Origin of the sequence: Salinispora oceanensis (genome assembly GCF_000383575.1) — a bacterium.
Taxonomy (GTDB): domain Bacteria; phylum Actinomycetota; class Actinomycetes; order Mycobacteriales; family Micromonosporaceae; genus Micromonospora; species Micromonospora oceanensis.
In genome coordinates, this window is record NZ_KB911579.1 from 1329305 (window position 1) to 1386975 (window position 57671).

Annotated in this window: 48 protein-coding genes (2 of these 48 running past the window's edge); 11 read left to right on the forward strand and 37 right to left on the reverse strand. The window is 70.4% G+C overall.

From position 1 onward, the window contains the following. The 6 genes from SALPAC4_RS0106080 to tmk form a co-directional block, all read right to left on the reverse strand. A protein-coding gene (locus tag SALPAC4_RS0106080; RefSeq protein ID WP_018738518.1) for a PSP1 domain-containing protein crosses the window boundary here: on the reverse strand, window positions 1-626 show its 5' portion. It extends 208 nt beyond the left edge of the window; the window shows 626 of its 834 coding nt (coding positions 1-626); the start codon lies at window positions 624-626; its stop codon lies beyond the left edge, outside the window. Window positions 627-689: 63 nt separating this feature from the next. Next, entirely contained in the window at window positions 690-1385 is a 696-nt protein-coding gene (locus SALPAC4_RS0106085; protein WP_027645096.1) for a hypothetical protein, read from the reverse strand. Further along, entirely contained in the window at window positions 1385-1690 is a 306-nt protein-coding gene (locus SALPAC4_RS0106090; RefSeq protein ID WP_019869560.1) for a hypothetical protein, read from the reverse strand. Before SALPAC4_RS0106090 ends, SALPAC4_RS0106085 begins: the two co-directional genes overlap by 1 nt. Continuing rightward, the gene (locus tag SALPAC4_RS0106095) at window positions 1691-2020 is read right to left on the reverse strand and encodes a YbaB/EbfC family nucleoid-associated protein (RefSeq protein WP_027645097.1); all 330 of its coding nucleotides are present in this window, start codon (window positions 2018-2020) and stop codon (window positions 1691-1693) included. Window positions 2021-2182: 162 nt separating this feature from the next. Beyond that, a complete protein-coding gene (locus SALPAC4_RS0106100; RefSeq protein WP_018738515.1) occupies window positions 2183-3391 on the reverse strand; it encodes a DNA polymerase III subunit delta' in 1209 nt (402 codons plus the stop codon). Continuing rightward, window positions 3391-5541, reverse strand: a complete 2151-nt coding sequence (gene tmk / locus SALPAC4_RS0106105; RefSeq protein WP_109746127.1) for a dTMP kinase — start codon at window positions 5539-5541, stop codon at window positions 3391-3393. The genes SALPAC4_RS0106100 and tmk overlap by 1 nt, the downstream gene beginning before the upstream one ends. Before the next feature lie 310 nt (window positions 5542-5851). Here tmk and SALPAC4_RS0106110 point away from each other — a divergent pair, with 310 nt between their 5' ends. Beyond that, entirely contained in the window at window positions 5852-7069 is a 1218-nt protein-coding gene (locus SALPAC4_RS0106110) for an amino acid deaminase/aldolase (protein WP_397538008.1), read from the forward strand. 76 nt (window positions 7070-7145) lie between these two features. Here the strand turns inward: SALPAC4_RS0106110 and SALPAC4_RS0106115 are convergent, their stop codons facing one another. Continuing rightward, window positions 7146-7739: a TetR family transcriptional regulator gene (locus SALPAC4_RS0106115; protein ID WP_019869564.1), complete on the reverse strand. Its 594-nt coding sequence runs from the start codon at window positions 7737-7739 to the stop codon at window positions 7146-7148. A gap of 222 nt (window positions 7740-7961) precedes the next feature. Here SALPAC4_RS0106115 and SALPAC4_RS0106120 point away from each other — a divergent pair, with 222 nt between their 5' ends. Continuing rightward, window positions 7962-9275: a D-arabinono-1,4-lactone oxidase gene (locus tag SALPAC4_RS0106120; protein ID WP_019869565.1), complete on the forward strand. Its 1314-nt coding sequence runs from the start codon at window positions 7962-7964 to the stop codon at window positions 9273-9275. Between the two features lie 46 nt (window positions 9276-9321). On the opposite strand, the gene topA is transcribed toward SALPAC4_RS0106120, so the two are convergent. From topA to SALPAC4_RS0106150, 6 genes are all read right to left on the reverse strand, one after another. Further along, window positions 9322-12159, reverse strand: coding sequence for a type I DNA topoisomerase (gene topA, locus SALPAC4_RS0106125; protein ID WP_019869566.1), 2838 nt, complete (start codon window positions 12157-12159; stop codon window positions 9322-9324). 292 nt (window positions 12160-12451) lie between these two features. Then, window positions 12452-13183: a hypothetical protein gene (locus tag SALPAC4_RS0106130; protein ID WP_019869567.1), complete on the reverse strand. Its 732-nt coding sequence runs from the start codon at window positions 13181-13183 to the stop codon at window positions 12452-12454. Further along, entirely contained in the window at window positions 13174-13710 is a 537-nt protein-coding gene (locus SALPAC4_RS0106135; RefSeq protein WP_027645098.1) for a hypothetical protein, read from the reverse strand. The genes SALPAC4_RS0106130 and SALPAC4_RS0106135 overlap by 10 nt, the downstream gene beginning before the upstream one ends. A gap of 120 nt (window positions 13711-13830) precedes the next feature. Beyond that, window positions 13831-16179 (reverse strand): sodium-translocating pyrophosphatase, encoded by a 2349-nt coding sequence (locus SALPAC4_RS0106140; RefSeq protein WP_019869569.1) that lies wholly within the window; start codon window positions 16177-16179, stop codon window positions 13831-13833. Window positions 16180-16588: 409 nt separating this feature from the next. Then, window positions 16589-17023: an ATP-binding protein gene (locus SALPAC4_RS0106145; protein ID WP_019869570.1), complete on the reverse strand. Its 435-nt coding sequence runs from the start codon at window positions 17021-17023 to the stop codon at window positions 16589-16591. Further along, a complete protein-coding gene (locus tag SALPAC4_RS0106150) occupies window positions 17023-17358 on the reverse strand; it encodes an STAS domain-containing protein (protein WP_018731275.1) in 336 nt (111 codons plus the stop codon). The genes SALPAC4_RS0106145 and SALPAC4_RS0106150 overlap by 1 nt, the downstream gene beginning before the upstream one ends. A gap of 148 nt (window positions 17359-17506) precedes the next feature. On the opposite strand from SALPAC4_RS0106150, the gene SALPAC4_RS0106155 reads away from it, so the two are divergent. Continuing rightward, a complete protein-coding gene (locus SALPAC4_RS0106155) occupies window positions 17507-19915 on the forward strand; it encodes a DEAD/DEAH box helicase (RefSeq protein WP_019869571.1) in 2409 nt (802 codons plus the stop codon). 133 nt (window positions 19916-20048) lie between these two features. Continuing rightward, window positions 20049-20627 (forward strand): LURP-one-related/scramblase family protein, encoded by a 579-nt coding sequence (locus SALPAC4_RS0106160; protein WP_019869572.1) that lies wholly within the window; start codon window positions 20049-20051, stop codon window positions 20625-20627. 135 nt (window positions 20628-20762) lie between these two features. On the opposite strand, the gene SALPAC4_RS0106165 is transcribed toward SALPAC4_RS0106160, so the two are convergent. From SALPAC4_RS0106165 to ssd, 7 genes are read right to left on the reverse strand one after another with little or no spacing between them, the layout of a single operon-like run. Further along, a complete protein-coding gene (locus SALPAC4_RS0106165; protein ID WP_019869573.1) occupies window positions 20763-21209 on the reverse strand; it encodes an Rv3654c family TadE-like protein in 447 nt (148 codons plus the stop codon). Then, complete coding sequence (locus SALPAC4_RS0106170) at window positions 21206-21610, reverse strand: TadE family type IV pilus minor pilin (protein ID WP_019869574.1); 405 nt, start codon at window positions 21608-21610, stop codon at window positions 21206-21208. Before SALPAC4_RS0106170 ends, SALPAC4_RS0106165 begins: the two co-directional genes overlap by 4 nt. After that, complete coding sequence (locus SALPAC4_RS26135) at window positions 21607-21780, reverse strand: DUF4244 domain-containing protein (RefSeq protein ID WP_018738504.1); 174 nt, start codon at window positions 21778-21780, stop codon at window positions 21607-21609. The genes SALPAC4_RS0106170 and SALPAC4_RS26135 overlap by 4 nt, the downstream gene beginning before the upstream one ends. 20 nt (window positions 21781-21800) lie before the next feature. After that, complete coding sequence (locus SALPAC4_RS0106180; protein ID WP_027645099.1) at window positions 21801-22562, reverse strand: type II secretion system F family protein; 762 nt, start codon at window positions 22560-22562, stop codon at window positions 21801-21803. Continuing rightward, window positions 22559-23554 carry a hypothetical protein gene (locus SALPAC4_RS0106185; RefSeq protein WP_019869576.1) on the reverse strand — a complete coding sequence of 332 codons (996 nt, stop codon included), beginning with the start codon at window positions 23552-23554 and terminating at the stop codon, window positions 22559-22561. The genes SALPAC4_RS0106180 and SALPAC4_RS0106185 overlap by 4 nt, the downstream gene beginning before the upstream one ends. After that, window positions 23551-24750 (reverse strand): TadA family conjugal transfer-associated ATPase, encoded by a 1200-nt coding sequence (locus tag SALPAC4_RS0106190; protein ID WP_019869577.1) that lies wholly within the window; start codon window positions 24748-24750, stop codon window positions 23551-23553. Before SALPAC4_RS0106190 ends, SALPAC4_RS0106185 begins: the two co-directional genes overlap by 4 nt. Beyond that, on the reverse strand, window positions 24747-25799 hold the full coding sequence (gene ssd, locus SALPAC4_RS0106195; protein WP_019869578.1) for a septum site-determining protein Ssd: 1053 nt from the start codon (window positions 25797-25799) through the stop codon (window positions 24747-24749). The genes SALPAC4_RS0106190 and ssd overlap by 4 nt, the downstream gene beginning before the upstream one ends. A 290-nt stretch (window positions 25800-26089) precedes the next feature. On the opposite strand from ssd, the gene SALPAC4_RS0106200 reads away from it, so the two are divergent. After that, window positions 26090-26284, forward strand: a complete 195-nt coding sequence (locus SALPAC4_RS0106200) for a hypothetical protein (protein WP_018731266.1) — start codon at window positions 26090-26092, stop codon at window positions 26282-26284. Window positions 26285-26920: 636 nt separating this feature from the next. Further along, window positions 26921-27724, forward strand: a complete 804-nt coding sequence (locus tag SALPAC4_RS0106205) for an HAD family hydrolase (protein WP_019869579.1) — start codon at window positions 26921-26923, stop codon at window positions 27722-27724. 121 nt (window positions 27725-27845) lie between these two features. Here the strand turns inward: SALPAC4_RS0106205 and SALPAC4_RS0106215 are convergent, their stop codons facing one another. Next, a complete protein-coding gene (locus SALPAC4_RS0106215; RefSeq protein ID WP_019869581.1) occupies window positions 27846-28595 on the reverse strand; it encodes a Fic family protein in 750 nt (249 codons plus the stop codon). 202 nt (window positions 28596-28797) lie between these two features. On the opposite strand from SALPAC4_RS0106215, the gene acs reads away from it, so the two are divergent. From acs to SALPAC4_RS0106230, 3 genes are all read left to right on the forward strand, one after another. After that, window positions 28798-30783, forward strand: a complete 1986-nt coding sequence (acs, locus tag SALPAC4_RS0106220; protein ID WP_019869582.1) for an acetate--CoA ligase — start codon at window positions 28798-28800, stop codon at window positions 30781-30783. Between the two features lie 236 nt (window positions 30784-31019). After that, window positions 31020-33428 (forward strand): immune inhibitor A domain-containing protein, encoded by a 2409-nt coding sequence (locus SALPAC4_RS0106225; RefSeq protein WP_019869583.1) that lies wholly within the window; start codon window positions 31020-31022, stop codon window positions 33426-33428. A 166-nt stretch (window positions 33429-33594) separates the two neighbouring features. Continuing rightward, window positions 33595-34527, forward strand: coding sequence for an alpha/beta fold hydrolase (locus SALPAC4_RS0106230; RefSeq protein ID WP_019869584.1), 933 nt, complete (start codon window positions 33595-33597; stop codon window positions 34525-34527). Window positions 34528-34537: 10 nt separating this feature from the next. Here the strand turns inward: SALPAC4_RS0106230 and SALPAC4_RS0106235 are convergent, their stop codons facing one another. Together SALPAC4_RS0106235 and SALPAC4_RS0106240 are read right to left on the reverse strand one after the other, a co-directional pair. Continuing rightward, the gene (locus tag SALPAC4_RS0106235; RefSeq protein ID WP_019869585.1) at window positions 34538-34903 is read right to left on the reverse strand and encodes a hypothetical protein; all 366 of its coding nucleotides are present in this window, start codon (window positions 34901-34903) and stop codon (window positions 34538-34540) included. After that, window positions 34900-37266: an SseB family protein gene (locus tag SALPAC4_RS0106240; protein ID WP_020629224.1), complete on the reverse strand. Its 2367-nt coding sequence runs from the start codon at window positions 37264-37266 to the stop codon at window positions 34900-34902. The genes SALPAC4_RS0106235 and SALPAC4_RS0106240 overlap by 4 nt, the downstream gene beginning before the upstream one ends. 309 nt (window positions 37267-37575) lie before the next feature. Here SALPAC4_RS0106240 and SALPAC4_RS0106245 point away from each other — a divergent pair, with 309 nt between their 5' ends. Continuing rightward, window positions 37576-37962 (forward strand): phage holin family protein, encoded by a 387-nt coding sequence (locus tag SALPAC4_RS0106245; RefSeq protein WP_018731259.1) that lies wholly within the window; start codon window positions 37576-37578, stop codon window positions 37960-37962. A 202-nt stretch (window positions 37963-38164) separates the two neighbouring features. Then, complete coding sequence (locus SALPAC4_RS0106250) at window positions 38165-40276, forward strand: PhoX family protein (protein ID WP_019869586.1); 2112 nt, start codon at window positions 38165-38167, stop codon at window positions 40274-40276. 105 nt (window positions 40277-40381) lie between these two features. Here the strand turns inward: SALPAC4_RS0106250 and SALPAC4_RS0106255 are convergent, their stop codons facing one another. The 14 genes from SALPAC4_RS0106255 to SALPAC4_RS0106320 all read right to left on the reverse strand — a co-directional run. Then, complete coding sequence (locus SALPAC4_RS0106255) at window positions 40382-41164, reverse strand: IclR family transcriptional regulator (protein WP_027645100.1); 783 nt, start codon at window positions 41162-41164, stop codon at window positions 40382-40384. Window positions 41165-41411: 247 nt separating this feature from the next. Further along, a complete protein-coding gene (locus SALPAC4_RS0106260; protein WP_019869588.1) occupies window positions 41412-42497 on the reverse strand; it encodes a polyprenyl synthetase family protein in 1086 nt (361 codons plus the stop codon). A gap of 123 nt (window positions 42498-42620) precedes the next feature. Continuing rightward, window positions 42621-44174, reverse strand: coding sequence for an NADH-quinone oxidoreductase subunit NuoN (nuoN, locus tag SALPAC4_RS0106265; protein WP_019869589.1), 1554 nt, complete (start codon window positions 44172-44174; stop codon window positions 42621-42623). After that, entirely contained in the window at window positions 44171-45703 is a 1533-nt protein-coding gene (locus SALPAC4_RS0106270) for an NADH-quinone oxidoreductase subunit M (RefSeq protein ID WP_018731241.1), read from the reverse strand. Before SALPAC4_RS0106270 ends, nuoN begins: the two co-directional genes overlap by 4 nt. 82 nt (window positions 45704-45785) lie before the next feature. After that, the gene (gene nuoL, locus SALPAC4_RS0106275) at window positions 45786-47744 is read right to left on the reverse strand and encodes an NADH-quinone oxidoreductase subunit L (protein ID WP_020113463.1); all 1959 of its coding nucleotides are present in this window, start codon (window positions 47742-47744) and stop codon (window positions 45786-45788) included. A 13-nt stretch (window positions 47745-47757) separates the two neighbouring features. After that, window positions 47758-48075 carry an NADH-quinone oxidoreductase subunit NuoK gene (nuoK, locus tag SALPAC4_RS0106280; protein WP_018731239.1) on the reverse strand — a complete coding sequence of 106 codons (318 nt, stop codon included), beginning with the start codon at window positions 48073-48075 and terminating at the stop codon, window positions 47758-47760. Continuing rightward, a complete protein-coding gene (locus SALPAC4_RS0106285; RefSeq protein ID WP_019869591.1) occupies window positions 48072-48842 on the reverse strand; it encodes an NADH-quinone oxidoreductase subunit J in 771 nt (256 codons plus the stop codon). Before SALPAC4_RS0106285 ends, nuoK begins: the two co-directional genes overlap by 4 nt. After that, complete coding sequence (gene nuoI / locus SALPAC4_RS0106290; RefSeq protein WP_018731238.1) at window positions 48839-49474, reverse strand: NADH-quinone oxidoreductase subunit NuoI; 636 nt, start codon at window positions 49472-49474, stop codon at window positions 48839-48841. The genes SALPAC4_RS0106285 and nuoI overlap by 4 nt, the downstream gene beginning before the upstream one ends. 1 nt (window position 49475) lies before the next feature. Further along, window positions 49476-50819, reverse strand: a complete 1344-nt coding sequence (gene nuoH, locus SALPAC4_RS0106295) for an NADH-quinone oxidoreductase subunit NuoH (protein WP_019869592.1) — start codon at window positions 50817-50819, stop codon at window positions 49476-49478. Between the two features lie 61 nt (window positions 50820-50880). Then, window positions 50881-53400 (reverse strand): NADH-quinone oxidoreductase subunit G, encoded by a 2520-nt coding sequence (locus SALPAC4_RS0106300; RefSeq protein ID WP_019869593.1) that lies wholly within the window; start codon window positions 53398-53400, stop codon window positions 50881-50883. After that, on the reverse strand, window positions 53400-54731 hold the full coding sequence (nuoF, locus tag SALPAC4_RS0106305; protein ID WP_019869594.1) for an NADH-quinone oxidoreductase subunit NuoF: 1332 nt from the start codon (window positions 54729-54731) through the stop codon (window positions 53400-53402). The genes SALPAC4_RS0106300 and nuoF overlap by 1 nt, the downstream gene beginning before the upstream one ends. Then, complete coding sequence (gene nuoE, locus SALPAC4_RS0106310) at window positions 54728-55633, reverse strand: NADH-quinone oxidoreductase subunit NuoE (protein ID WP_019869595.1); 906 nt, start codon at window positions 55631-55633, stop codon at window positions 54728-54730. Before nuoE ends, nuoF begins: the two co-directional genes overlap by 4 nt. Before the next feature lie 32 nt (window positions 55634-55665). Further along, entirely contained in the window at window positions 55666-56991 is a 1326-nt protein-coding gene (locus tag SALPAC4_RS0106315) for an NADH-quinone oxidoreductase subunit D (RefSeq protein WP_018222458.1), read from the reverse strand. A 99-nt stretch (window positions 56992-57090) separates the two neighbouring features. Continuing rightward, on the reverse strand, window positions 57091-57671 hold the 3' portion of the coding sequence (locus SALPAC4_RS0106320) for an NADH-quinone oxidoreductase subunit C (RefSeq protein WP_018731233.1). It continues 157 nt past the right edge of the window; 581 of the gene's 738 nt are visible here — the last part of the coding sequence; the start codon falls outside the window, past its right edge; the stop codon is at window positions 57091-57093.

Consider the following 57671-nt stretch of genomic DNA (forward strand, 5'->3'; position numbering starts at 1 on the left):
AACTTGAGGCAGCACATCAGCCGACCACACGCGCCGGAGATGCGCAGCGGGTTGAGGGGCAGATCCTGGTCCTTGGCCATCCGGATGGTCACCGGCTCGAAGTCGGTGAGGAAGGTGGCACAGCACAGGTCTCGCCCGCAGGAGCCGATGCCGCCCTGTACCCGGGCCGAGTCGCGGGCGGAGAGCTGACGCAGCTCGACCCGGCAGTGCAGGGTCGCACCGAGGTCCCGGACCAGCGACCGGAAGTCCACCCGGTGCGGGGCGGTGAAATAGATCGTGCTTCGCTCGCCGCCCTCCGTCGCACCGCGCACGTGGTCCACGGCGACCACCTTCATCGGCAGATCGTGCTCCCGGATCAGGCGTTTCGCCGCGACCTTCGCCTCGGCTCTGCGCCGGCGCAGCAGCTCGTCGCGGCGCAGATCCTCCGCCTGGGCCAGCCCGGCCAGGCGGGGGAATCCCGCAGTGTCGTCGGAGGTCCACTCGGCGGCCCAGACGCACTCGGCCACCTCGGGCCCCTCGTCGGTGGGGACCAGCACCTTGTCGCCGACCTGGGGCCGAAACTCACCCGGATCGAGGTAGTAGAGGCGCCCGTACCGGTGGAAACTGACCGCGCAGAGCATGCCCATACCCTCACCCTACGTCGCTGTCAGGCCCGTCCAGGGCCGCTGCCCTCGACCCGTACACGGTGCTCACCAACCGACGTGGGTCGGGGTGTCGTAGCGGGAGGTTCCGATGGCCGGTGCCCGCCAGGGGGATTCGGCCAGGCTGGGCCCCCACTGCCGCAGGAGTGTCTCCGCCCCGTCGTAGGCGGCGGAGAGCACCGCCAGCACCCGCGCGGCGATCTCGGCCGCCTCGACCTCCGCCGCGGGCTGTGGCACCGACACCGCGAGCTGCGCCGAGGCCGCGGGGGGCGCCGACGTCGCGGCAACCACCGCCACCGCCTCGGCCGAGCCCAACACGGCGGCCAGAGTCCGGGCGAGCGTACGCCGGCTGCGCTCGATCCAGTCGGCGAGGGCGTCGGCGTAGCCGGCGGTTGACTCCAGCCGCCCCACCAGGCTCTCCGGCCCCTCGTCGAGGTGGCTCAGCAGCGCCGCCCGGTACTCCCCGAAGGCGGTCGCGGCGGTGCCGGACCAGAGCACCGGTTCGGTGAGCGCAGCGGAGACCTCGTCATACCCCCGGACCAGTTGACGCACCGACCGACCGGCATCGGAGAAGGCCACGGCGGGTAGCTCCAGGAAGCTCCGGACCGCCGCACCGGGGAGCACCTGCATCCGGCGCAGCAGCGGCCAGACAGGGTGCCCCTCCGGGGCGCCGGTGGCGAGCAGGGTGTCGACCCGACGCAGCAGGTCAAGGCCGGGCTCGGCGAGTCGCTCCAGTGGGTCCATCACGTCTCCCCCACGAACCGCCAACGCGCGTCCTGGTCGGTCTCGGCGTAGTTGTCGGCGGCGGACCGGACGGCTGCCGCCACCGCGGCCAGCTGCTGGGCGGCCAGGTGAGCCTCGCGGGCGCGGTCATCGGTGGCGGCCGTCCACTGCCGGTGCAGGGCCCGGCCCACCTCGCCGGGGCGCCCCACCGCGTCGTCGCCGAAGGCGACTCCCGGCGGATCAGTGGCCGGCGCGGCGTGGGAGAGGCTGGTCAGGGTCTCGGTCGCCGCCTCCAGCCGGAGAGCGAGGGCGCGCAACGCCTCCATTCAAGCCCCCGTGAGCGGGCGGTAGGCGGTGAAGGTCTCGTTGTGCAGCTTCTCCCGCGCCCACTGCGCGGCATCGGCCGCGGCGGCCACCGCCGCCTGCACGGATTCGGCGATGTCGCGGGGTTGGCGGTTCTGCAACGGGCGGAGGAACCGCACATCGGTGATCTGCCCCGCCGCGGTGACCACCACCTCCACCAGCCCGTCCGGGGAACGGACCGTGACCTCGACCGTCGTCACCGCCTGGTCGAACTCGGCCTGCAGGGACTCGATCCGGCGGTAGCGCCGCACCGCTTCCTCGATCCAGGCTTCGTCGATCTCCCCCGGCGGCATCGCGTCCTCCCGCACTGGCGTTACTGAGCGTTGCCCCCGCGTCACCATGGCACACCGGACCGTACCGCACCGGAGTGGAACGTGTCGATGCCGCCCAGCTGCCCAGCGCCCTGCTACCGCGACCGCTGACCGCCGTCCCCCAAGAGCCGGAGACGGTCCAGGTCAGCCCTTCCAGAGGGCGAGCATCATCGCCTCGACGGCGATCCGGGGCTTGACGTTCGCCTCGATCGCGGCCCGGCAGGCCAGGACCGCCTCTAGGCGACGCAGCGCGCCGTCGGCGTCCCACTTGCGAGCCCCCGCCTCGGCGACCGGGGCGGTATCGGTGTGTACCGGTTCGACCGGGGCACCCAGCGCCATCGTGAGCGCGTCCCGGTAGAAGCCGGCGAGGTCCACCAGCGCCCGGTCCAGCGCATCCCGCTGCGCCCGGGTGGCCCGGGACTTCTGCCGCCGCTCCAGCTCCTTGACCTGCCCGGCGGCGCCCCGGAACGCGCTGGCCGCGCGCCGACCGGTGCCGCCCGCGCCGAGGGCCGTCTCCAGCGCGGCCCGTTCGGCCGCATCGGTGTCCGCCACCAACGCCGTGGCCTCCGCCTCGGCGGCTCCGATCAACGCGGCGGCGGCGTCGATCGCCGCACCCACCCCGGTGAGCTGGCGGGGTACCGCGAGCACCGCGTCCCGCCGGGTACGCGCCTGCGGGTCCCGGGCTAGCCGCCGGGCCCGCCCGACGTGCCCCTGGGCTGCGGCGGCCGCCCAGTTCGCCACGTCGGGCTCGACGCCGTCACGCCGAACAAGCACCTCGGCGACCGCCGCCGGTGCGGGCTGCCGCAGGGGTACGACCCGACAGCGCGACCGGATGGTCACCGAGATGTCGTCGGGGTGGATGGACGGCGCGCAGAGCAGGAAGACCGTTCGTGGGGGTGGCTCCTCCACCGCCTTCAACAGGGCGTTGCCGGCGGCCTCGGTGAGACGGTCGGCGTCCTCGATGACCACCACCTGCCACCGCCCGCCGGAGGGGGTGCTGGCGGCGCGGAGCACCAGGGCGCGCATCTCGTTGACGCCGATGGAGAGCCCCTCCGGTACCACCAGCCGGACATCGGCGTGGGTGCCGGCCATCGTGGTGTGGCAGCCGGGGCAGGTGCCGCATCCGCTGCCATCCCCGCACTGGAGGGCGGCGGCGAAGGCTCGCGCGGCGACCGACCGGCCCGACCCGGGCGGCCCGGTGAAGATCCAGGCGTGGGTCATCCCCGCCCCCGGTTCACGCTCCGCCGGGTCGGGTGTCCCGGCACGGAGCAGGGCGGCGGCGTCGGCGGCGGCCCGCCGCAGCACGTCCACCGCCTCGTCCTGGCCGACCAGGTCGGCGAAGACGTCTGGCATCAGGTCCGACGCTCCATCGTCACCAGCTTCGGGTCGGATAACTCGGCGTGGACCGTGGTGTCCGGCCCGCTCGCCGCCGGCCGGTTCGGCCTACTCGCCGCGGGTGCGTTCGCCGCCGGGCCACCACTCGCCGCCGGCGGGTTCGGCCCGCCGGCCTGAGCGCCGAGCAGCTCGCCGACCCGCCGAGCCACCTCGTCGGCGATCTCGTCGGTTGGCCGGGCGGCGTCCAGCACCAGGTAGCGCTTCGGGTCGGCGGCGGCGAGGTCGAGGAACGCGTACCGGACCCGTTCGTGGAAGCTGACCGACTCGGCCTCCAGGTGGTCGGGGGCCCCACTCCGGGCAGCCACCCGGGACAGCCCGGCACTCGGATCGATGTCCAGGAGCACCACCAGGTCGGGCTTGAGCCCGCCGGTGGCCCAGGAGGAGAGCCAGGAGACCTCGTCAACGGGGAGCGTCCGCCCCGCGCCCTGGTAGGCCAGGGACGAGTCGATGTAACGGTCGCTCGCCACAACGGCACCCCGGAGCAGCGCCGGCCGCACCACGGTGGCCACGTGGTGGGCCCGGTCGGCGGCGTAGAGCAGCGCCTCGGCACGGGGGGAGGGCACGTCGGAACCCGGCTGGCCGAGCAGCAGGGACCGGATTCGTTCGCCGACTCCGGTGGCGCCGGGCTCGCGGGTGACCACCACGTCCCGCCCCTGGTCCCGCAGCCGGTCGGCGAGCAGGGCGAGCTGGGTGGACTTGCCGGCTCCCTCGCCCCCCTCGAAGACCACGAACAGCCCGGCGGAGGCGAACGGCTCGGCTGGCGTCAGCGGTCGCCCGCGCATCGAACCCCACAGGTCGGCCAGGACGGGAACGCCCTTCTTGTCGTCCATCTGCCCGAACGCGCTGATTCCAGCGAAGATGCCCGCCAGCCCCGCGGCGAGCAGCAGCAGCCGGGTGGACGAGATCGAGATCCCCAGGTTGGCGACCTCGAAGCGGCGGGAGCCACCAACCCCGGCGAGCAGGCTACTCAACGCGATGGCCAGGATCAGCACCATCCGGGTACCGACCTGCACCACCGCGAAGACCCGCCCCCGCACCTCGTCGGCGATCTCCCCACCGAGCAGCGTGGTGCCGGCGAGGAAGGCCATGCCGGCGCCCGCGCCGACCAGGACCGCACCCACCATCGCCATGGAGAGGTGGATGGCGAAGGCCAGGGTCATCACCGCGGCGCTGGCGAGCACGATGCTCATGCCGAACCAGCGCCGCCGGGACATCTCCTTGACGATCATCGGACCGAGCCCGATGCCGATCGACAGGCCGATGAAGATGGCCCCGAACAGCAGGTAGAAAGCGGCGTCGCCGGCACCGAGCGAGTTGGCGAAGAAGCGGGCCGTGCCGATCACGATGCCGCCACCGGCGAAGGCACCGAAGATGCCCAGCACCAGGCCCCGGACCAGTGGGGTCTGGCCGATGAACCGCCAGCCGTCCTTGAACTCGCCCAGCATGCTCCGCTCGGTCTGGTCCCGCTTGGCGGCGGGGCCCTGGCTGATCTCCCGGATGCCGTACGCGACCACCAAGGCGGTGGCCAGCCTTGAGAAGGCGTTGACCCAGAGCGCGAGCTGAGCCGGCTCCGCCCAGCCGAGGTCGCCACCGGCGATGGCTCGGACGCTGCGGTCGAGCGCCGCGGCCGCCAGCGCCGCGAGGACCGGGGTGAGGCCGTACGTGGTGATCAGCGTGAGCTGGTTGGCCGCTTCGAGCCGGGCCCGCGGGATCAGGTTCGGGACCGCGGCCTCCTTGGCCGGAATCCAGAGCAGGGTGATCGACTCGATCAGGAACGTGGCGATCGTGGCCCACCCGACCACCACCGCGCCACTCGCCCCCAGGACCGCGACCAGCGGGATCGAGGCGAAGAGCAGGAACCGCAGCAGGTCGCAGATGACCATCGTCCAGCGACGGTCGAACCGGTCGGCGAAGACACCGGCGATCGGCCCGAGGACCAGAGCCGGCAGCAGCCGGATCGCGATGACCGTGCCGAAGGCCGCGCCCTTGGCGGTGCTCCCCTCCACCTGGGAGGCGGCGAAGACGGACGTGGCGAGCAGGCCGAACCAGTCACCGAACGAGGCGGCACCGAGCACGATCCAGAGCCGCCGGAACGGGCGGATGCGCAGGACTGATCGGATCGCGGCGTAGCCCGAGTGGTCGGGCTGGCTGGGCGGCGCCGCGGTCCCGGACGGGCCCGCCGGTCCGGACTCGGCTGCGGGCGACGAACTGTTGGCCGACGCGCCGTTCTGCTGGCTTTCGATGGCCGTACCTCCACGTGGCGACCCGTTACTGGGCGGTCTCGGTGCAACACTCTAGCCCCGGCCCGATGGCATACCGCTGTGACATTCCCCTGCTCGCCGAGCCTAGGCGCGGGGGTCCACCGCCCGCAGCCCGGCCGAGGCGAGGTGCTTGGGCATCGACCCCGGTCCGGCTAGCGTGCACCACGTGGCCCCCGACACCGCGGAACTGCGTGCCCGACTCGACGGCGCGACCGCCCACCTCGACCCCCCGTACGCGGTGGTTGACCTCCGGGCGTTCGACGCCAACGCCACCGCCCTCGCCCAGCGCGCCCGCGGCAAGCCGGTCCGCCTGGCCAGCAAGTCGGTCCGCTGCCGGACGCTGATCTCCCGGGCCCTGGCCACTCCCGGCTGGGCGGGGGTGCTGGCGTTCACCCTCGCCGAGGCGCTCTGGCTGGTCCAGTGCGGGGTCACCGACGACGTGGTGGTGGCGTATCCCGCGACCGACCGGGCCGCGCTCGCCGAGCTGGCCGGTGATCCGACGCTCGCCGCCGCGGTGACCCTGATGATCGACGATCCCGCCCAGCTCGATCTGGTGGACGCCGTCCGCGCCCCAGGTCGCCGGCCCGAGCTGCGGGTCTGCCTGGACCTGGACGCCTCCTGGCGACCGCTGGGCGGGCGGCTGCACCTCGGGGTGCGCCGCTCGCCGGTGCATGATCCACGGGCGGCCGGCGCGCTCGCCGCCACCGTCGCCGACCGGCCGGGATTCCGGCTGGTCGGACTAATGGCGTACGAGGCACAGATCGCCGGGATGGGCGACGCGCCGCCGGGACGGGCGCTGCTCGGCACGGCGATCCGACTGGTTCAGCGCGGGTCGTACCGGGAGCTGCTGGCCCGCCGGAGTGCGGCGGTGGCGGCGGTCCGCGAGCACGCCGAGCTGGAGTTCGTCAACGGTGGCGGCACCGGCAGCCTGGCCGCCACCAGCGCCGATCCCGCGGTCACCGAGGTCGCCGCGGGGTCCGGGCTGTACGGACCGACGCTCTTCGACACCTACCGGGCCTGGCGCCCGGCCCCCGCCGCCTTCTTCGCCTGCGCGGTGGCCCGCCGACCGGCGCCCGACTACGCCACCGTGCTCGGCGGCGGCTGGATCGCCTCCGGGCCGGCCGAACGTAGTCGTCTCCCCCGCCCGGTCCTCCCAGCCGGCCTCCGGTTGGTCGGCGCGGAGGGCGCCGGCGAGGTGCAGACTCCGCTGACCGGCCGGGCCGCCGACACGCTTCGGATCGGCGACCGGGTCTGGTTTCGGCACGCCAAGGCCGGCGAGCTCGCCGAGCATGTCAACAAACTCCACCTGGTGGAGGCGGAGACCGTCGGGACGGTCGCCGCCACGTACCGCGGTGAGGGGTGGGCCTTCCTCTGAGGGCCGCACCACCGACGCCGGAACCCGGGCCTCCCGCCCGGACCGGTTCCGAACGGTCCGGGCGGCGGGACGCCGGTCAGGCTGGCTGGGCGACCTCCACCGGCCGGTCGACGCCCCCCCGAGCGTCAACCTGGCGGTACAGGTACTCCCGAATCAACGCCTTGGCCTCAACGAGCACCCGGTCATCGCCCTCCTGCCGCCGGCGGAACGCCAGCTGGATAAGCGCATCAGCACCCTCGACGGCGATCTCGAGATGGAACTGCAGCTCCGGGACGTCGGTGAGTCCGAAGCGCTCGGTGAGAACACGAGCCAGTTGATCCGCGATCACTCCGTTGTTGTCCCGTTGCTCATCGAGCAGGTGCAGGTCGACCACGTCGCCGAAGTGCAGGGTACGGAACCCGGGAACGGTGCGGTGCATCGTGATGTACTCGTCGATCGCCGCGTCAACCCCATCCCACCAGTGGGTGAGGTCGTTCGAGGCGAACCTCTCGTCGAGCCGCTGGAGATAGGACTCCATTGTGCGCAGGGTCAATGCCTGCACGATCGCCCGCTTGTCCGGGAAGAACTGATAGACCGACCCAATCGCCACCTCGGCGCGCTCGGCGAGCAGCGTCGTGGTCAGCCCCTCGTACCCCACCTCGTCGACGAGCTCCGCACAGGCGTCCAGCATTCGCTGGACCCGAGCGACACTTCGACCCTGCACCGGTACGCGGCGCAGCGGCCCGGTCGTGGCGGCTGGTGTGGACACTCGCCACCCCCCTTCGACGGAAGAACATATCTGCACGTCACGAGTTCGTGACTACCGGTACAACGAGCGGAACTCGATTACGGTATTTACCAGGCACAACGTTCCTGATATGAAGTCACTTCATATTCATTTCGAGGAGCGTCCATGGCCGCGACCGCAAGCTCCGTAAGCGCCTGGTCCAACTGGGCCGGCAATCAGCGTGACACCGCCACCAGCGTGCTACGCCCCACCTCAAGCGCCGAGATCGCGGCGGCGGTACGGGCCGCCGCAGCGGCCGGGGAGCGGATCCGCCCGGTTGGCAGTGGCCACTCCTTCACCCCCGTCGCCCGGACCGACGGTCATCGGATGGAGCTGACGGACCTGGCCGACGAGGTGCGGGTCGACCTCGATCGCCGGCTGGTCACGGTACCCGCCGGCACCACGCTACGAAACCTCAACCGGCTACTCGCCGGCTACGGCCTGGCCCTGCCCAACCTCGGTGACATCGACGCGCAGACCGTAGCCGGCGCGATCTCGACCGGCACCCACGGCACCGGCGCCCAGTACGGCTGCCTGTCCACCTTCGTCACCGCACTCACCCTGGTCACCGGCGTCGGCGAGGTGCTGCACTGCTCCGCCGACGAGCACCCGGAGGTCTTCGCCGCCGCCCGGGTCTCGCTCGGTGCGCTCGGTGTCCTGGTCGATGTCACCCTGAGCTGCGTGGACGCGTTCGTGCTGCAGGCACACGAGCGGCCCGCCCCGCTGGCCGGAGTGCTGGCCGAGTTGCCCGAGCTGGTAGCGCGACACGACCACGTCGAGTTCTACTGGTTCCCCTACACCGACCGGGTCCAGATCAAGAGCAACGACCGGGTGCCCGTCAACGACCGTCCGCTGCCGCACTGGCACCGCTGGCTCAACGACGAGTTCCTCTCCAACACGGTTCTCGGCGGGGCCTGTCGGCTCGGCCGGGCCGTACCGGCACTCGCCCCCAGCATCAGCTCCGTCGCCGCGCGGGTGCTCACCGAACGCCGCTACACCGGCCCCTCCGACGCGGTCTTCTGCAGCCCACGTCGGGTCCGCTTCGTCGAGATGGAGTACGCACTGCCCCGCGCGGCCCTGGCTCCGGCCCTGGCCGACCTCCGCCGCATCGTGGACCGGCTGCCGGTCAAAGTCCTCTTCCCGGTCGAAGTCCGGTTCAGCGCCGCCGACGACGTCTGGCTCTCGCACGGCTACGGCCGGGACTCCGCGTACCTCGCCGTCCACCAGTACGTGGGGATGCCGTACGAGCCGTACTTCCGCGCCGTTGAAGAGCTGGCCGAAGAGCTTGGCGGCCGGCCGCACTGGGGCAAACTGCACTGGCGCGACGCGGCCTCCCTGGCCCCGGCCTATCCCAAGTGGGACAGCTTCCGGGCCGTCCGGGATCGGCTCGACCCGCACCGGGTGTTCGCCAGCGAACACCTGTCCCGCGTCCTCGGCTGACCGCACCCGGCCCGTCTCACCTCGGCTGACCGCGGCCGGTGGCGCGTCACTCGGCCGCGCTGCCCGCCCGCTTCGGCTTCGCCGACTTGGCCGCGGTGCTCTTCGCCGTCGCCGTCTTCTTCGCCGCCTTGGTCGCCGCAGCGGTCTTCTTCGTCGCCGTCGCCTTCTTCGACGCCGTCGTCTTCTTGGCCGGCGTCGTCTTCTTGGCCGGCGCGGCCTTCTTGGCCGCCTTCTTCCGCGGTGCCGGACCCTTCGCCCGCTTCTCGGCGAGCATCTCCGACGCCTGCTCCAGGCTCAGCGCCTCCGGTGTCTGACCCCGCCGCAGCGACGCGTTGGTCTCCCCGTCGGTCACGTACGGCCCGAACCGGCCATCCTTGATGACCAGCGGCTTCTCGGTCAACGGGTCGGCGCCCAGCTCCCGCAGCGGAGGCGCGGGAGCCCGACGCTGCCGGGTCTTCGGGGCAGCCAGCAGCGCCAGCGCCTCGTCCAGCGTGACCGTAAACATCTTCTCTTCGGACTCCAGCGAACGGAACTCCTCGCCCCGCTTCACGTACGGGCCGTAGCGGCCGTTGTTCGCGAAGACCTCGTTGCCCTCCGGATCGACACCGACCAGCCGCGGCAGGCTCAGCAACCGCAGCGCCTCGTCGAAGGTGAGGCCGTCCGGCGACTGGGAGCGCAGCAGGGACGACTTGCGCTCCCCGCTGGCCACGTAGGGGCCGAACCGGCCGGACTTGAGCAGAATCGGCTCTCCGGTGGCCGGGTCCTCCCCGAGCTTGCGCTCACCACCGCCACCGAGGAAGAGCTCGTGCACCTTCTCCGGAGTCAACTCATCCGGGGCCAGCCCCTCCGGAATCGGAGCCCGGTCGCCCTGACCACCGCCCTCCTCACCCTCGGCGGCGGCCGCCTCCCCGGGCAGTTCCCGCTGCAGGTACGGCCCGTAACGGCCCACCCGGACCACGACCGGCCGCCCCTGGTCGTCGCTGAAGAGCGGAATCGAGTTGACGCTCCGCGCGTCGATCTCACTCAGGTTCTCGGTGACCAGCTTCTTCAACCCACCGGAGCGGGCAATGTCCTGGTCACCGGCGCCGTTGGTGGTGCCGAAGTAGAACGCGGTGAGGAAGTCCACCGCCGCGTGGTCGCCACCGGCGATCTCGTCCAGCTCGTTCTCCATGCTGGCGGTGAAGCCATAGTCGATCAGGCGCGGGTAGTGCCGCTCCATCAGCCCGACCACGGCGAAGGCCAGGAACGACGGGATCATCGCCTGGCCACGCTTGACGACATACCCCCGGTCCTGGATGGTCTGCATGATCGACGCGTAGGTGGAGGGACGGCCGATGCCCAGCTCCTCCAGCGCCTTGACCAGGGACGCCTCGGTGTAACGGGCGGGCGGCTGGGTGTGGTGCCCCTGCGCGGCGAGCTGCTCACCGGTGAGCGGCTGGTCCTTCACCAGCGTCGGTAGGCGCCGCTCGGCATCCTCCGCCTCGGCGTTCTCGTCGTCGCTGGACTCCACGTAGGCGCGGAGGAAGCCCGGGTCGGTGATGGTCTTACCAGTGGCACCGAAGTCCGCTTCCTCACCGGCCGCCGTCACGGCACGGATCCGCACCGAGACGCTGGAGCCCACGGCATCGGTCATCTGGGAGGCGACGGTGCGCCGCCAGATCAGCTCGTAGAGCTTGTACTCCTCAACGGACAGCTCGTTGCGCAGCTCACCCGGGGTGCGGAAGGTGTCGCCGGCGGGGCGGATCGCCTCATGCGCCTCCTGCGCGTTCTTCACCTTGCCGGTGTAGCGACGCGGCTCCGGCGGAACGCAACGTTCCCCGTACAGCTCGACGATCTGCTGACGGGCCGCGGCGATGGCGGTCTCCGACAGGTTCACCGAGTCGGTACGCATATAAGTGATGTAGCCGTTCTCATAGAGCCGCTGCGCGGTGCGCATCGTCTGCTGCGAGGAGAAGCGCAGCTTGCGGGCCGCCTCCTGCTGCAGCGTCGAGGTGATGAACGGCGCGTACGGGCGGCGACGGTACGGCTTCTCCTCGACCCGGGTGACCGTGAACGGCCGATCCGCCAGCCGGGCGGCCAGCCCCTGGGCCCCACCCTCGTCCAGATGCACCACGCCGGCGCCGGGACGGACCCGCCCGGTGGTCGGCTCGAAGTCCTTGCCGGTGGCGATCCGGTCACCGTTGAGCGCGACCAGGGTGGCGTTGAAGGTGCGGGGACCCGCACCGGGCTCTTCGGCGGCGAGCGTGGCGAGGATGTCCCAGTACTCGGCACTGCGGAACGCCATCCGCTGCCGCTCCCGCTCGACCACGATGCGGGTCGCCACCGACTGCACCCGGCCCGCCGAGAGCTTCGGCATGACCTTCTTCCACAGCACCGGGGACACCTCGTAGCCGTACAACCGGTCGAGGATGCGGCGGGCCTCCTGGGCATCAACCAGATCGCGGTCGATCTCGCGCGGATTCGCCACGGCGGCCCGGATCGCCGCTTTGGTGATCTCGTGGAAGACCATCCGCTTGACCGGAACCTTCGGCTTGAGGGTCTCCACCAGGTGCCAGGCGATCGCCTCGCCCTCCCGGTCCTCATCCGTAGCCAGGAGGATCTCGTCAACCTCCCGGGCCAGCTTGGTCAACTTGCTGATCTGCTGCCGGCGGTCGGACGAGACGACGTAGAGGGCGTGGAAGCCGTTGTCGACATCGACGCCGAGCCGGGCCCACGCCTCGCCCTTGTACTTCGCCGGCACATCGGCGGCGTTTCGCGGCAGGTCTCGGACGTGCCCGAAACTGGCCTCCACGACGTACCCCGGGCCAAGGTAGCCCGAGATCGTCTTGGCCTTCGCCGGGGACTCGACGATGACCAGACGGGTGGTTCCAGCATTGCTCGGCACGTCTCTCTCCGACCTCACTCCCGCATCGCGACCGCTGTGGGGTCCGAAACGGGGCATTGACCCCGCCGGTGCCCAACAGCCCGGATGTCCAACGTAACGCGTCGTCCGGGATTCCGGTTTCGTGGGCGACAAACACCGGAGGGACCCGACCCGGCGTCACCGTACACTGCCCGTAGGCCTGACCACCGCTTCCCGTGACGAACGGGACCCAACGCACCCGGTCGGGGCGGTGTGCCGACCGAGCAGCTGCCACTCCGCCCACTCCGAGGCCACGGCTGCCGAGCGCCGCCGCTCAACCCCGGTACGGCCAGGCCACCTGGGGCACGGTGGGGGGTGGGTCGCCGACCAGTTCGGCGAAGCGGTTCAGCAGTTGACGTCCGGTGAACCGGTAGGCCAGGCCGTCCGGGCCCGGTTCCGGCGAAGCGGGCAACCCCACCGCGGCGAGCGCCGCCCCCACCCGCTGGTGGGCAGCCGGCCCGAGGCGGAGCAGGACGTCGGAGTCCGCCATCGAACCGGCCGCGACGAACCACAGCCGCAGCCCTCGCCCATCCAGGTGAAAGGCGTCGGGGGGACGTTTCGCCGGGCCGCGCAGCCACGCCGCCACGAGCGGCTTCAGCACCCTCGTGTACGCCGTCCGCACGGTATGCCGTCCACCGCCCGCCGCCGCCCAGCTCGTGGGGACGTGTCGCGCCTGCAACTCGGCGGCCAGCACGTGCACCCGCCAGGCATCGTCAACCACCACGGCCAGGCGGGCGGTGCCTCCCATCACGGACCCCTCGGCAGGTCCGGCGAGCAGGCCGGCCAGGTCGCCGACGGCGGGTTCGGTGGCCTCGACGCCGAAGAAGGCGAGCTGACGATCCGCGTCGTGACCTCGTTGCCGGGGGTCCGCCGGGTCAGCCCGGGCAGCAGCCGCACCCGGACGCACGGCCCGGTCGGCGCGGCCCCGGGCGGCGGGCGGGGCCAGCTCGGGCGTCGGGAAGAGCCCCGGCACCGACTCCCCGTCCACCGGCCCGGTCAACGGCACTGGGGGACCTCGGCAAAGGCGCGGGTCAGCTCCTCCGAGTTCAGGTTACGGGCGTCCAACACGCCGGCCTCGTACTCCTGGTTCAGGGTCTGGACCGCATCCCGCACCCCGTCGTAGAAGGCGGTGGACTCGCTCGTGCTGAGGCTGTCGATGGAGTCCCGGGCCTTGGCGTACGCATCCCGCATCCGCGCCAGCGAGGCGCGGACCCGCGCGGACACCTCGGCGCCCTGCTCCACGTCGGGGACGCCGGCCTGCTCCACCCGGCGCCGCGCCATCTCGCTGGCCCGCGCCGCCCCGTTGAAAAGCCGCACCAGGTTCTCCTTGGCCTGAGCCGGACTGGTCTGGGCAGTCATCTGCTGGTCGGTACTACTGGTGAGCTTCCTGATCTCGGCTCGCCAGGGGGTCAGGGCGGAGCAGACCGACGTCGCCCACGCCCCGGGGCTCGGCCCACCACCGCATCCGGTGATCAGGACAACCGCAGCCAGCACTGCCGCCAGCCTTCCGGCTGTCGCCCGGCACACACGCATGCGTTGCAGCGTACGGTGTCGCGCCGCCCCGTACAGCGGTCAGGTTCACCGGATATCCACACCCACCGCCCTCCCGACGTGGGCCGGGAAGGCGGTGGGGTGCGGTGCGGTGTGGACAGATCAGGCCCGGACCGCCGCTGGACGTTCTTCCGGGCTGCCCGTGCCCGCCCCGGGATCCGACATCGACACCCCTTGGCGCTTGCTGAACAGCACGGAGGCGACAATGATCAGGGTCGCGGCCACGGCGATCGAGATCCGCAGCCCGGTGTTGCGATCGTCGCCCACGCTCCAGGCCACCACGGCCGGCGCGATCAGCAGCGAGACCAGGTTCATCACCTTGAGCAGCGGGTTGATCGCCGGGCCGGCGGTGTCCTTGAAGGGGTCGCCGACGGTGTCGCCGATAACAGTCGCGGCGTGCGCCTCGGAGCCCTTGCCGCCGTACGCGCCGTCCTCGACCATCTTCTTGCTGTTGTCCCAGGCGCCGCCGGAGTTACTCAGGAAGACGGCCATCAGGGTGCCGGCCCCGATCGCCCCGGCCAGGTACGACGCGAGCGCGCCCGGCCCGAGCCCGAAGCCGACCGCGATCGGCGCCATGATCGCCAGCAGGCCGGGGGTCATCAGCTCCCGCTGCGCGTCCCGGGTGCAGATGTCGACGACCTTGCCGTACTCGGGGCGCTGGGTACGGTCCATGATCCCGGGCAGTTCCCGGAACTGCCGGCGAACCTCCATGACCACCGCCCCCGCCGAGCGGGACACGGCGTTGATGGCCAACCCGGAGAAGAGGAAGACCACCGCGGCGCCGATGATCAGACCGACCAGGTTCCGCGGGTTCGCCACGTTCAGCGAGTTGAGGATCTCGCCGCCGACATCGGTGATGCCCGCGTCGGCGTACGCGATGCGCAGCGTGTCGGTGTACGAGCCGAAGAGCGCGGTCGCGGCCAGTACCGCGGTGGCGATCGCGATGCCCTTGGTGATCGCCTTGGTGGTGTTGCCGACCGCGTCCAGCTCGGTCAGCGTGCGGGCACCGTCCGCATCGATGTCGCCGGACATCTCCGCCACGCCCTGAGCGTTGTCGGAGATCGGACCGAAGGTGTCCATCGCGACGATGACGCCGACCGTGGTGAGCAGGCCGGTACCGGCCAACGCGACCGCGAACAGCGACAGTGTGATGGAGCTGCCGCCGAGCAGGAAGGCGCCGAAGACGCCCGCCCCGATCAACAGCGCCGAGTAGACCGCGGACTCCAGACCGACGCCGATGCCGGCGAGGATGACGGTGGCCGGGCCGGTCTGTGAGCTGCGGCCGATGTCCTGCACCGGGCGCCGGTCGGTCTCGGTGAAGTAGCCGGTGAGCGCCTGGATCGCGGCGGCCAACACGATACCGATGACGACCGCGCCGATGGCCACCAGCCGCGGGTTCTGGTCAACGTCGGCCAGTCCCTGGGGCAACTCGGCGAAGCTGGCCGGCAGGTACCTCCAGGCGGCGACGGCAACCAGTACCGCGGAGATGAGCGCGGAGGCGTAGAAGGCCCGGTTGATAGCGGTTAGACCGGAGCGGTCCGAGGTGCGCAGCCGGGTGATGAAGACGCCGATGATCGCGACGATCACACCGATGCCGGAGACGATCAGCGGGAAGACCAGACCCTCCTCGCCGAAGGCGGCCCGGCCGAGAATCAGCGCGGCGACCAGGGTGACCGCGTACGACTCGAACAGGTCGGCGGCCATACCGGCGCAGTCGCCCACGTTGTCGCCCACGTTGTCGGCGATGGTGGCGGCGTTGCGCGGATCGTCCTCGGGGATTCCCTGCTCCACCTTGCCGACCAGGTCGGCGCCGACATCGGCGGCTTTGGTGAAGATGCCGCCGCCGACCCGCATGAACATGGCGAGCAGCGCGGCACCGAAGCCGAAGCCTTCCAGCACGGTCGGGGCGTCACTCCGGTAGAAGAGGACGACCAGCGCCGCGCCGAGGAGACCGAGGCCCACGGTGAGGAAGCCGACGACGCCACCCGTGCGGAACGCGATCCGCATGGCGGCCTCCCGGCCACCAACACGTTCCCGGGCCGCGGCGGCGACCCGCAGGTTGGCCCGGGTCGCCAGCCACATGCCGGCTCCCCCGATGAACGCGCTGAAGAGTGCGCCGATGACGAAGAAGGCCGATCGGCCGATCTTCACCGCGGTCTCGCTGCCGTCGGTCTCGTGCACCGGCAGCAGGAAGAGCAGCAACACGGCGACGACCACGAAGATCGCCAGGGTACGGAACTGCCGGAACAGGTACGCCGAGGCGCCCTCCTGCACCGCACCCGAGATTTCCTGCATATTGGTGGTGCCCCTGCCGGCGGCCAGCACCGTCCGCGTCAGCCCGGCGGCGAAAGCCAGCGCCACGGCCGCGATCACGGCGGCGAGAACCACCCACGTGACATTGCTCCCGGTGAGGGAGATCCCGCCGCCCTCGGCGGCCAAGGTGTCGGACATCTGTGTCCTCCTGTACCGAACGCTCGCGCCGACCGTGAAGACGCAGGGCCGGCGCCTGGATGCGGTGTCGCAAGCACGCGCCAACCCACCGAGCGGACCAGCGATGGAGCACCGTTCCCGCTGGCTGCGGAAGGGTTCACTTGCTGACAACCCGGGTACTGTAGCCCTCCGCAGTGTCGGAGGTCACACGTGGTGGTCATCGTGTCGGAATGATCTTTGTCGCTGTGCTATGAGGAAAATTCTGATATAGCGAAGTGCCGATCGAGATCGAAGGCAGCCGGCCCGAGCCCAGGGCAGGGCCGCCCCGACAAAGGTCCGGTCCGACCAGGTCGGGCCGCGCAGGGGTCAGTGGAGGGGCCCAGCAGGGGACGGGTGGAGGGGCCCAGCAGGGGACGGGTGGAGGGGGCGCTCAGCGGTCGAGCGGCCACACCATCTGCACCTCAGTGCCGACGCCCCCATCCGCCGGACGCACCAGGAGATCGTCAACGAAGCCAGCGAGCAGCGCGAAGCCGACGCCGGTGGTCAGCGCGTCCTCGCTGAGCGACTCCCGGGCCAGTTCGTACGGCGGCAACGCCGCAAGATCGGCGCCAGCCTCGATCGGCGCCCGGTCCACCACCCGGACCGCATATGTCCCGTCATCGGACATCTCCACCCGCACCGGATCAGGCAGGTTGTGCTGCTGGTGCAGCGCCACCGCCCGGGTGCACGCCTCCCCGATCGCCAGTCGCACCTCGTCCAGCAGGCCCTGCCGGACCCCGGCGCGCCGCGCCACGGCGACACCAACCAGCCGCGCCGTGCGAACGTGCACCGGCGCGGGCGAGAAGGAGAGACGGACCACAGCCATCACGCGCCGGTCGCCGCGTCAACCGTCGAATACAGCGGGAAAACCTGGTCAAGCGCGGTGATCCGGAAGATCTTCAGCAGTGGCTCCCGGTCGCAGACCAGCGCGAAGGAGCCACCGGCGGTCCGCAGCCGTTTGAGGACACCCACCAGCACGCCAAGCCCGGTGGAGTCGAGGAAGTCGACGCGGCCCAGGTCGACCACGACGTGCTCAGCCCCGGCATCGACCAACTCGAACAACCTTTCCCGGAGCTGTGGGGCGGTGTAGACATCCACCTCACCGCCGACCACGACCACCGCAAACCCCCCGACGGTGCGCGTCGCCAGCGACAGCTCCATCAGACCCTCCTCGCAAGAGCCGTAAACTCTCCACGGGCATTCAACCATCACCACCAGTAATACTGGTTACCACCAGCGCCCCGGCAGGCAGGCACTTCGCCCCTGACCAACGCTACCCATCCCCGAACATCCGTGCGAGTGTGCAGACGTGACCTCCGACAGCCCGGCACCCCGGCCGCGGCGCCCCGGCCGGCCGGGGGCACCCGCGGCTGCCCCTGCCGCAGCCCCCGGGCCGTCCCCGGCGGAGCTGCTGAGCCAGTTACGCGCCCGGCACGACGCCGACCCGGTAACCCACGTCGAACGGGTACCCGCCCGCGCCGGCGAGCCCGCGCCGTGGCCCAGCTGGGTCTCGGCAGACCTGCGGGCGGCGTTCACCCGGCAGGGCGTGACGGCGCCATGGCAGCACCAGGCCCAAGCCGCCAACCTCGCCCACACCGGCAACCACGTCGTCGTCGCCACCGGCACCGCGTCCGGCAAGTCCCTGGCCTACCAGCTGCCGGCGCTGTCGACGCTGCTCACCGACCCCCGCGCAACCGTGCTCTACCTCGCTCCCACCAAGGCACTCGCCGTTGACCAGCTGCGGGCCATCACCGCGCTGGAGCTGGAGGGAGTGCGCCCCGCCTGCTACGACGGAGACACCCCCCGCGCCGAACGGGAGTGGATCCGGCAGCACGCGCGGTTCGTGCTGACCAACCCCGACATGCTCCACCACGGCATCCTGCCCGGTCACGCCCAGTGGACGAGGTTCCTCCGCCGGCTCACGTACGTGGTGGTGGATGAGTGCCACAGCTACCGGGGCGTCTTCGGCTCGCAGGTCGCACACGTGCTGCGCCGGCTGCGCCGGCAGTGCACCCGCATCGGCCGTACACCGGTCTTCGTACTGGCCTCCGCCACCTCGGGTGACCCGGCCGCGACAGCCGAACGACTCACCGGCCTGCCCACGGCGGCGGTCACCGCAGACACCTCGCCCCGCGGCGGGGTGACCTTCGCGCTGTGGGAGCCGCCGACGCTGCCCACCCCGACCACCTCCCCCGACGACACCGACCTCGCGCCGGTGCGCCGATCCGCGCTGCGAGAAACCGCCGACCTCCTCGCCGACACGGTGTCCGCGGGGGTCCGCACGCTCGCCTTCGTCCGGTCCCGACGGGGGGCCGAGGCGGTGGCCGCCAACGCCCGACGGGCCCTCAACGAGGTGTTCTCCGGACTGGGCGACCAGGTGGCCGCCTACCGCGCCGGCTACCTACGGGAGGAGCGACGCGAGCTGGAGCGGTCCCTCCTCAGCGGTGAACTGCGCGGACTGGCCTCGACCAACGCCCTCGAGCTCGGCGTCGACCTGGTCGGGCTGGACGCGGTGCTGATCTGCGGCTATCCCGGCACCCGCGCCTCGCTCTGGCAGCAGGCTGGGCGGGCCGGCCGCTCCGGCCAGGAGGCGCTGGCGGTGCTGGTGGCCCGGGACGACCCGCTCGACAGCTACCTCGTCCACCACCCCGAAGCCATCTTCGGGACCCCGGTTGAGGCGACCGTGCTCGACCCCACCAATCCGTACGTGCTCGGGCCACAGCTCGCCTGCGCTGCAGCCGAGGCGCCGCTCACCCCGGCCGACCTGGACCTGTTCGGGGAGGGCGCGAAAGAGGCGGTGGACGCCCTGGTCGAGGCCGGTGCACTCCGGCAGCGCCCCACCGGGTGGTACTGGCGCCACCGAGAGCGCCCCCAGGTGGAGCTCCGTGGCGGCGACGGCGCACCGATCTGCGTGGTGGAGACCGCAACCGGACGACTCCTCGGCACAGTTGACGGTGGGTCATCGCACTTCCTGCTGCACCCCGGGGCGGTCTACCTGCACCAGGGCGTCTCGTACGTGGTCGACACCCTCGACCTCGCCGACGGGTGCGCACTGGTGCACCCCGAGGAGCCGGACTGGTCCACCCACGCCCGCGATGTCACATCACTGTCGGTGGTGGCGGTCCGGTCGTACGTGGACGCCGGGCCGGTCGGGCTCTTCCTCGGCGAGGTCGACGTGACCAGCCAGGTCGTGTCCTACCAGCGACGCCGGATCGCCACCGGCGAGGTCATCGACACCCGGCCCCTGGACCTACCGGCCCGGGAGCTGCGGACCGTGGCGGTGTGGTTCACGCTCTCGCCGGAATCCCTCACCGCGGGTGGAGTCGACCCGGCCGACGTGCCGGGCGCGCTGCACGCCGCCGAGCACGCCGCGATCGGGTTGCTACCGCTAACCGCCACGTGCGACCGGTGGGACATCGGCGGGTTGTCCACCGCGACGCATCCCGACACCGGCACGCCGACCGTCTTCGTCTACGACGGCCACTCCGGCGGGGCCGGCTTCGCCGAGCGCGCGTACGGGACGGCGGCGACGTGGCTGCGGGCGACCCGGGACGTGGTCGCGGGGTGTGGCTGCGACTCCGGCTGCCCGTCCTGCGTCCAGTCCCCGAAGTGCGGTAACGGCAACAATCCGCTGTCCAAGGTGGACGCGGTCCGAGTCCTCGACATCGTACTGGCCAATCTGCCGTCCGGAGCGGTTCGGGCCAGCCGGGCATCCTGAGCGGTAGCGGGCCCGGCTCCGCGCACCAGCGGCGCGGAAACTCCAACCACTCGCCGCTTCGGCCACCCGCCCCTCAACCACTCCCCTTCGACCACTCCCCGCTTTGACGACTCCCCAACCGAAGGGAAAGTGCATGCACCCCGACGCACTCCAGGCCCAGCAGCAGTTCCACATCCGCCAGCGAATCCGGATGATCGTCAACCAGTACGAGGTCCACGGCGTCACGCCGGACGGCTCGGAGGGGGAACTGCTGGCGTTCGCCCAGCAGAAACGGCTCGCGTTCAAGGAACAGGTAACTATCTACACCGACGACACAAAGCAGCAGCCGTTACTCGGGTTCAAGGCACGGCAACGCCTCGACCTGGCTGCCACCTACGACGTCACGGACCATGCCGGAAACCCGATCGGCCTATTCCGCAAAAACTTCGCCCAGTCGTTGCTGCGCTCCACATGGCAGCTGGAGCAAGACGGGTCACCCCAGGTGACCGGGGAGGAACGCTCCCTGCCGATCGCCCTGCTCCGCCGCTTCGTTGAGGCGCTGTCCTGGCTGCCCTACCACTTCGATTTCGTCGCCGATGGCCAGCCTGCCTTCTCCGTCGTGAAGAAGTGGGGTCTCCGCGATCGGTATGCCGTGCAGATCCACAACTCACAGCTCGATCGTCGGCTGGTCATCGCCATGGCCATCGCCCTGGACGCGCTCCAGTCCCGCTGATCCGAGGCCACGGCGGCCCTCGAAGGCCAAAGCTCAGCTTGCGGCTGGCACCGGGACGTCGGCCCGACCGCATGGCACTTTCCCCGGCGCTCCCGCGTCCACTGCGCCAGCCCAGCTGCCGGGTGCGCGTGCGTTTCAGCCACGCAGTGGGCCGGCGCGGGCCCGTCCGGTCGCCGCCCGGACCAGGCCCGGCAACACGGTGGCGGTCACCTCCACGGTGACCAACAGATCCAACCCGTCGAGCCGACAGGTGACGAGCCGGCCACCATTCGCTGTCACGATTGCCCGGGCCGACTCGCAGGCGGTGGTGACGCCGAGCACGGCGTCCGCCGCGCCAGCGAGCGCACCCAGGTCCGCCGCGACACCTGCCTGCTGTCGGGCCACCCGAGCCGACCCGACCGCCGCGCCCGCCACCCCGAAGACGACGAATGCGACGCCGACCGCGAGCAGCAGAACCGTGGCGCCGCCCCGGTCGCCACCGGCGGGCCTCCCCCGCCTCCCCTCGCCTGTCGCCCACGGTCCCAACCGAGCCCCCTCGTCCCGGCCAGCGGTGGGACGAGCCCCGCTCCCACCGCCGATCACCCGCCCGCTCCGGCTCCACCGACGACAGCTTCGGCCGTCGGGAAGGGCTCCGGGCCGGGTTCGAGCACGGCCACGGCCGTCGCCGTGACCATCAGCCGGGGCATCCGCGTCCCAAGAGCCCGGACCGGGGCGCGGACAGTGACGCGTACCCGCTGCCCATCTTTGTCGATCGACACCTTCGCTCCCGGTGGGGCTACCGCGCGGATCACGGCCCACCCGTCTGCACCCCGGGATGCCGCGATCGCCGCCTCCCGGGCCGCGTGCAGACAGGCCCCCTTGGTGCCCACCGCGTCAACCGCAGTCAGACCAACGAAGAGGAGCAAGAGCAGCGCCGGCAGGCCGGCCGCCAGTTCGGCGGTGAAGGAGCCTCGATCTCGGCCGGCCCACCGGCACCGCCTCACTGAAGTGCCCGGTCAATGACGGCGGTCAGCGCAGTCTGCACGCTGTCGGAGGTGAGCACCTTGAGCAGGAGGCCGGCGAAGGCGACTGCGGCGAGCGTGCCGACGGCGTACTCGGCGGTGTTCATCCCGGCGTCACCTCGTAGCCGGGCGGTGATTCTGCGCATGTCCATGATCCTTTCTCGAGGTTGGGTCAGAGCACGTCACCGAGAACGGCGACGATCACCGGCACCAGGCCGGCGAGAATGAAGGCCGGCAGGAAGCAGAGCCCCAACGGCAGCACGATCAGAACCCCGGACCGACGGGCCGTCGCCTCCGCCGCCGTGGTCCGGTCAGCTCGCAGATCATCGGCGAGGCGAGTCAGGGCACCCGCCAGGGAAGCCCCGCTGGTTGCCGAACGGAGCGCAGCACCGACCAGACGCTCGGCGGCGGGCACCGCCGCAAACGTTGACCAGGCCTCCACCGGCTCCGCTCCGAGGTGGAGGAGACGCCCGACCCGGGCGAGCCGCTCCGCGAGGGGCCCGTCGAGCGCCTCCGCCACCGCCAGTACCGAACGATCAACCGGGGCGCCGGCACGCATCGCCGACGCGAGCAGGTCAGCAGCGAGCGGCAGAGCCGCGTTCTCCCGTCGGCGCCGTTCCCGGACGGCCGGTGGCTCGACCCGGTGCAGCAGGCGGTCGAGCAGCACCGCCATGGGCAGGGCGCCGAGCAGGCCGGGCACCCCGCCGGCCAGCACAGCGAGCGCCACGGCAGCGAGCACTGCGACGAGCCGAATGGCGTCCCGCCGGTGCCGGGACTTTGCTGGGACCGCACCCACCGGACTGATCGACGGCGGGCCGGGCGGGAGCCGGTCGAGGTCGCGCAGCCGACGGATCGGACGACGCCTCCTCCATCCGAGCCAGCAGGGCCGGGCTGGCACGGACCAACGCTTGGCAGTCAGCACCGGCGGGGTCATCCGATCTCCCCGCCGCGGATTGTGGTGAGCCGCTCCGTCCAGAGCAACCCAGCGACCTGGAGCATGACAGCGAGGACCGCACAGCTACCGCCGACCGCCGAGTGCAGTAGCACTGCGACCGGGTCGACGCCGATGCCGTAGCCCAGACCAATGCCACCGAGCGGAAGCGCCGCGAGCAGCCAGGCGGTCGCCCGCGCCCCGGCCGCCTGCGCCGCCGCCGCGGCCCGACCCCGGTCCGCGGCGCGGGCGTCCACGTCGATCCGGTCCAGCAAGTCGGCGAGGGGTGCACCGGTGCGATCAGCGAGCCGGACAGCCGCCCGGATCAGGGTGCCGCCCGAACCCCCAGCCGCCGACAGCGCCGTGGACTGGCCCACCGGCAGACCGGCTCGCAGGTCAGCGGCGAGATCACAGAGTTGTTCGAGGTGACGGCGGCGGAGCTGGTCAGCCTGTCGGGCCGCCCGTCGCCGCAGCAGCGCCCGGACTCCCAGCGTGCCGTACGCACCGCCTACAACAGCGGCGACCGGGCCGCCCAGCAGGGCACCCATGCCGGCGGCCAGGACAGCCGAGAGCAGCAGAGTACGCCGGGGCGCCGCCGCCAGGGAGCGGTACCGGGTGGAGATCAGCGGTGTACCCGCCACCCGGGCGGCGGAGATCGAACCGTCCCGGCGGCTACCGGAGATCGGGGGAGACACCCCGATCGGACGCCTCGAGTCGCGCCGGGGCGGCGGCCCTGCCGAGCGGTCCTGCCCGCGCCGCTGGGACTGCGCCAGCGCCGGCCTCGACCATGCCACGTCCCGCTCCGCCCGGAGCCCTCGTCTCGGCGGCGGGGTGCTGTGCCGCAGGCTGGCAACCCAGGTCACGAGTGGGTCGTCAGCGACACCCGAGCCGGCGGGGGTCTGGAGCCGTTGACGGACGAGCCAGGCCACCGACCCCGCCGCGACGACCGTCAGGGGGACCAAGAGCAGCGGGAGCAAGAGCTGAGCCGAGGTCATCTGACACCTGCCGAACCGGGCCCCCGAAGGATCGGTGGCACCGCCACCTCCCGTTCATCCAGCAACTCGGCCAGGGTCCGGGCCGCCGGACCGGGGCCGCCGTCACGGCCCCAAACCGGAACCGCTCTGACCAGCCGATCCGGGCCTTCCGGCAGGAGCAGGCAGATGGAATCCAGCGCCCGTCCCCGATCCGCACGGCGGACATGCAGCACCACCTGAAGTGCCGCCGCCACCTGCGCGTGCAGTGCGGTCCGGGGCAAACCACCGAGGAGACCGAGCGCCTCAAGCCGAGCCGGCACATCTGTGGGGGTGTTGGCGTGCAGCGTCCCCGCACCACCCTCGTGACCGGTGTTCAACGCCACCAGCAGGTCCACCACCTCCCGGCCCCGGCACTCGCCGACGACGAGGCGGTCCGGTCGCATCCGTAACGCCTGCCGGACCAGGTCGGTCAGGCCCACCGCACCGACGCCCTCCACATTGGCGGTCCGTGCCTGCAGCCCGACGACATGTGGATGCGCGGGATGCAGCTCAGCCGCGTCCTCCACCAGGACGATTCGTTCCGTGCCGGGAACCAGGCCGAGCAGCGTGTTGAGCAGTGTGGTCTTGCCGGAACCGGTGCCGCCGACCACGAGGTACGCGAGCCGGGCTGCCACCACCGCGGCCAACACCGGGGCGACCGCCCGGGGCACGGCCCCCTGACCGGCCATCTCGTCGAGCGTGAACGGTCGCTGCCGGAATGTCCGCAGAGAAAGGTACGGACCGTCGGTGGCCACCGGCGGCAGGACCGCATGTAGCCGGGTGCCGTCGGCGAGCCGTGCGTCAACGTACGGTGAGCCGTCGTCCAGTCGCCTGCCCGCACTGGCAGCGAGTCGCTGCGCAAGCCGGCGGACGTCGTCCACCGAGCCCACTGGCACCGCGACTTCTTTCAGGCCCTCCCCTCGATCGACCCAGACGTGAACGTTGTTGACAAGAACATCGGTAACCCTCGGATCGGCCAGGAGCGGGGCCAGCGGACCGGCGCCCACCAGGTCGTCGCGCACCCGGTCGGCGAGGCGAAGCAGCGTGGTGTCGCCGAGCACCGCGGCGGCCGGCTCGGCACGTACGGCGGAGACGATCGCTGCCGGGGTGACCGGTGCCGACGAGGACGCGATGCGCTGTCGGACTCGCGCGGCGAGGCCGTCGTCTGCCGTGGTCATGCCGCACCCGGCGCCGCGCCGGTCAGTTCGTTGATGAGTCGTTGACAGAGGGCCGCCAGTGGGCCCCGCCCATCTGCCGCCGGCGCTTCGCCCCGTTCCAGGCCGCGCCCGAGTGCCGGCTCCAGCCGCACCGTGCCGGCCAGCGGCAGCCCGAGCGTCCGTGCGAGCTCGGTGGCCTTGAGGCGGCCGGGAGCGGGACCACGGACGATCAGGGAGAGGTCGGCGCAATGTGGTGCGGCGGCGCTGACCACCCGAGCGGCAGCAGCGGTCGCGCGAAGTTCTGCGGGTACCACGAGGAAGGCCCGGTCGACCGACTGTAGGGCGGTCACCGCCGCGCCATCCAGGTGACGGGGCAGGTCGACCACGACCACGTCGCGAGCCCGCCGGGCAGCGTCGAGGGTCGCCGCCATCGCCACGGCCGGCAACGACTGAAGATCGCCTCGGTCCCATGAGAGAACCACCAGGTCGCCCCGGCTGGGTAGGGCCTGCACCAGCGACGAGGCGTCCACCCGGCCGTCGGCGTCGGTCAACGCGGGCCAGCGCAACCCGCCCAGTTGTTCCCAGCCCAGCACCAGATCCAGCCCACCCCCGAGCGGGTCGGCGTCAACCAGCAGCGTCCGCAGCCGGGAGCGGGCCGCCGTGACGGCGAGCCCGCCGGCGAGGACACTGGCACCGGCACCGCCCCGTCCCCCGAGGACGGCGACGACGTGGGCCGCTACCGGATCAGCCTGCTCCGGGCCGCACTCGACGAACCGGTCGACCAGCCAGGGCTCGGCGGCGGGCAGGACGGCCACGAACTCGGCACCCATCAGGTCTGCCACATCCCGGCCCGGATCGAGATGTCCAGCGTGTCCGACCAGCACCAACCGCCGCCGGTGCGGCAGCCGCGCCCGTAGGCACGGCTGCGCCTGGTCGCTGCCGACCAGCACCAAGGGCGCGGGGGCCCAGCGTGATCGGGCGGCCACCGGGTCCGGTGCGAGGTCAACCTCAACGCCACCGGCCGCGGCGAGCCGCAGGAGGTCGTCCAGGAGCGCGTCGTCGGAGGTCACGAGGAGAGGCAGGCGGCGCGGGGGTGGTACGGCGGGGCGAGGTGGCATCACGGCCTCCAGCAGTCGGCTCGGGCTTCGCTGGTCTGGAAGCCTGCGTGGCCCAACCGACCCGAGAGCGGCCCCGGCTACCAACCTGTGGACGAAGTCGGCACCTGTGGACAGACTCCATCGGTATAGTTGATCTGTTATGCCCGCGGTGCCGCAGCGGGTGGCCGCCCCGCGGTCGTCGCTTGTGCCGACGGCCCTGTTCGGGGACGGTGTCGGCGCCGAGGCTCCGATATGGTCCGTGGGTGAGCCCTGCTTCGAAACGTGCTGCCACCGTCCGCAGCTTCGCTACCGTCGCCCTGGTCGCCGGCTTCCTCGTCTCGGCAATCACGCTGGCGAGCGACCCCGGGGCGCCGGATCCGCACATTCTGGCCAGCTTGCTCGTCGCCACCGGGATCGGGCTGCGGATCGAAGCCGCGATCAGCGAACCTCGGTCGTAGCCACCCGACCCTCGGAGCCTGCCCGCCCACGCCGCCGTCAACAGATCTCTCGGCTGCTGTCGCCCGGACGTCGTAGCCTCCGCTGGTGGCCCCGCCCACATTGACAACCCCACGCTCCGCCGCCAGAGGCTGGCCGAGGCGAAACGCCGCGGTGTCGCTGTCGCCCGCGAGGTATGCGGGTTCGACTGGCTGACCAGCTAGGAGCTGGAGTCACCTCGTGACCAGGTCGTCGGCCTGGCTTCCGCCCGCCCCAGCCCCGACCGGCCGCGGCGAGGTGGCACCCGTGCGGCATTCATCGCTCCCACAAAGAGACGACCCCCGTCGGGGGGAAGACGGGGGTCGTCGGGGTCCGGCTCCGGGGGGGTCGAGCCGAACCACTCAGCGGTCACGGGGGGGTGCAACCGCCGAGGGGTCTGTCGGTTGTCCGCAGAAATGAAACGCCTGTTGTGTCGACAGTCTGCCTGAGTGAGCCTGGCTACGTCGAGTGGTGTAGCCTCCACTCCCTGCTGAATTCTTCCCGGAGGGTGTGATCGCGGTCACGCGGAGCATGCCTACCGTCGATCACGTCGCACATCCGAGGGGTTGATGGACCCGGGCCCCCGCAGACGATAGACCATCGGGCTAGACTTGCGCGCCGTGGGCCGAAGCGCCGCTTTTTTCGATCTGGATAAGACCGTCATCGCCAAGTCAAGTGCGCTGGCGTTCGGTCGGCCGTTCTACCGGGACGGCCTGATAACCCGACGAGACGTTGTCAAGTCGGCGTACGCGCAGCTGATGTTCCGGCTGGGCGGCTCCGACGAGCAAACCATGGCCCGGACCCGGGACTACCTCGCCGCACTCTGTAAGGGCTGGCAGGTGGAGCAGGTCCGCCAGATCGTGGCGGAGACCCTCCATGAGCTGATCAACCCCTACGTGTACGCCGAAGCCGCCACCCTCATCGAGGAGCACCAGGCCGCCGGCCGGGACGTCGTGCTGGTCTCGGCCTCGGGGGAAGAGATGGTCCGGCCGATCGGGGCGCTACTCGGGGTGACCGATGTGATCGCCACCCGGATGGCCGTGGTGGACGGCCGCTACAGCGGGGAGATCGAGTTTTACGCGGCCGGCCCGGCCAAGGTGGACGCGGTGGGCGAGCTGGCGCTCGAGCGGGGCTACGACCTCACCGACTCGTACGCCTACTCGGACTCGTACACGGACCGGCCGTTGCTGGAGTGCGTCGGTCGTCCGACCGCGGTCAACCCCGACCGTCAGCTACGCAAACTCGCCGCGGAGAACTCCTGGCCGGTGTTGGAGTTCCGGCACCCGATCCCACTGGGGCGGCGGTTGCGGGATCGCCCCGCAGTGCCGGTCGCCGCCGCCGCACTCGGCGTCGGGGTTGGCGTGGCGATCGGCATCGCCTGGTATGGCCGACACCGGCGGACCCGGTCCGCCCCGGCGACCTGAGGTCGCAGTCGGCCTGCGGTGGCGGGTCGGCCTGCAGTGGCGGGTCGGCCTGCAGTGGCGGGTCGGCCTGCAGTGGCGGGTCGGCCTGCAGTAGCGGGTTCGAGAAATCGAGCGAGGAAGGTTACGGGGCCGCGGCGAGCACCTCATCGCCGATCCCGGTCAGCTGATCGGCGCCCAGCTCGGCGGCGCTCAGATAGTGCCGTAGCCACGAGCGAAGCCCGTCCGGGGTTCCGGTGGCGAAGGCCCCGGCCGAGCCGACGTACTCCGGCTCCCGCTCCCGATGGCCGACGTCCACGGCGAGCAGGCCCCGCGGGTCAACCCCCCGGGACATCAGCACCAGCCGGGCAGCCCCACGGGCGACCACCCCGGACGGGCCCGCGAAGGGCCGCAGGTTCAACAGCTCGCCGTGGACTACCGCGGCGAGCACCAGGGGCGGCGCCTCGCTTCCCCCGGCCACCAGGGCCGCCAACCCGTCCAGCCGGGCCGCCACAACCGCATCGGGCACCGGGCGTCCCAGCTCCGTCTCCGGCACCAGCTCCCGCGCGGCGAGCACGTGCAGCTTCGCGAGCGCCTGCCGGGGCGCCCTCGGCCAGAGGTCGGTCAGTCCGGGTAGTGCACCGGCGACCCGCAGTGCGCCCTGCAGCACCGGCTCGGTGATCGTGCCGGCACGGACCTCCTCGCGATCGTGGGTGTACCCCTCGAGGGCGGCGCTGGCCACCGCACAGCGGAGGCTGACCTCCGCGGCCACCTGACCACCGTGCCGGCGCAGGGCGCGGTGGCGCAGCGCCTGGTCGAAGCGCTCACGGGTCCGCTCCACGGCAGCGGCGACATCGGTAAGGGCGAGCAGCGGAGCGAGTGGGTCATCGGTCACCCCGCCACGCTATCGGGACCACAGGTACCGCCCGCCGGTGCCGTGCCGCCCGCCGGGCCACGCCATCCGCCGGGCCCTGCCGCCCGGCGCGGGGGAGGCTCCATTCGGCGCGATCCGTTGCCCTCGACAGTCGCCTGCGCCCGCCCGGCGGGCTAACCTCTGCACCGAGACGCAGGTCACCCCAAGCGACGAGGGAGCAGGCATGAGCGAGGCGTTGGCCAACCTGTTGAACGAGACGCGCCAGTTCCCGCCGCCGGCCGAGCTCGCCGCGAGCGCCAACGTCACCAGCGAGGCGTACGCCACAGCGGACGCCGACCGGCTGGCCTTCTGGGAGCAGCAGGCCCAGCGACTGACCTGGACGAAACAGTGGGACCGGGTACTGGACTGGTCGGAGCCCCCGTTCGCGAAGTGGTTCGTCGGCGGTCAGCTCAACGTGGCGTACAACTGCCTGGACCGGCACGTCGAGGCCGGCCGGGGGGACCGGGTCGCGATCCACTGGGAGGGCGAGCCGGGTGACACCCGGACGATCACCTACGCGGAGCTACTAAAGCTGACCTGCCAGGCGGCGAACGTGCTGACCGAGCTCGGGGTGACCGCCGGCGACCGGGTGGCGATCTACCTGCCGATGGTGCCGGAGGCCGTGGTGGCGATGCTGGCCTGCGCCCGGATCGGTGCCACCCACAGCGTGGTCTTCGGCGGTTTCTCCGCCGACGCATTGACAAATCGGATTCAGGACGCCGCGGCGAAGGTGGTGGTCACCGCCGACGGCGGCTACCGGCGGGGGCGGCCCTCCGCGCTGAAGCCGACAGTTGACGAGGCGGTGTCGAACTGCCCGTCGGTGGAGCACGTACTGGTGGTCCGTCGCACCGGCGAAGAGTGTGCCTGGTCAGCGAAGGACCGTTGGTGGCACGAGACGGTCGAGCGGGCGTCGGTCGAGCACGAGGCCACCGCCTTCGACGCCGAGCACCCGCTGTTCATCCTGTACACCAGCGGTACCACCGCCCGTCCGAAGGGCATCCTGCACACCACTGGTGGCTACCTGACCCAGGCCTCGTACACGATGCACGGGGTCTTCGACCTCAAACCGGAGAGTGACGTCTACTGGTGTACCGCCGACGTCGGTTGGGTCACCGGCCACTCATACATCGTGTACGGCCCGCTCTCCAATGGTGCGACCCAGGTCATGTACGAGGGCACTCCGGACACCCCGCACCGGGGCCGGTTCTGGGAGCTGGTCGACAAGTACCGGGTGACGATCCTTTACACCGCCCCGACTCTCATTCGCACGATGATGAAGTGGGGTGAGGAGATCCCCGCCGGATTCGAGTTGTCCTCCCTGCGCCTCCTGGGCAGCGTCGGCGAGCCGATCAACCCCGAGGCCTGGATCTGGTACCGGCAGCACGTCGGCGGGGGCCAGCTACCGATTGTGGACACCTGGTGGCAGACCGAGACCGGCGCCATCATGATCTCGCCACTACCCGGAGTGACCCACGCCAAGCCGGGCTCGGCGATGACCCCGCTACCGGGGATCAACGGCGACGTGGTGGACGACCAGGGTCAGCCGGTCCCCAACGGCGGCGGCGGCTACCTGGTGCTTCGGGAGCCGTGGCCGTCGATGCTGCGGACCATCTGGGGCGACGACAACCGGTTCGTGGAGACGTACTGGTCGCGCTTCGGCGCCGGTGCGGGTGTCGGCGACGACTGGGTCTACTTCGCCGGGGACGGCGCCAAAAAGGACGACGACGGCCACATCTGGCTGCTCGGCCGGGTGGACGACGTGATGCTGGTGTCCGGGCACAACATCTCCACCACCGAGGTGGAGTCGGCCCTGGTGTCGCACCCGTCGGTGGCCGAGGCGGCGGTGGTCGGCGCGACGGATCCGACCACGGGGCAGGCGATCGTCGCCTTCGCCATCCCCCGAGGCAGCGCCGAGACCGAGGGGACGGCCGGCGCTCAACTCATCGCGGACCTGCGTAACCACGTCGCGCGCACGTTGGGGCCGATCGCGAAGCCACGGCAGATCATGCTCGTGCCGGAGCTTCCGAAGACCCGCTCCGGCAAGATCATGCGACGGTTGCTGCGGGACGTGGCGGAGAACCGCTCCCTGGGCGACGTGACCACGCTGCAGGACTCCTCGGTGATGGAGCTCATCGCCACCGGCATGGGCGCTGGCAGGGGCGAGGACTGAGCCGGAGCACACCGGCGGTGCCGGCCAGCTGCGGGGGCTCAGCTGGCCGGCAGGTGTATGACGCCGGAACGCCTTGCAAACAACTTCTTGCAACAAAGTGTCCGGCCAGTCTTCCCCTCATCAGCAAGGATGTCTATCTTCACCAGTGGTCCCATCCGTGGGATCGCCGCACCGGCCCATGCCCCCGCTAGGCCGGTTTCCTTCACACCCGGAGGTACCGCGTGCGCAAAGTCGCAGTGGGTCTACTCGGGCTCTCGCTGACGGCAACGGGACTGGCGGTCGGAACATCCGCCAGCGCCGCGCCAAAGCTCCAGCAGCCGACATCGGCTCCCTCAGCCGCAGAGCCTGCCCATGTTGACCACGATCTGCCCAACCCGCTCGAGGAGAAGCGACGGGCGCTGCGCCAGGAGGGCCTGAGCAGCGTCCTCTCCGGCGAGGCGACCTCGCAGCGAGTCAACGGCAGCACTGTCGTCAAGGTCGGTGAGACGGACGGCGGTTCCCCGACCGCCCGTGGTCACCGTGGCAAGAAGGACCAGTACGTCGAACTCTCCCGGGAGAACACCGACCGGATCTTCGTGATCCTGGCCGAGTTCGGCAACGAGCGGCACCCGGCCTATCCCGACCAGGACACCGCCCCCACTTGGCCGGGCCCGGCGCGGTTCGACGGCCCGCTGCACAACGAGATCCCGGAGCCCAACCGGGCGCTGGACAACTCCACGAGCTGGCAGGCGGACTACAGCGCCGACCACTTCCGGACGTTGTACTTCGGCGAGGCGGACGGCGACGAGTCGGTCAAGCAGTACTTCGAGGCCCAGTCCTCGGGCCGGTACAGCGTGGAGGGCACGGTCACCGACTGGGTCAAGGTCCAGTACAACGCGGCCCGCTACGGCCGTTCCCTGGACGACCCGACCGACGCCAACGGTGACGACCCGGCGGTCTGCGGCGGCAGGGTCTGCACCAACGTCTGGACCCTGGTGCGGGACGCCGCGAACCAGTGGGTCGCCGACCAGAAGGCCGCTGGCCGTACCGACGCGCAGATCGCCGATGATCTCCGCGCGATGGACCGGTGGGACCGGTACGACCACGACTCCGACGGCGACTTCAACGAGCCGGACGGCTACATCGACCACTTCCAGATCGTCCACTCCGGTGGCGACATGGCCAACAGCGACCCGCACCAGGGCGAGGACGCGATCTGGAGCCACCGGTGGTACGCGTTCGCGTCCGACCAGGGCCGTACCGGCCCGCCGAACTTCCCGGCGGGCGGCACCCAGATCGGCGACACCGGCATCTGGATCGGGGACTACACGATCCAGCCGGAAAACGGCGGACGCAGCGTCTTCTACCACGAGTACGCGCACGACCTCGGCCTGCCGGACGACTACAACGTGGTCAGTGGGGGCGACAACAACAACGAGCACTGGACGCTGATGGCCCAGAGCCGGCTCGGTGCCGAGGGCGACGGTGGCATCGGCGAGCGCGGCGGCGACCTGGGTGCCTGGAACAAGCTCCAGCTGGGCTGGCTCGACTACGAGGTGGTCGTCGCGGGGCAGAAGCGCACCATGACCCTCGGCCCACAGGCGTACAACTCCAAGAAGCCGCAGGCCGCCGTGGTCGTGCTCCCGAAGCGCGAGTACGAGTTCGACAACGGCGCACCGTTCGCCGGCACGAAGCAGTTCTTCTCCGGCAACGAGGACGGCCTCAACAACACGATGACCCGGACGCTCGACCTAACCGGGAAGTCGTCGGCCACGTTGACGATGAAGGGCCGCTACAGCATCGAGGCCGACTACGACTACCTCTTCTTCGAGGTGTCGGAGGATGGTGGGGACACCTGGACGCCGCTGCCCGGTACCGCCGACGGCACGCCGTTCAAGGAAATCTCCCCCGGTCGGTTCGCCCTCGACGGAAGTAGCAACGACGAGTGGGTCGACGTCAACCTTCCGATGGATGCCCAGGCTGGGAAGTCAGTCCAGTTCCGGCTGCGCTACCAGACCGATGGTGGGGTCTCCGAGGGCGGCTTCTTCGGCGACGAGATCACGGTCACCGCCGACGGCGAGACGATCCTCAACGACGGTGGGGAGACCGGTGCCGGCGACTGGAACCTCGCCGGCTGGAGCATCGCCGAGGAGAAGTACACCCAGCTCTTCGACAACTACTACATCGCCGGCCACCGGTCGTACGTCTCGTACGACAAGTACCTGAAGACCGGGCCGTACTACTTCGGGTACGCGAACACCCGCCCGGACTGGGTGGACCACTACGCGTACCAGGAGGGTCTGCTGATCTCCTACTGGAACACCCGCTGGGCGGACAACGACACGTTCGCGCACCCGGGTGAGGGGCGCAACCTCTACATCGACTCGCGCCCGCGGCCGATCTACAACCTGACCGGCGAGCCATGGCGGGCCCGGGTGCAGGTGTACGACGCGCCGTTCAGCCTCCAGAAGGCGGACTCGTTCACGCTGCACATCGACAGCCAGCCGCAGTACATCCGCGGTCAGGCCGCGCAGCCGCTCTTTGACGACACCCAGAAGTACTGGTACGAGGAGCTGCCCAACCACGGGGTGAAGCTCCCCGCTACCGGCACGAAGATCGAGGTGCTGAAGCAGAAGGGCACCTCCATCAAGGTCCGCTTCAAGTAACGAGAACCACACGAAGGCGATGCCCGGGCCGGTGACCGGCCCGGGCATCGCCCTTCCCGGACCCCACCCGACAGCGGCTCGGCTCGCGGCCCCGGCAGCGGCTCGGCTCCCAGCCTGCTCCGCTCCATGTCAGCCCGGTTGTGACCCGGGCCTTAGGCTGTGGCACATGACCGAGCAGCGCGACGGGGCCCTTGACGAGTCCTGTGTCCTCGCCGAGGGGCCGTGGACGCACCGGTTCGTCGGCGCCAACGGCAGCCGGTTCCACGTGGTCGAGGCCGGAACCGGCCCGATGGTGCTCTTCCTGCACAGCTTTCCGGAGCACTGGTGGGCGTGGCACGACCTGCTACCGGCGGTCGCCGACGCCGGGTTCCGGGCAGTCGCGGTCGACCTACGCGGCTACGGCGCGAGCGACAAGCCACCCCGGGGATACGACGGCTACACCCTGGCCGGCGATGTCGCCGGGCTGATCCGGGCGCTGGGCGAGCGCTCCGCCACCGTGGTGGGCTCCGGTGCCGGCGGGCTCCTGGGCTGGACAGCGGCGTCCTTCTACCCGACCTTGGTCCGCCGACTGGTGGTGCTCGGCGCCCCGCACCCGCTCCGGCTACGGGCCGCCATCTTCGCTGATCCGCGTGGCCAGTTCGCTGCCTCCACGCCAACGCTGGTGTTCCAGTTGCCGCGCTACGAGCACGTGCTGACCCGCGACGACGGGGCGGCGGTAGCGGAGATCCTGCGGCGCTGGGGTGGGCCGGAGTGGGTGCAAAGCCCGGAATTCGAACCGTACGCGGACCGGTGCCGGACGGCGATGCAGATCCCGCAGGCGGCCTTCTGCGCCCTGGAGGGCTACCGATGGGCCTTCCGGTCAGCGCTACGGCTGCACGGCTACCGCTTCGTTCGGCTCATGCAGAAGCCCCTCGTCACGCCGACCCTCCAGTTACACGGCGCCCTCGACCGGGCGGTCCTGCCGCGTACCGCCCAGGGCTCCGGCCGGTACGTGGTGGCGCCGTACGAGTGGCGCCTGCTCGACCGGGTCGGGCACTTCCCGCACGTGGAGGCCCCGGAGATCGTGCTCGGCGAGATCCTGCGCTGGGCGAAGTCCTAGCTGACCGGCGCTAGACGCGAACCTCCCGCAGGTCGCGAACCTCCGCGGCCGGTGCCCAGCCCTGGTAGACGCCGTAGTCGAACGCCTCGAGACCCATCGCCTCGGCGACCGGCCAGCGCCCACCCGTGTACTCGACCCGCAGCCAACGGTCGTGCTCGCCCAACACGATGAACGGCTGCCGCTGCCAGGTGCAGGCGGTACGGATGTACGTCAGCTCGTCAACCTCGGCAGCCGGTACGACGCGTAGGTGGCGGCCGGGGCGTACTTCGGTGAAGCCCTCGCCCGGCTCGCGCTGATACAACCGGACCTCACCACCGTCCGGACTGGCCTGGTATTCGCGGCCCCGCCAGCGAGCCACGTACCCGTCCCGGATCACCCGTCACCCGCCTGTCGCCACCGCAGTGCGTCAACATCCAACGTGGCGACGAGCCGCTCGGTGCCGTCCGCGCCGATCCGCCACAGCTGCGTGCCGTGCGGCAGCCGGGCACTGTCAACCTTGAACTCCGCCACGACGTCGCTACTCTCGCTCGGAGCGAAGCCGTTGCCACGGAACGGCGGCTTTTCGATCACCCAGCCCTCCATGGCCTGCATCGCGGCTTCGCTCTGCCCGCCGTACGGGATGCGGTAGAGGTTCGGCCGGAACGCCGGCCACCGCAGTACGTAGATCTTCTCGGCGCTCCGTTCGAAGGGAGAACCGGGGTAGCCCAGGCCGAGCGCGTCGTAGAGCTGAGCCGGGGTGGTCAGGTGTGCCAGCTCACCAGCCCGGTGCACGAAACCGGAGACTCGGTCGTACCCCCGCTCCAGGTAGTAGCCGAGTTGGCTGGCGGCCACCGCCTTCTGCATCAGGACGGGGCTCGTGGCCTCGGGGCTCGGCGGTTGGTAACGCGGCCGGTCGGCCGGTGCCGGCTGGCCCGCCGGCACCGACGCGGCCGGTGCCGCCTCGGGCTCCGGCCGATCCTCGCCCAGGCCCACCTCCACCGCCCAGTTGGCGAGCCCGACGATCTGCTCGCCGGGCAGCTTCGTGCCGATCGGGGTTCCCGGATTGACGACGAAGGACCACGACCGGTCCGGCCAACGCTGGATGAGCTGCACGAAGCGGACTCGAATGGTCTCGACCGTCCCGGTGGTGTGCTCGGCGAGCCGCTCCGAGGAGGTGTAGACGACCACGGAGAACGCTCCGTCCAGCTCCTCGGTCTGCCAGACGAACCCCGCCCCACCGGGCCGGCTACCCGGTGCTGAGTCGGTCGCCACCGGAAGCAGCACCTGGGCCAGCAGCAGCGTCGACAGGAAGGTGTCGGTGTTGCCGCTGATGGCCGCCGTGGCCAGGTCCGCTTCGACCGCGTTGGCCGGTACAAAATCCGGCGGCACGGAGGTCGGGGCGGGATTCGGGGACGATATCGGGCTCCGGGGAAGGTCACCTACTTCCGCCACGTTAATTCGCATCGTGGGCTCGACCGGATCGCCACTGGCGGGGAGCACCGGGGCGCCGCCGACCGGGACCGCACCCGCCGCTACCGATATCGGCAAAGTCGCCGAGGCACCGTCCGACCCGGTAGCGGTCAGGTTCCGGGATTCGACGACCGTCCCCTCGATCACCGTCGGAGAAAGAGTCCGCTGGGGTGGCGAACCGGAGGCCGGTTCGGTGACCGGGGTCGGCTCCGACTCCGCCGAGGTAGGCCGGGGCGGGACCGCGCTGGTGCGACGCGCGTACTGCCGGAGGGTCGCCGGGTCGGGCACCGGGAAACGGACAGTCCGGGCGTCCTCCGCTGCCGCCGGCCCGGGTGCTGGCTCGCCGGGCGGGGCAGCGCCGTCCTGGTTGACCCGGGTCGTGGGTTGGGCCGAGAACATCGGCGACGTGGCCGGTGACGGTTCACTGACCGGTTGCCGGCGCGGAAACTGTTGGGCGCCCCGGGTAAGGCGCGACCTCCGCTCATCTCGGTCACTACGGGCCGCGGCCGGTTCGAAGAAGGACCGGCGACCGGAGGGCTGCTCGGGGAGGCTCCGGGGTTGCCCCCGCGGGGGTGCGGCTCCGTCGGCGGGGCCGGGTTCGGGTGGGCGAGCCTGGCGGGGTGCCACCGGGTCCCCACCGGTGGCCCGGCCAGCGTCCATCACCGGCCGTCGGAGGGCCGCCGCCCGCAGGTCGGCTGGGGTACGCAGCGGCGCACCCGGAGACGACGTGGACGGCGACGGGCGCAGGGGGGCGACGCCCTCGGGTGTTCGGCCAGCCCGCGGAGCGCGGTCCGGCCCCTTCGCCCCGGCGGCCGGCTCCGCTTCCCGGCGCTCGAAGGGACGAGGCCGGGGGTTGGTCTCGTCGCGCTCCAGCCGGGCCCGAGTCCCCATCGTGCGACCGGGCAGGCGGACATCGCCACGGGAGAGCTGGGCGACGTACCACGCCGGCAGATAACCCTCAATGGGCAGACCCGGGTTGACTGCCAACCACCACTCGTGGTTGGGCCAATGGTCGACAAGCTCAGCGTAGGCGGCTCGGCGGTTCGCGCCCGCGTGCTCACCGAGGCAGGCGCGCAGCGCGGCGACCGAGGTGAACGCCAGCACGTGGGTTCGGCCGCCGGCGCTCCAGGTGCCCCAGTTCATTGACGCCTGACCGGCCGGCGCTGGCGCGGAGACGGGCAGCAAAAGCTCCGTGCGGGCCAGGACGCGGAAGTATCGTTGCTGGTCATTGGCACGCAACGCGTCACGCAGCGTTACCTCTACCTCGGTGGCCGGCTCCCATTCGGTCAAGGCCAGCCCTCCTCCCGGCGACAGCGCACGCGTATGGGGTCTAATCTACAAGGTGCCACAAGATCAGAACGGGCTGGCCATACTGGACCGCCGCGAGCGATAACACCCCGCTCTGGCATCGACACGATCCGGAGTCGGTCGATGTCGCGGCACCGGTCCCACCCCCGCACCGCTTCTTCGGCGGCAACGGCCGCAGTGCGCGCGCCGGGAGCGGGGAGGCCCAGACGCACGGGTTCGAGGCCGCGCCTTCCGCGGAAGACGGGACCCGAGCCTTCCCTGGAAGAACAGTCCGTGGCAGCATTCTCCGCCATGGGTTTCCTGAAAGGGCTCTTAATCCGGTTGGGCATCACCGCGGCCGCCTTCTGGCTGGCCACGCTCCTCATCCCGGGCATCACGCTGGATGCGGATTCGGCCACCGAGACGGTCACCACGCTGGTCTTCGTCGCCGCGATCTTCGGCGTCGTCAACGCGGTGCTCCAACCGATCATCAAGACTGTGGGCTGCGGCCTCTACCTCCTCACCCTCGGGTTGATCGCGCTGGTCGTCAATGGCCTGTTGTTCCAGCTGACCAGCTGGATCGCCGGTGAGGCCGGGCTGCCCTTCAACGTTGACGGGTTCTGGCCGGCCGCCGTCCTCGGCGCGCTCTTCGTCGGTGTGGTCACCTGGCTACTCGGCGCCATCTTCGACCGCGACTAGCCGCGTCTTCCCGCCGCCCCGATCGGTACGTGTATCGGGGTGGCGGGCACGGCGTTCCGACAGTGTCACCCCAATCCGGGGTGTTCAGCTTTGGTTCACATTGCTGCACACTGGCGGCAATAGTCTCCTCCTAGCCTCCGGCGTGTACGCACGCCATTCGCTGACCGCGGCGTGCGCAATCGAAATCAGGAGGCCCCTCCACATGAGCGACCGTCCTCGGCTGCTCCCGCTGCTCGGCTCCATCCGCCACGGCAGTCGTGACGCTATGACCTGTCTCTACCGGTGTGGTAACGCCTGTGACCACCCGGTGCCCAACACCTCGAACAACACCTACTTCGGCGACCTGGTGGACGCCGAGGTTTCCCGCCGCGGCATGGTTCGCGCCGGCACGGTCGGTGCGCTGGTCCTGGGCTTCGGCGGCGCCGGTGTGCTCGCCGGCAGCGGCGCCGCTGCCGCTTCCTCCGCTGGGGTGACCCCGGAGACGACCGAGTTCGCCGCCCCGCCCGGTGGCGTCGGCGACGGGAAGCTGACCTTCAAGTCAGTCCCACCGAACACCCTGGACAGCTTCATCGTGCCGAACGGCTACGACCACTCGGTGGTCATCCGCTGGGGCGACGAGGTGGTGCCGGGCGCGCCCCCGTTCGACCTGCACAAGCAGACGGCCAAGGCGCAGGCCCAGCAGTTCGGTTACAACAACGACTTCGTCGGCGTGCTGCCGCTGGGCCGGACCAAGGCCCTTCTCGTGGTCAATCACGAGTACACCAACGAGAACCTGATGTTCCCCGGCTTCACCGACGTGGACTCGCTCAGCGTCGAGCAGCTGAAGGTCGCGATCGCCGCGCACGGCATGTCCGTAGTGGAGTTGGAGCGGGTCCAGGGCACCGGTGAGTGGCGCCCGGTCAAGTCCGGCAAGCGGCAGTACAACCGTCGGGTGACCGCCGGGGCGACGAAGTTCGAGCTGACCGGTCCAGCCGCCGGCTCGGACTGGCTCAAGACCGCTGCCGACCCGAAGGGGCGCACGGTCATCGGCACGTTGAACAACTGCGCCGGCGGGGTAACCCCCTGGGGCACGGTGCTCTCCGGCGAGGAGAACTTCAACCAGTACTTCATCGGCGGCGACGGTGCCCCGGAGGAGCTGAAGCCGAGCCTGGCCCGGTACGGCGTCAACACCACCGACCGTTACCCGAGCGGGAACCGGAAGTGGGACCGCGCCGACGAACGCTTCGACCTGACCGAGCACCCGCACGAGGCGCACCGGTTCGGCTGGGTCGTCGAGATCGACCCGTACGACCCGGAGAGCCGGCCGCGCAAGCACACCGCGCTGGGCCGGTTCAAGCACGAGGGCGCGAACGTCATCGTGTCGAAGAGCGGACACGTGGTCGCGTACATGGGCGACGACGAGCGGTTCGACTACCTCTACAAGTTCGTGTCGGAGAAGAAGTTCAAGAAGGGGAGTTCCTGGCGGGACCGGGAGCACAACCTGACCCTGCTGGAGTCGGGCACCCTCTACGTCGCCAAGCTGGACTACACCAGCGCCGACGAGATCGACGGCTCCGGTGAGCTGCCCAGCGACGGCGCGTTCAACGGCGGCGGTCGGTGGATCAAGCTGGTCAGCGGTAACCGCTCGTACATCGAGGGCATGACCGCTGCCGAGGTACTCACCTTCACCCGGCTCGCCGCGGACCAGGTCGGCGCCACCAAGATGGACCGGCCCGAGGATGTCGAGGCGAGCCTGCTCACCGGCAAGGTGTATGTCGCGCTCACCAACAACTCCTCGCGTGGGGTTGGCAGCAACCCGAAGGCGGACGAGGCGAACCCGCGTAACGCCAACCGCCACGGCCACGTGCTGGAGCTGGTCGAGAAGCACGGAGACAACTCGGCGGAGAAGTTCACCTGGTCGCTGCCGATCGTCGCCGGCGACCCGGCGGACTCCTCGACCTACTTCGCCGGATACGACAAGACGAAGGTCTCTCCGATCTCCTGCCCGGACAACCTCGCCTTCGACGCCACCGGCAACCTCTGGATCTCCACCGACGGCAACGCGCTGGGCAGCAATGACGGCCTCTTCGCGACGCCGATCGAAGGCCCGGAGCGGGGCCACCTGAAGCAGTTCCTCACGGTCCCCACCGGCGCGGAGACCTGTGGCCCGTTCGTCACCGGCGACAACCGTTCGGTCTTCGTGGCCGTGCAGCACCCGGGGGAGATCTCCGGGGCCTCGATCGAGAACCCCGCCTCCACCTGGCCCGACGGTGACTACGCCAAGCCGGGCGTGGTCGTCACCTGGCGCCTGGATGGCGGCCCGATCGGCAGCTGACCTCTACGCTGCCCCTCGGTCCTGGTAGGGCCGCGAACGGGCCCTCTCCCCGATCCGGGAGAGGGCCCGTTTCCTGCTGCCGCCGGCCCGCCGCCCCGCGTCCGGTCAGGTCTCGTGGACGAGACTGTCGGCGATGCCCCGGGCAGTCGCAAGCAGCTTCGCACGAACGACCCGGGCGGAGGTCATCATCTCGCCGGCCGGCAGGGCGCAGGCGAGCGCCACCCGGCGTTCCACGTCCTTGTCCGCGCTCACCAGCACGGCCGCACAGGCCACCCCCGGCCGATACTGCCCCAGCTCCAGCTGCATCCCCCGCCGCTCTCCCGCCACGAGGTCAGCCTCGAACGCCTCGATGGTGGTCAGCGTCCCGGTGGTGAACGGGCGCATGCCGTTTTCCCGCAGGTAGCGCAGTCGCTGTTCGGTCGTGAGCGTCGCGAGCAGCGCCTTACCGAGGGCGGTGGCGTGTGCCCCCTCGTCGAAGCCGGGAACCAGGTCCTCCAGGTAGGGAGAGCGTGGGCCTTCAGTGGCGGCCGTGATGGCCACTTGGCCGCCGACGAACCGGCCCAGGAAGTGGCTGTAGCCGGTGTCGAAGACGGCCCGTCGCAGGGACTCCCCGACCGCCGGCGGTCCGCGGAAGGCGCTGACCAGCTCCCGGTAACGGTCGGCTATCTCCAGGCCCACGATGTACGTGCCGTCCTCGCGCCGGATCACGTAGCCCTCGTACGCCAGGGTGCGGACGAGGTGGTATGTGGTTGCCACGGTCAGCTCGCACCGTCGCGCGATCTGTTTGACGGTCAGCCCTTTCGGGGCACGACCGACTGATTCGAGCACTCGTAGCGCACGGGACACACTTCGGATGAGGTCCGAAGGCTCCGCCAGGGGGTCACGCACAACCACCTCCGCAGCCGGGGACTTACACCATATGAAATTCAGGACCGCCAGGAAACGCCTGTTCGGGCAGAGAACACCAGATCGTCATCCACTGCAAGTGATTAAGTGATCACTTAAGGCTGATGCGGAGAGGTACATGGATACCCGGGCTACCGTCCGACGTCGTGGTGGTGCCGGCGGACCGGGAACCGGTCGCGAAGAGATGCGTCAGCCGGTCCGGTCGGCGCCCGGACCACCGAGAGATGCGTCAGCCGGTTCGGTCCGCGATCTGGTCGCAGAGAGATTCGAGCGCCTGTCGGGCCGGACCCGGCGGCAACGGCGCAAGCTGCGCGCGCGCCTCCTCAGCACTGCTCCGGACCGTCTCCCGGGCCCGCTTCAACGCCGGGCTCTCCCGGAGCAGTCCAAGGGCCTCGGCATGCAGGTCGTCATCGGTCAGCGGGCCGACCGCCAGGACGTCTCGGAGCCGCACCGACGCGGCGTCGGCGTCGTCCGAGGCGAGGGCATACAGCACCGGCAGGGTGGGGATGCCCTCGCGGAGATCAGTCCCGGGCGTCTTGCCGGAGCGCTCCGCCTCGCTGGAGATGTCCAGCAGGTCATCCGAGAGCTGGAAGGCCACCCCGATGGTCTCACCGTAACCAGCCAGCGCCTCGGTATGCGCCGGGCTGGCCCCGCTGAACATCCCACCGAACCGTGCCGCGGTAGCGATCAACGAGCCGGTCTTCTCGGCGATCACGTGCAGGTGGTGCGCCACCGGGTCCACGCCGGGACGCGGCCCCACGGTCTCCGCGATCTGGCCGTGCACCAACCGGGCGAAAGTCCGCGCCTGCAGTCGGACAGCTTCGGTGCCGAGGTCGGCCGAGATATCCGCGGCGCGGGCGAAGAGATAGTCACCGACCAGAATGGCCACCGAGTTCGTCCACCGGGAGTTGGCGCTCTGCGCACCCCGACGCACCGGCGCCTCGTCCATGACATCGTCGTGGTAAAGCGTGGCCAGGTGGGTGAGCTCCACCACCACGGCCGCTGGCACCACCTGCTCCCGAGTCGGATCACCGAACTGGGCGCCGAGCGCCACCAACAGCGGGCGGAATCGCTTGCCCCCGGCGTCAAGGAGGTGTCGGGCGGCCTCGGTGACGAACGGGTCAGCGCTGACGACATCGGCCCGCAGCGCAGCCTCGACCCCGGCCAGCACCTGAAGCGCCGAGTCCGGGAGCCCCGCGTCGATCGGGTGCAGCCCGACGGCACCCACCTGACCCGCACCGCCCCGGCCGGAACGACTACCCAGGCCGGTGGCACCCGAAAGCTTGTCAGCCGGATTCACCACGTCTCCCACCATGCCACACCAGTACCGCCAGCCCCGGGGCGGGGATGACCGAAGGGCTCCCGAACGCGTCCATGACCTCCGAGAACAGCCTCGGGGCCGGCACGGAGGTCACGTGCCGGCCCCGGATCAGCGGTGTCACCGCACGAACTCTGCGGCTCCCGCGGCGAGATCGAGCAGCGGCTGCGGAAACACGCCGAGCACCAAGGTGGCGACCACACCGATGGTCAGCGCGGCCGAGGTCAGCCAACCCGGCATGACCACGGCGGGAGTGGACTCGCCCGGCTCGGAGAGCCACATCAGCACGACCACCCGCAGGTACGGGAAGGCGAGCACCATGCTGGTCAGCACACCGGCGATCACCAGCCAGCCCTGACCGCCGTCGAACGCCGCGCTGAAGACCGCGAACTTGCTCGTGAAGCCGCTGGTCAGCGGGATACCGGCGAAGGCGAGCAGGATGAAGGTGAACAGCCCGGCGTAGAAGGGCGAGCGCTGGCCCAGACCCGCCCAGCGAGACAGGTGGGTGGCCTCGCCGTCCGCGTCCCGAACCAGGGTGACCACCGCGAACGCGGCCAATACCGAGAAGCCGTAGGCCACCAGGTAGAACATCGTCCCGGAGACCCCGTCGCTGGTCGGTGCGAGCACCCCGACCAGCAGGTACCCCGCGTTGGCGATCGAGGAGTAAGCGAGCAGCCGCTTGATGTCGGTCTGGGTGACCGCGAGTACCGCGCCGACGAGCATGGTCAGCACCGCCACCGCGCCGAGGACCGGGGTGAAGTCCCAGCGGGCCCCCTCAAAGGCGACGTGGAAGACCCGCAGCAGGGCGCCGAACGCGGCGACCTTCGTGCAGGCGGCCATGAAACCGGTAATTGGGGTGGGTGCCCCCTGGTAGACGTCCGGCGTCCAGACGTGGAATGGCGCGGCGCCGGCCTTGAACAGCAGGCCGATGGCGATCAGCGCCATACCGCCAAAGAGCAGCACCGAGCTGGACGGGCTCTCCGCGACCGCCGCGTGGATGGTGGCGAAGTCGACCCCCGCTGTCCGGCCCGGGGTGCCGGCGGTGAAGCCGTACACCAGCGCGACGCCGAAGAGGAAGAACGCCGAGGCGTACGCGCCGAGCAGGAAGTACTTCATCGCCGCTTCCTGGCTCAGCAGCCGCCGGCGGCGAGCCAGGGCACAGAGCAGGTAGAGCGGCAGCGAGAGGACCTCGAGCGAGATGAACATGGTCAGCAGGTCGTTCGCCGCCACGAAGATCAGCATGCCGCCCACTGCGAAACTGATCAGCGGGTACACCTCGGTCGCGCCCGGCGCCCCTTCGGCCTGCCGACGATCGTCCGCCGACTCGGCGGTCACCGCCGCCTGAGCCACGAACGCCCCGCCACGCTCGACTGAACGCTCGCCGATGAGCAGCAAGGCCATCGCGGCCAACACCAGGATCGCGCCCTGCAGGAAGAGCGCCGGTCCGTCAATGGCGATCGCCCCACCGATGGTGATCAGACGATCATTGGCGTTCAGCACCACCATGGTCAGCGCACCGAGCACCGCCAGCAGCGCTACCGCGAGCTGCACCACGTGCCGCCGCCGGCGCGGCACGAACGCCTCGACCAGGACACCGACCAGAGCGGCGCCCAACAAGATGAGCGTCGGCGCGAGCGCCGCGTAGTCGATCGACGGAAGCTTCAGCTCGCTCACCGGCTCGCCTCCTGTGGAGTTCCGGCCGACGGGGCCGGGTCAGTCTTGCCGATATCCTGCATGGTCGCCTGGACAGCAGGGTTGATTACATCCGTGACCGGCTTCGGGTAGAAGCCGAGCAGCACGATCAGCGCGACCAGCGGGGCCACTACGACCTTCTCGCGCAGGTTCAGGTCCCGCTTCATGCCCTCGACCTCGGTCAGCGCCGGGTTGAGCGTGCCCTGGGTGGTGCGCTGCACCATCCACAGCACGTACGCCGCGGCCAGGATGACCCCGAGTGTGGCGATCACCGCCACCGGCTTGTTCACCGAGAAGGTGCCGATCAGCACCAGGAACTCGGAGATGAACGGTGCGGTGCCGGGCAGCGCCAGCGAGGCGAGACCAGCGAAGAAGAGCACCCCGGCCAGCAGCGGAACCAGCTTGCCGGCGCCACCGAAGTCGCTGATCAGCGCGGAGCCCCGGCGGGCGACCAACATCCCGACCACCAGGAAGAGCAGACCGGTGGCGAGCCCGTGGTTGACCATGTAGAGCACCGCACCGGTGGCGGCCTGACTGGTGAACGCGAAGATGCCGACCCCGATGAAGCCGAAGTGCGCGATCGAGGTGTACGACACGAGCCGCTTCAGATCGTTCTGACCGATCGCGAGGAGCGCCGCGTAGATGATGCCGATCACGCCCAGCGCCAGCGCCCACGGCGCGAACCACTTGGCCGCGTCCGGGAACAGCGGAAGGCAGTAGCGCAGCAGGCCGAACGTCCCGACCTTGTCGAGCACACCGACCAGCAGCGCGGCGGCACCAGCGGGGGCGGCCCCACCGGCGTCCGGCAGCCAGGTGTGGAACGGGAAGAACGGAGCCTTGATGGCGAAGGCGATGAAGAAGCCGAGGAAGAGCCAGCGCTCGGCCCCGGTGGAGATGTCCACCTCCGACAGCGCCGCCCAGTCGAAGGTCTTTCCACCGACCACCCAGAGGCCGATCACCGCGGCGAGCATGAACAAGCCGCCGACGAGCGAGTAGAGGAAGAACTTCACGGCCGCGTACTGCCGCTGATGTCCGCCGTAACTGCCGATGAGGAAGTACATCGGCACGAGCATGACCTCGAAGAACACGTAGAAGAGGAAGACGTCGGCGGCGGCGAAGACGCCGATCATCGTGCACTCGAGCACCAGCAACAGGGCGAAGTAGACCGGCACCGACCGCTTGGACGACTCGGCGTCATGCCAGGACGCCAGAATCACCAGCGGCACCAGCAGCGCGATCAGCATCAGCATGACCAGCGCGATGCCGTCGGCAGCGAAGGTGAAGTTGACGCCCCAGTTCGGAATCCACGGATAGGACTCACGGAACTGGAACCGGTCACCACCGGTCTGCCAGGTCACCCACATGACCACCGAGAGCGCCAGCACCAGCAGCGACCAGCCGAGCGCCACCTGTTTGGCCAGCTCCGGCCGGCGGCGGGGCAGGACGGCGACCACCAGGGCACCGACCAGCGGCGCCACGGTGAGCACCGAAAGGAACGGGAAGTCGGACATTACGCGGCCTTACCTCCGTCGTCACTGTGCGGTCCGCCGACGGCGGCCACTGCGGGGTTCCCCGACCGCCTCCTGAGGTCGATCACACCAGCCACCCCGCCTCGACGGCCAGGAAGGCCGCCACCACCAGCAGGGCGCCGGCCAGGATCGAGGTGGCGTACGACCGGACGAAGCCGGTCTGCAGCCGCCGGAGCCGACCCGAGCCACCGCCGACGCCGGCGGCGAGGGCGTTGACCAGTCCGTCGATGCCCCGGTTGTCCAGGTAGACCAGCGCCCGGGTGAGGAAGATGCCCGGCTTCTCGAACACCGTCTCGTTGACGGCGTCGGTGTAGAGGTTCTTCCGGGCGGCGGTGACCAGCACCCCCGCCGGCTGCGGCTCGGTGGCCGTGCCGCGCCGGAACAGGAACCAGGCCAGCCCGGCACCGATCACGGTCACCCCGATCGACAGGATCGTGATGGCGAGGTGCGAGAGCACCGTCTCGTGCGCGGCCTCCGAGCCACCGCCCAGGCCGGCGGTCGCCTCCAGCCACTCGGGGACGGGCCCGACCATCAGGGCGCCGGCACCGATCGAACCGACCGCGAGCAGGATCAGCGGGATCGTCATCAGCTTCGGCGACTCGTGCGGGTGGTCGATCTCCTCGGTCCAGCGCGCCGGGCCGTGGAAGGTGAGCACGAACAGCCGGGTCATGTAGAACGCCGTCAGCCCGGCACCGAGCAGGGCCGCCATGCCGAACAGCCAGGCCGTCCAGTCGTCCCGCTCGAACGCGGCCACGATGATCGGCTCCTTGGAGAAGAAGCCGGAGAACGGCGGCAGGCCGATGATCGCCAGCCAGCCGGCCATGAAGGTCAACCAGGTGATCTTCATGTATTTCGCCAGCCCACCGAAGCGCCGGATGTCGACCTGGTCCTTCATCCCGTGCATCACCGAGCCGGCGCCCAGGAACATGTTGGCCTTGAAGAAGCCGTGTGCCAGCAGGTGCACGATAGCCAGCGCATACGCCGCACCGCCGAGGCCGACGCCGAGGAACATGTAACCGATCTGGCTCACCGTGGACCAGGCGAGCACCCGCTTGATGTCGTCCTTGGCCATGCCGATGATGGCACCGAGCAGCAGCGTCAACGCGCCGACGCTCACCACGACCAGTTGCAGCGTCGAGTTCGCCGAGAAGATCGGGTTGGAGCGGGCGATCAGGTACACACCCGCGGTGACCATGGTGGCCGCGTGGATCAGCGCCGAGACCGGGGTTGGACCCTCCATCGCGTCCGGAAGCCACGCCTGCAGCGGGAACTGGCCCGACTTTCCGGCCGCACCGAGCAACAGGAGCAGGCCGAGCAGCAGGACCGTGGTGGCGGTCAGGGAGCCGACGCCGGTGAAGACCTCGTCGTACTGCGTGGTGCCCAGGGTGGCGAACATGATGAAGATGCCGATCAGCAGGCCGGCGTCGCCGACCCGGTTCATCAGGAACGCCTTCTTACCGGCGGTGGCGGCGGCGGGCCGCACGTACCAGAAGGAGATCAGCAGGTACGACGCCAGGCCGACGCCCTCCCAGCCGAAGAAGAGCATCACGTAGTTGTTGCCGAGCACCAGCAGGAGCATGGCGGCGACGAACAGGTTGAAGTACGCGAAGAACCGCCGACGCCCCGGGTCGTGGGCCATGTACTCCACCGCGTACAGGTGGATCAGGAAGCCCACCCCGGTGATCAGCAGTACGAAGACCGCCGCCAGCGGGTCGAAGAGCAGACCGAAGTCCACCCGCAGGTCACCGACCGCGATGAAATCCCAGAGGCTCCGCTCAACGGACCGGTTCTCCAGACCGCGGAGCTGGAAGAAGTAGGTCAGGCCGAGCAGGAACGCGACACCGACCGATGCGACACCCAGCCAGTGCCCCCACCGGTCCGCCCGCCGGCCGAGCAGCAGCAGGATCGCCGCGCTGACCAGCGGGATCGCCACCAGCAGCCAGACGCTGCCGAGCAACCCTTCGGCGGTCGCGTACGTGACGGCGCCCACCGGCTCGACGGGGGCTTTCGCCAATATCTCCATCACCGCAGGCCCCTCAGTACTTCAGCAGGTTGGCGTCGTCGACGCTCGCCGAGCGTCGGGTCCGATAAATCGCCATGATGATCGCGAGTCCGACCACGACCTCGGCCGCGGCCACCACCATCACGAAGAACGCAATGATCTGCCCGTTGAGGTCACCGTTGATCCGGCTGAAGGTGACCAGGGTCAGATTGGCCGCGTTGAGCATCAGCTCAACACACATGAACAGCACGATCGCGTTCCGCCGGACGAGTACCCCGGCCGCACCGATGGTGAACAGCACCGCGGCGAGGACCAGGTAGTAGTTCGGCTCGACCGAGAAGAACTCGTTCACTTTTCGGTCCCCTTCAACGTCGTGTCCTCGGCGGTCAGCTCACGAACCGGCAGGATCTCCGGCGTGCTCTGCTCGGCCAGTCGGCCGTCGGGCAGGCGGGCCGGCGTGGCGACCGACGAGGAGGTGGCGAAGACGCCGGGGCCCGGCTTCGGGCCGGGGTAGTTACCGGGGCGGAACCGCGCCTTCATGGTGGCGGCCTGGTCCATCCGGTCCTCTCGGCGCCGCTCGATGTGCGCCAGCACCATCGCACCGACCGCCGCCGTGATCAGTAGCGCCGAGGTGAGCTCGAAGGCGAGAACGTACTTGGTGAACAGCAGCCGGGCAATGCCCTGCACGTTGCCCTCGGCGTTGGCGGCGGTGAGCCCGGCAGCGGTGCTGTCCGCCAGCGCCCGGTGCAGGCCGGTTCCGACGAGTCCGGCGAACCCGACGCCGAGCACGAGCGCCGCGACCCGCTGGCCGCGCAGCGTCTCGATCACCGAATCCGAGGCACCACGGCCCACCAGCATCAGCACGAAGAGGAACAACATCATGATCGCGCCGGTGTAGACGATGATCTGCACCACGCCGATGAACGGTCCAGCCTGGATCACGTAGAAGACGCCCAGGCAGAGCATCGTCATGACCAGCATCAGCGCCGAGTGCACCGCGTTGCGGGCGGCGACCATACCGATCGCGCCGATCAGCGCCAGCGGGGCGAGGATCCAGAAGGTGACCGCCTCACCTCCGGGTACCGAACCCGCCGCGGCGAGCACCGTCTGCGTGGTCATGCTCCGTCTCCCTTGTCCGCCCGTTCTGCGGCCTGCTCGGCGCCGGGGAACTGCACACCGGGGTGCTCGCTGATCCGGTAACGGCCGGGGCCCATCGGCGAGTGCTCCGCCCCGGCCGAGGTGCCCGGGTTCTCCAACGCGCCGACGTAGTAGTCCTTCTCGCTGTCACCCAACCGCATCGGGTGCGGCGGCTGCTCCATACCGGACAGCAGCGGCGCCAGGAGCTGCTCCTTGGTGAAGATCAGGTCCTGGCGGTTGTCCCGGGCCAGCTCGTACTCGTTGCTCATGGTCAACGAGCGGGTCGGGCACGCCTCGATGCAGAGTCCGCAGAAGATACACCGGGCGTAGTTGATCTGGTAGACGCTGGCGTACCGCTCACCGGGGGAGAAACGCTCCTCCTCGGTGTTGTCGCCACCCTCCACGTAGATCGCATCCGCCGGGCAGGCCCAGGCACACAGCTCGCAGCCGATGCACTTCTCCAGGCCGTCCGGGTGCCGGTTGAGGATGTGCCGCCCGTGGTAGCGCGGCGCCGCGACCGGCGGCTTGAACGGGTAGTCGGTGGTGACCACCTTCTTGAACATGTGCGAGAAGGTGACCCCGAAGCCCTTGAACGTTCCGGTGATCGCGCCCATGTCACACCTCCCTGGAGTCCGTGTCGGCGAGGTTGGCCGGCTCCCGCTCGGCGACGATGCGTTGGGTCCGCGGGCTCGGTGGTACCTGAAGGTCCAGCGGCGGCAGCGGGAAGCTGCCCGACGGACGGTTGTTGACCTCCTCGGCCAGCGTCAGCTTCGGCGCCGGCCGACGGCTCGGCCAGATCAGGGTGGCGACCAGCACCACACCGGCGATGGCCCCGTAGAGGATCAGCCGGTCCGCGCGCTCCCAGCCCTGGGTCTTCAGCCAACCCGCCAGCACCAGAATCCACACCAGGTTGAGCGGAAGCAGGACCTTCCAGCCGAGGCGCATGAACTGGTCGTAGCGGAGCCGGGGCAGGGTGCCCCGCAGCCAGACGAAGACGAAGACGAGGAGGAGGACCTTGCCGAAGAACCACAGCATCGGCCACCAGCCGGCGTTCGCCCCGTCCCAGATGCTGAGCGGCCAGGGCGCGCGCCAGCCGCCGAGGAAGAGCGTCACCGTGAACGCCGACATGGTCACCATAGCGACGTACTCGGAGAGCATGATCAGCGCGAACTTCAGCGAGCTGTACTCCGTCATGAAGCCGGCGACCAGCTCGGACTCCGCCTCGGGCAGGTCGAACGGGGCCCGGTTGGTCTCCCCGACGATGGCGATGAAGAAGATTACGAAGCTCGGGAAGAGCAGGATCGCGTACCAGCCGGGCGCCGAGACATCGAAGCCGAAGAACTCGAGCTGGGGGCGTTCGCCCTGGGCCGCGACGATCCCGCTGGTCGACATCGTGCCCGAGAGCATGAAGACCGCCACGATGGAGAGGCCCAGCGCGATCTCATACGAGATCAGCTGCGCGGCGGAGCGCAGGCCGCCCAGGAGCGGGTAGGTCGACCCGGAGGCCCAGCCCGCCAGCACCACGCCGTAGACCGCCATTGACGAGCAGGCCAGCACCAGCAGCACCGCCACCGAGACGTCGGTGACCTGCAACGGCGTCTGGTGCCCGAAGATGCTGACCATCGGGCCGAAGGGCATCACCGACAGCGCGGTGACCGCACAGACCACCGAGATGACCGGGGCGAAGAAGTAGACGACCTTGTCCGCGGAGCGCGGCAGGATGTCCTCCTTGAAGGCCATCTTCATGCCGTCCGCGAGCGTCTGGAGCAGGCCGAACGGGCCGAGCTGGTTGGGACCCGGCCGGACCGCCATCCGGCCGACGACCCGCCGCTCGAACCAGACGCCGAGCAGCGTGGCCAGCAGACCGAACGCGAACGCGAAGACAATCTTGATCAGGACCAGCCACCAGGGGTCCCGGCCGAAATCGGCCAGCGTCGGTTCCTGGGCGAGGAAGGTCACTGTGCCCACCTTTCGGTCGCGACTGCGGGGCTGACTCGCCCCACTCGTGCTCTCCCCACCCTCACTGGACACCACCGGAGTTGAGGAGCGGACCCGGGCGGCCGGTCGCGTCGGCGGCGACCGGTGCGTCGGACTGCGGGGGAACGGTCGAGCCGGTCGTACCGGCGGAGATCCGCACGACCGCCCCGCTCGCGACGCCGAGGCTGCGGCGGAGGGTCGATCCGGGCGAGTTGGTGGGCAGCCAGACCACGCCGTCCGGCATCTCGGTCACCACCAGCGGCAGGGTCACGCCCCCGCGTTCGGTGCCGACGGTCACCGCGTCCGAGTCGGCGACACCGATTGACTCCGCGGTGCTCCGGGACAGCCGGACCACCGCCGGGCGGGCCGTACCGCCGAGGTGCTCGTCCCCGTCGGTCAGCGTTCCCAGGTCGATCAGCTGGTGCCAGGTGGCCAACACCGCCTCGCCGGCGCCCGGCTGCGGCACAGCCGCCGGGGCCACCGTGGGCGGGGCCGGCTTCGTGGTCCGGGTACGCGGCAGCTCACCCAGCTCGCGGCGGACGGCCGGCACGTCAGCGGTGCCGAGCCGCACGTCGAGCTGCGCGGCGAGCGCGTCCAGCACCCGGCCGTCGGTCATCGCGGCGGTGTTCAGCACCGCCTCGAAGGGGCGTAGCCGCCCCTCCCAGTCCAGGAAGCTTCCCGCCTTCTCCAGCACCGGGGCGACCGGGAGGACCACGTTCGCCCGCCGCGTCACCGCGCTGTTGCGCAGCTCCAGGCTGACCAGGAAGGGCACCGTGTCCAGCGCCTGCTCGGCCAGTCGGGGGTCGGCCAGGTCCGCCGGGTCGACGCCGGCGACGACCAGCGCGCCGAGCTCGCCGGCGCTCGCCGCGGCGAGGATCGCGTCCGTGTCCCGGCCCGCCTGGCTCGGGATGGTTCCGGCCGGCACGTCCCACGCCTCGCCCAGCTCGGCGCGGGCAGCGGGCTCGGTAACCAGACGGCCACCGGGGAGCAGGTTCGGCAGGCAGCCCGCGTCGACCGCGCCCCGGTCACCGGCGCGCCGCGGAACCCAGGCCAGCTTGGCGCCGGTACGCCGGGCCACCTCCGCCGCAGCGGAGAGCCCACCCGGGGTCGCGCCCAGCCGCTCACCGACGAACAGGATCGCCCCTGGCTGGCTAAGCGCCTCGGCGACCGTCGCGTGCTCGGCGAGCACACTCGCCTCCTCGCCCGGCACCACCCGGGCCAGCTTGGCACCGAGCTTCTCCAGACCGCGGGTGGCGAACGGCGCGATGGCGTAGACCGTCAGGTTCTTCTTCAGGTGCGCCTTGCGCAGCCGCAGGAAGAGGATTGGGCACTCTTCCTCCGGCTCCAGGCCGACCAGCACCACCGCGGGCGCCTTCTCAATGTCGGCGTAACTGACATCGGTGGCTCCGGCGACCGAGCTGGCCAGGAAGTCGGCCTCCTCGCGGGAGACCGGCCGGGCCCGGAAGTCGAGGTCGTTGGTCTGCAGCGCGATCCGGGCGAACTTCCCGTACGCGTAGGCGTCCTCGACGGTCAGTCGACCGCCGGTGAGCACCGCCGTACCCGACCCACCGTCGCGGGCGGCCCGCAGCCCGTCGGCGGCGACGGCCAACGCCTCGCTCCAGGAGGCTTCGCGTAGCTCGCCGGTGCGCTCGTCCCGGACCAGTGGCGTGGTCAGCCGGTCGGTGGCGCGGGCATACTGGAAGCCCCAGCGCCCCTTGTCACAGTTCCACTCTTCGTTGACCGCCGGGTCGTCGCCGGCCAGCCGCCGCAGCACCTTGCCCCGCCGCCAGTCGGTGCGCTGGGCGCAGCCGGCCGAGCAGTGCTCACAGATGCTGGGGCTGGAGACCAGGTCGAACGGGCGGGCGCGGAAGCGGTACTGCGCGCCCGTCAGCGCCCCCACCGGGCAGATCTGGACGGTGTTACCCGAGAAGTACGAGTTGAACGGCACATCGCCGTCTTCGCCCTCCGAGTCGCCGTACGCCTCGTCCCGGTAGATGTTGATCTCCTCTGCCGACGAGCGGTTCATCAGATCGATGAACTTGTCGCCGGCGATCTCCTCGGAGAACCGGGTGCACCGCTGGCAGAGCACGCACCGCTCGCGGTCGAGCAACACCTGCGTGCTGATCTCCAGCGGCTTCTCGTACTCGCGCTTGTGCTCGTGGAACCGGGAGTCGGTGCGGCCGGTCGACATCGCCTGGTTCTGCAGCGGGCACTCGCCGCCCTTGTCGCACATCGGGCAGTCGAGTGGGTGATTGACGAGCAGCAGCTCCATCATCCCCTCCTGCGCCTTCTTGGCGACCGGGGAGGAGAGCTGCGTCTTCACCACCATGCCGTCCGCGACGGTCTGGGTGCAGGAGGCGACCGGCTTGCGCTGCCCCTCCACCTCGACCAGGCACTGCCGGCAGGCCCCCACCGGGGCCAGCAGCGGATGGTCGCAGAACCGAGGGATCTCGACGCCCATCTGCTCGGCCACCCGGATCACCAGCTCCCCCTTGGGGGCGGTGACCTCAATGCCGTCGATGGTGAGCGTGACCGTCTCGGTCTGCTTGGCTACGTCCGTCATCAGTGGGCTCCCACCAACTGCTTGTCGGAAAGCTTCGGTGCGGTCCGGCCCTCGACATAGTCGAGGTAGTCCTGCTTGAAGTACTTCAACGAGGAGGTCACCGGGCTGGTGGCACCGTCACCGAGGCCGCAGAACGAGCGGCCGAGAATGTTGTCGCAGGTGTCCAGGAGCGTGTCCAGGTCCTCCTGGGTGCCCTGGCCGGAGAGGATCCGGCGGTAGACCCGGACCATCCAGTAGTTCCCCTCCCGGCACGGGGTGCACTTGCCGCACGACTCGTGGTGGTAGAACTCCAGCCACCGGTACGTCGCGTAGACCGGGCAGTCCTGGTCGGAGAAGATCTGCGTCGCCGTGGTGCCGAGAATCGACCCCGCCGCCGCCACTCCCTCGAAGTCCAGCGGCACATCCAGGTGGTCGGCGGTCAGTAGCGGCGTTGACGAGCCGCCCGGCGTCCAGAACCGCAGCGAGTGCCCCGGCTGCATACCGCCGGCCAGCTCGATCAGCTCACGGAGCGTGACACCCATCGAGCACTCAAACTGGCCCGGGTTCACGACCCGGCCGGAGAGCGAGTAGATCATCGGCCCGGAGGACTTCTCCGTGCCCATGGTCCGCCACCAGGCGGCGCCCCCCAACACGAGGTAGGGAACCGAGGCGATGGTGCCGACGTTGTTCACCACCGTCGGGCTGGCGTACAGGCCGTGGGTCGCCGGGAACGGCGGGCGCAGCCGGGGCTGGCCGCGGAACCCCTCCAGCGAGTCCAGCAGCGCGGTCTCCTCACCGCAGATGTACGCCCCGGCTCCCGAGTGCACCACCAGCTCCAGGTCGAAGCCGCTGCCGAGGATGTTCTTCCCGAGGTAGTTCCGGGCGTACGCCTCCTGCACCGCGTGACGCAGCCGGCGGGCGGCGTGCACCGCCTCGCCGCGGATGTAGATGTAGGCACGGTTGGCCCGGATCGCGTACGACGCGATGATCACACCCTCGATCAGGGAGTGCGGGTCGTGCGTCATCAGCGGCAGGTCCTTGCAGGTGCCCGGCTCGCCCTCGTCCGCGTTGACCACCAGGTAGTGCGGTCGCGTCGGGGCCTTGCCGTCCGGCTCCTGCGGGATGAACCCCCACTTGAGACCGGTCGGGAAGCCCGCCCCGCCCCGGCCGCGCAGCCCGGAGTCCTTGACCAGCTGGATCAGGTCGTCCGGGTGGGCACCCAACGCCTTGCGGAGCGCGGCGTACCCGTCCAGCCGCTCGTAGGTGCCGATCCGCCAGGCGTCCGGCGACAGCCAGCGCTTGGTCAGCACCGGCGTGAGCTTGGCCAGCGTCTCCGACCGAGGAGTGGTCACTGGTCTGCGCCCCTTTCGTTCCCGGCCGCATCTCCCATGCCCGCCGCTGCGTCCTTCAACGAGCGTTCCTTCACCGGCGCCTCGTCCCCCGCGGGCTTGGCGTCACTGGCGGGTTTGGCGTAGCCAGCCGGCCGGCTCTCCTTGGCCGCGCCAGCCGAAACGGCGGCGGGCTTGGCCTCGGCCTTCGCCTTCGCCTCGGCGGCGGCCTGCTCGGCCTCGGCCTTGCTGCGAATCGGCGTGTTCGGGTCGAACCCGGCGACCGCGATGCCGTGCTCCTGCGCCAGCCGCAGCCCGCGCACGGTCGGCTCGCCGGGGACCCCGTCGGCGACCGCGCCCTCGCGCTCGTCAGCGAAGCCGGCGAGCTGCACCGACATCTCCTTCAGCTGGCAGAGCCGAGCCCCACGACTCGGCTTCGGCCGGTTACCGGCACGCAGCTCGTCAACCACGCCGACCGCCGTCTTCGGGTCCACGTTGTCGAAGAAGTCGTAGTTGACCGTCATCACCGGTCCGTAGTCGCACGCCGCCAGGCACTCGGCGTGCTCCAGGGTGACGGTGCCGTCGGCCGTGGTCTCCTCGTGCCCGACACCGAGGTGCTCGACCAGGGCGTCGTACACCTCCTGGCCGCCCAGCACGTTGCACATCGTGTTGGTGCAGACGCTGACCAGCCAGTCACCGGTCGGCCGGCGCTTGTACATCGTGTAGAACGAGGCGACCGCACCGACCTGGGCCTTGTTCAGCCCCAGCACCTCGGCGCAGAACGTGATGCCGGCCGGAGAGACATACCCCTCCTCCGACTGCACCAGGTGCAGCAGCGGCAGCAACGCCGAGCGGGACCGATCGGCCGGATACCGAGCGATGATCTCCCGGGCCCGCGCCCGGGTCTCCTCGGAAAACACGGTCATCGGTGCCCCCTTTCCGTTCGCGACTGCGTCACTCACCGGTCACACCCACCCATCACCGGGTCCAACGAGGCGCCACCGGCGATCACGTCGGCGATCAGGCCACCCTCGGCCATCGCCGGCAGGGCCTGCAGGTTGACGAAACTCGGCTCCCGGTAGTGCACCCGGTACGGCCGGGTCCCCCCGTCGGAGACCGCGTGCACACCCAGCTCACCCCGGGGCGCCTCAATGCCCACGTACACCTGGCCGGGCGGGACCCGGAAGCCCTCGGTGACGAGCTTGAAGTGATGGATCAGCGACTCCATCGACTGCCCCATGATCTTCGCCACGTGCTCCAGGGAGTTACCCATGCCGTCAACCCCGATGGCGAGCTGCGCCGGCCAGGCGATCTTCCGATCCGCCACCATCACCGGGCCCGGCCGGAGCCGGTCCACCGCCTGCTCGACGAGCTTCAACGACTCCCGAATCTCGGCCAGCCGGACCAGGTACCGGCCCCAGACGTCACCGTCGGTGTGGGTCGGCACGTCGAACTCGTACGTCTCGTAGCCGCAGTACGGCATCGTCTTGCGCAGGTCCCAGGCGAGGCCGGCGGAGCGCAGCACCGGGCCGGTCACACCCAGCGCGAGGCAGCCGGTCGCGTCGAGCACCCCGACGTTCTGCGTCCGCTCCAGCCAGATCGGCTGACCGGAGAGCATCTTCTCGTACTCCGCGAGCTTCTTCGGCATCAGCTTCAAGAAGTCACGGATCTTGGCGATCGCCTCGTCCGGCACGTCCTGCGCCACCCCACCCGGGCGGACGTAGGCGTGGTTCATCCGCAGCCCGGTGATCAGCTCGAAGATCTCCAGGACGTACTCCCGCTCCCGGAAGCCGTAGAGCATCATGTTGATCGCGCCCAGTTCCATGGCCGTGGTGGCCACCCACACCAGGTGCGAGGAGATCCGGTTGAGCTCCATCATCAGGACCCGGATGGTCGTCGCCCGCTCGGTGATCTGCTCCTCGATGCCGAGCAGCTTCTCCACCGCCAGCGCGTACGCCGTCTCGTTGAACAACGGGGCGAGGTAGTCCATCCGGGTCACGAAGGCCGAGCCCTGAACCCAGTTCCGGAACTCCATGTTCTTCTCGATGCCGGTGTGCAGGTAGCCGACGACCGAGCGGAGCTCACGGACCGTCTCGCCCTCCAGCTCCAGGACCAGCCGGAGCACCCCGTGCGTGGACGGGTGCTGCGGACCCATGTTGACGACGATCCGCTCGTCGTTGATCGGGTCCGTGCCGGAGAGGACGACATCCCAGTCCCCGCCGGTGACGGTAAAGACCTTGCCCTCGGCGGTCTCCCGCTCGGTGGCGTAGTTGGACGCGCTCACTCTACCTGCCCTCCGTTCGCGACTGCGGGGCTCGCAAGCTCACTCCTCGCGCTCACCGTCCCTGCCCTCCGTTCGCGACTGCGGGGCTCGCAAGCTCACTCACTGGTACGACCTCCGGCGGTCCGGCGGCGGGATTTCGGCGCCCTTGTACTCGACCGGCACCCCACCCAGCGGATAGTCCTTGCGCTGCGGGTGGCCCTCCCAGTCGTCCGGCATGAGGATCCGGGTCAGGCCGGGGTGGCCGTCGAAGATGACGCCGAACATGTCGTACGCCTCCCGCTCCTGCCAGTCGGCGGTCGGGTAGACGCTGGTCACGCTGGGCAGGTGCGGGTCCTCGGCGGAGACCGCCGTCTCCAGCCGAACCTGACGCCGGTACGTCATCGAGGTCAGCTGGTAGACCACGTGCAACCGGCGGGCGTCGGCACCGAGGTAGTCCACCCCGGATACCGACGAGAGGAGCTCGAACCGGAGCGAGAGGTCGTCCCGCATCACCTGGCAGACCTCGGCGATCCGCTCCGGGCGGATGTGCAGGGTCAGCTCACCCCGGTCGACCACGACCTTCTCGATCGCCTCGCCGAAGGCCGGGTACGCCTCCTCCAGCGCGTCGGTGACCTCGTCGAAGTAGCCGCCGTACGGCCGGGTAGCCGCCTCGATCGACCGTTGCGGGCGGACCAACCCGC

Coding starts and splice junctions, on each gene's coding strand:
- SALPAC4_RS0106085 (WP_027645096.1), bottom strand. CDS start 1,385: ATGGACCCACTGGAGCGACTCGCCGAGCCCGGCCTTGACCTGCTGCGT.
- SALPAC4_RS0106090 (WP_019869560.1), bottom strand. CDS start 1,690: ATGGAGGCGTTGCGCGCCCTCGCTCTCCGGCTGGAGGCGGCGACCGAG.
- SALPAC4_RS0106095 (WP_027645097.1), bottom strand. CDS start 2,020: ATGCCGCCGGGGGAGATCGACGAAGCCTGGATCGAGGAAGCGGTGCGG.
- SALPAC4_RS0106100 (WP_018738515.1), bottom strand. CDS start 3,391: ATGCCAGACGTCTTCGCCGACCTGGTCGGCCAGGACGAGGCGGTGGAC.
- SALPAC4_RS0106115 (WP_019869564.1), bottom strand. CDS start 7,739: ATGCTGGACGCCTGTGCGGAGCTCGTCGACGAGGTGGGGTACGAGGGG.
- SALPAC4_RS0106120 (WP_019869565.1), top strand. CDS start 7,962: ATGGCCGCGACCGCAAGCTCCGTAAGCGCCTGGTCCAACTGGGCCGGC.
- SALPAC4_RS0106135 (WP_027645098.1), bottom strand. CDS start 13,710: ATGCGTGTGTGCCGGGCGACAGCCGGAAGGCTGGCGGCAGTGCTGGCT.
- SALPAC4_RS0106140 (WP_019869569.1), bottom strand. CDS start 16,179: ATGTCCGACACCTTGGCCGCCGAGGGCGGCGGGATCTCCCTCACCGGG.
- SALPAC4_RS0106145 (WP_019869570.1), bottom strand. CDS start 17,023: ATGGCTGTGGTCCGTCTCTCCTTCTCGCCCGCGCCGGTGCACGTTCGC.
- SALPAC4_RS0106150 (WP_018731275.1), bottom strand. CDS start 17,358: ATGGAGCTGTCGCTGGCGACGCGCACCGTCGGGGGGTTTGCGGTGGTC.
- SALPAC4_RS0106160 (WP_019869572.1), top strand. CDS start 20,049: ATGCACCCCGACGCACTCCAGGCCCAGCAGCAGTTCCACATCCGCCAG.
- SALPAC4_RS26135 (WP_018738504.1), bottom strand. CDS start 21,780: ATGGACATGCGCAGAATCACCGCCCGGCTACGAGGTGACGCCGGGATG.
- SALPAC4_RS0106180 (WP_027645099.1), bottom strand. CDS start 22,562: ATGACCCCGCCGGTGCTGACTGCCAAGCGTTGGTCCGTGCCAGCCCGG.
- SALPAC4_RS0106185 (WP_019869576.1), bottom strand. CDS start 23,554: ATGACCTCGGCTCAGCTCTTGCTCCCGCTGCTCTTGGTCCCCCTGACG.
- SALPAC4_RS0106190 (WP_019869577.1), bottom strand. CDS start 24,750: ATGACCACGGCAGACGACGGCCTCGCCGCGCGAGTCCGACAGCGCATC.
- acs (WP_019869582.1), top strand. CDS start 28,798: ATGAGCGAGGCGTTGGCCAACCTGTTGAACGAGACGCGCCAGTTCCCG.
- SALPAC4_RS0106230 (WP_019869584.1), top strand. CDS start 33,595: ATGACCGAGCAGCGCGACGGGGCCCTTGACGAGTCCTGTGTCCTCGCC.
- SALPAC4_RS0106245 (WP_018731259.1), top strand. CDS start 37,576: ATGGGTTTCCTGAAAGGGCTCTTAATCCGGTTGGGCATCACCGCGGCC.
- SALPAC4_RS0106250 (WP_019869586.1), top strand. CDS start 38,165: ATGAGCGACCGTCCTCGGCTGCTCCCGCTGCTCGGCTCCATCCGCCAC.
- SALPAC4_RS0106260 (WP_019869588.1), bottom strand. CDS start 42,497: ATGGTGGGAGACGTGGTGAATCCGGCTGACAAGCTTTCGGGTGCCACC.
- SALPAC4_RS0106270 (WP_018731241.1), bottom strand. CDS start 45,703: ATGTCCGACTTCCCGTTCCTTTCGGTGCTCACCGTGGCGCCGCTGGTC.
- nuoL (WP_020113463.1), bottom strand. CDS start 47,744: ATGGAGATATTGGCGAAAGCCCCCGTCGAGCCGGTGGGCGCCGTCACG.
- SALPAC4_RS0106285 (WP_019869591.1), bottom strand. CDS start 48,842: ATGACCACGCAGACGGTGCTCGCCGCGGCGGGTTCGGTACCCGGAGGT.
- nuoI (WP_018731238.1), bottom strand. CDS start 49,474: ATGGGCGCGATCACCGGAACGTTCAAGGGCTTCGGGGTCACCTTCTCG.
- SALPAC4_RS0106300 (WP_019869593.1), bottom strand. CDS start 53,400: ATGACGGACGTAGCCAAGCAGACCGAGACGGTCACGCTCACCATCGAC.
- nuoE (WP_019869595.1), bottom strand. CDS start 55,633: ATGACCGTGTTTTCCGAGGAGACCCGGGCGCGGGCCCGGGAGATCATC.